45 protein-coding genes and 1 pseudogene (2 of these 46 running past the window's edge) are annotated in these 57,671 nt (G+C 70.9%); 8 read left to right on the forward strand and 38 right to left on the reverse strand.

Annotated features, from left to right (window positions below):
* Positions 1-775: the 3' portion of an alpha/beta fold hydrolase gene (locus L3Q65_RS16910; RefSeq protein WP_182895929.1), read on the forward strand. Its footprint begins 455 nt before the window's first position; 775 of the gene's 1,230 nt are visible here — the last part of the coding sequence; its start codon lies off the left edge, out of view; its stop codon occupies positions 773-775.
* Positions 776-816: 41 nt separating this feature from the next.
* Here L3Q65_RS16910 and L3Q65_RS16915 read toward each other — a convergent pair whose 3' ends face one another.
* The 17 genes from L3Q65_RS16915 to L3Q65_RS16995 all read right to left on the reverse strand — a co-directional run bounded on the left by L3Q65_RS16915 (position 817) and on the right by L3Q65_RS16995 (position 18,039).
* A complete protein-coding gene (locus L3Q65_RS16915) occupies positions 817-1,668 on the reverse strand; it encodes an oxidoreductase (protein ID WP_182895930.1) in 852 nt (283 codons plus the stop codon).
* Between the two features lie 73 nt (positions 1,669-1,741).
* Positions 1,742-2,590 carry a helix-turn-helix transcriptional regulator gene (locus L3Q65_RS16920; RefSeq protein WP_182895931.1) on the reverse strand — a complete coding sequence of 283 codons (849 nt, stop codon included), beginning with the start codon at positions 2,588-2,590 and terminating at the stop codon, positions 1,742-1,744.
* 58 nt (positions 2,591-2,648) lie between these two features.
* Positions 2,649-4,145 (reverse strand): helix-turn-helix domain-containing protein, encoded by a 1,497-nt coding sequence (locus L3Q65_RS16925; RefSeq protein ID WP_182895932.1) that lies wholly within the window; start codon positions 4,143-4,145, stop codon positions 2,649-2,651.
* Positions 4,142-5,212, reverse strand: a complete 1,071-nt coding sequence (locus L3Q65_RS16930; protein ID WP_182895933.1) for a DUF917 domain-containing protein — start codon at positions 5,210-5,212, stop codon at positions 4,142-4,144. The genes L3Q65_RS16925 and L3Q65_RS16930 overlap by 4 nt, the downstream gene beginning before the upstream one ends.
* A 14-nt stretch (positions 5,213-5,226) precedes the next feature.
* On the reverse strand, positions 5,227-5,946 hold the full coding sequence (locus L3Q65_RS16935; protein WP_182895934.1) for an SDR family oxidoreductase: 720 nt from the start codon (positions 5,944-5,946) through the stop codon (positions 5,227-5,229).
* Complete coding sequence (locus tag L3Q65_RS16940; RefSeq protein WP_182895935.1) at positions 5,943-7,037, reverse strand: DUF917 domain-containing protein; 1,095 nt, start codon at positions 7,035-7,037, stop codon at positions 5,943-5,945. The genes L3Q65_RS16935 and L3Q65_RS16940 overlap by 4 nt, the downstream gene beginning before the upstream one ends.
* Entirely contained in the window at positions 7,034-8,104 is a 1,071-nt protein-coding gene (locus L3Q65_RS16945) for a DUF917 domain-containing protein (RefSeq protein ID WP_237600209.1), read from the reverse strand. The genes L3Q65_RS16940 and L3Q65_RS16945 overlap by 4 nt, the downstream gene beginning before the upstream one ends.
* Positions 8,097-9,659, reverse strand: a complete 1,563-nt coding sequence (locus L3Q65_RS16950; protein WP_237600210.1) for a hydantoinase/oxoprolinase family protein — start codon at positions 9,657-9,659, stop codon at positions 8,097-8,099. The genes L3Q65_RS16945 and L3Q65_RS16950 overlap by 8 nt, the downstream gene beginning before the upstream one ends.
* A 27-nt stretch (positions 9,660-9,686) precedes the next feature.
* Positions 9,687-11,012 carry a cytosine permease gene (locus tag L3Q65_RS16955; RefSeq protein WP_237600211.1) on the reverse strand — a complete coding sequence of 442 codons (1,326 nt, stop codon included), beginning with the start codon at positions 11,010-11,012 and terminating at the stop codon, positions 9,687-9,689.
* A gap of 111 nt (positions 11,013-11,123) precedes the next feature.
* Entirely contained in the window at positions 11,124-11,492 is a 369-nt protein-coding gene (crcB, locus tag L3Q65_RS16960; protein ID WP_237600212.1) for a fluoride efflux transporter CrcB, read from the reverse strand.
* Positions 11,492-11,959: a fluoride efflux transporter CrcB gene (crcB, locus tag L3Q65_RS16965; protein WP_237600213.1), complete on the reverse strand. Its 468-nt coding sequence runs from the start codon at positions 11,957-11,959 to the stop codon at positions 11,492-11,494. The genes crcB (L3Q65_RS16960) and crcB (L3Q65_RS16965) overlap by 1 nt, the downstream gene beginning before the upstream one ends.
* 127 nt (positions 11,960-12,086) lie before the next feature.
* Positions 12,087-12,749: an enoyl-CoA hydratase/isomerase family protein gene (locus L3Q65_RS16970; protein WP_237600214.1), complete on the reverse strand. Its 663-nt coding sequence runs from the start codon at positions 12,747-12,749 to the stop codon at positions 12,087-12,089.
* A gap of 1 nt (position 12,750) precedes the next feature.
* Entirely contained in the window at positions 12,751-13,365 is a 615-nt protein-coding gene (locus L3Q65_RS16975; protein ID WP_182895942.1) for a TetR/AcrR family transcriptional regulator, read from the reverse strand.
* Positions 13,366-13,766: 401 nt separating this feature from the next.
* A complete protein-coding gene (locus L3Q65_RS16980) occupies positions 13,767-14,051 on the reverse strand; it encodes an isoamylase early set domain-containing protein (protein ID WP_237600215.1) in 285 nt (94 codons plus the stop codon).
* Positions 14,052-14,155: 104 nt separating this feature from the next.
* On the reverse strand, positions 14,156-15,460 hold the full coding sequence (locus L3Q65_RS16985) for an alginate lyase family protein (protein WP_237600216.1): 1,305 nt from the start codon (positions 15,458-15,460) through the stop codon (positions 14,156-14,158).
* Positions 15,461-15,547: 87 nt separating this feature from the next.
* Complete coding sequence (locus tag L3Q65_RS16990) at positions 15,548-16,381, reverse strand: fumarylacetoacetate hydrolase family protein (RefSeq protein ID WP_237600217.1); 834 nt, start codon at positions 16,379-16,381, stop codon at positions 15,548-15,550.
* A complete protein-coding gene (locus L3Q65_RS16995) occupies positions 16,381-18,039 on the reverse strand; it encodes an IlvD/Edd family dehydratase (protein ID WP_237600899.1) in 1,659 nt (552 codons plus the stop codon). Before L3Q65_RS16995 ends, L3Q65_RS16990 begins: the two co-directional genes overlap by 1 nt.
* 188 nt (positions 18,040-18,227) lie before the next feature.
* On the opposite strand from L3Q65_RS16995, the gene L3Q65_RS17000 reads away from it, so the two are divergent.
* Positions 18,228-18,503 (forward strand): YggT family protein, encoded by a 276-nt coding sequence (locus L3Q65_RS17000; RefSeq protein WP_182895946.1) that lies wholly within the window; start codon positions 18,228-18,230, stop codon positions 18,501-18,503.
* 735 nt (positions 18,504-19,238) lie between these two features.
* Here L3Q65_RS17000 and L3Q65_RS17005 read toward each other — a convergent pair.
* From L3Q65_RS17005 to L3Q65_RS17020, 4 genes are all read right to left on the reverse strand, one after another.
* The gene (locus tag L3Q65_RS17005; protein ID WP_237600218.1) at positions 19,239-19,931 is read right to left on the reverse strand and encodes a hypothetical protein; all 693 of its coding nucleotides are present in this window, start codon (positions 19,929-19,931) and stop codon (positions 19,239-19,241) included.
* A gap of 149 nt (positions 19,932-20,080) precedes the next feature.
* Positions 20,081-21,217 carry an acyltransferase gene (locus L3Q65_RS17010; protein WP_237600219.1) on the reverse strand — a complete coding sequence of 379 codons (1,137 nt, stop codon included), beginning with the start codon at positions 21,215-21,217 and terminating at the stop codon, positions 20,081-20,083.
* Positions 21,218-22,498: 1,281 nt separating this feature from the next.
* Entirely contained in the window at positions 22,499-23,059 is a 561-nt protein-coding gene (locus L3Q65_RS17015) for an isochorismatase family protein (RefSeq protein ID WP_237600220.1), read from the reverse strand.
* A 58-nt stretch (positions 23,060-23,117) separates the two neighbouring features.
* Positions 23,118-23,642 carry a MarR family winged helix-turn-helix transcriptional regulator gene (locus L3Q65_RS17020; protein ID WP_237600900.1) on the reverse strand — a complete coding sequence of 175 codons (525 nt, stop codon included), beginning with the start codon at positions 23,640-23,642 and terminating at the stop codon, positions 23,118-23,120.
* Positions 23,643-23,721: 79 nt separating this feature from the next.
* Between L3Q65_RS17020 and L3Q65_RS17025 the strand changes: the two genes are divergently transcribed.
* Complete coding sequence (locus L3Q65_RS17025; RefSeq protein WP_237600221.1) at positions 23,722-24,543, forward strand: oxidoreductase; 822 nt, start codon at positions 23,722-23,724, stop codon at positions 24,541-24,543.
* A gap of 29 nt (positions 24,544-24,572) precedes the next feature.
* Here L3Q65_RS17025 and L3Q65_RS17030 read toward each other — a convergent pair whose 3' ends face one another.
* From L3Q65_RS17030 to glgX (L3Q65_RS17060), 7 genes and pseudogenes are all read right to left on the reverse strand, one after another.
* Positions 24,573-26,009, reverse strand: a complete 1,437-nt coding sequence (locus L3Q65_RS17030; RefSeq protein ID WP_237600222.1) for a trypsin-like peptidase domain-containing protein — start codon at positions 26,007-26,009, stop codon at positions 24,573-24,575.
* Positions 26,010-26,215: 206 nt separating this feature from the next.
* A pseudogene (locus tag L3Q65_RS17035) lies at positions 26,216-27,046 on the reverse strand (family 16 glycosylhydrolase); the annotation flags it as partial.
* A 354-nt stretch (positions 27,047-27,400) separates the two neighbouring features.
* Positions 27,401-29,608 (reverse strand): 1,4-alpha-glucan branching protein GlgB, encoded by a 2,208-nt coding sequence (glgB, locus tag L3Q65_RS17040; RefSeq protein WP_182895951.1) that lies wholly within the window; start codon positions 29,606-29,608, stop codon positions 27,401-27,403.
* 4 nt (positions 29,609-29,612) lie between these two features.
* Positions 29,613-31,007 (reverse strand): aminoglycoside phosphotransferase, encoded by a 1,395-nt coding sequence (locus L3Q65_RS17045; protein ID WP_237600223.1) that lies wholly within the window; start codon positions 31,005-31,007, stop codon positions 29,613-29,615.
* A gap of 1 nt (position 31,008) precedes the next feature.
* Positions 31,009-32,802, reverse strand: coding sequence for a maltose alpha-D-glucosyltransferase (gene treS, locus L3Q65_RS17050; RefSeq protein WP_182895952.1), 1,794 nt, complete (start codon positions 32,800-32,802; stop codon positions 31,009-31,011).
* Positions 32,803-32,892: 90 nt separating this feature from the next.
* Entirely contained in the window at positions 32,893-34,872 is a 1,980-nt protein-coding gene (locus L3Q65_RS17055; protein ID WP_237600224.1) for an alpha-1,4-glucan--maltose-1-phosphate maltosyltransferase, read from the reverse strand.
* A 360-nt stretch (positions 34,873-35,232) separates the two neighbouring features.
* Positions 35,233-37,377, reverse strand: a complete 2,145-nt coding sequence (gene glgX, locus L3Q65_RS17060; RefSeq protein WP_237600225.1) for a glycogen debranching protein GlgX — start codon at positions 37,375-37,377, stop codon at positions 35,233-35,235.
* A gap of 178 nt (positions 37,378-37,555) precedes the next feature.
* Between glgX (L3Q65_RS17060) and L3Q65_RS17065 the strand changes: the two genes are divergently transcribed.
* Positions 37,556-38,533 (forward strand): YafY family protein, encoded by a 978-nt coding sequence (locus L3Q65_RS17065; RefSeq protein WP_237600226.1) that lies wholly within the window; start codon positions 37,556-37,558, stop codon positions 38,531-38,533.
* Here L3Q65_RS17065 and treZ read toward each other — a convergent pair.
* The 5 genes from treZ to L3Q65_RS17090 all read right to left on the reverse strand — a co-directional run bounded on the left by treZ (position 38,523) and on the right by L3Q65_RS17090 (position 47,742).
* Positions 38,523-40,232, reverse strand: a complete 1,710-nt coding sequence (treZ, locus tag L3Q65_RS17070; protein WP_237600901.1) for a malto-oligosyltrehalose trehalohydrolase — start codon at positions 40,230-40,232, stop codon at positions 38,523-38,525. The genes L3Q65_RS17065 and treZ overlap by 11 nt on opposite strands.
* Positions 40,229-42,505, reverse strand: coding sequence for a malto-oligosyltrehalose synthase (gene treY / locus L3Q65_RS17075; protein ID WP_237600227.1), 2,277 nt, complete (start codon positions 42,503-42,505; stop codon positions 40,229-40,231). Before treY ends, treZ begins: the two co-directional genes overlap by 4 nt.
* Positions 42,502-44,628 carry a glycogen debranching protein GlgX gene (gene glgX / locus L3Q65_RS17080; protein WP_182895956.1) on the reverse strand — a complete coding sequence of 709 codons (2,127 nt, stop codon included), beginning with the start codon at positions 44,626-44,628 and terminating at the stop codon, positions 42,502-42,504. Before glgX (L3Q65_RS17080) ends, treY begins: the two co-directional genes overlap by 4 nt.
* A gap of 54 nt (positions 44,629-44,682) precedes the next feature.
* Entirely contained in the window at positions 44,683-46,623 is a 1,941-nt protein-coding gene (gene malQ / locus L3Q65_RS17085) for a 4-alpha-glucanotransferase (RefSeq protein ID WP_182895957.1), read from the reverse strand.
* A gap of 264 nt (positions 46,624-46,887) precedes the next feature.
* The gene (locus L3Q65_RS17090) at positions 46,888-47,742 is read right to left on the reverse strand and encodes a TIGR03619 family F420-dependent LLM class oxidoreductase (protein WP_182895958.1); all 855 of its coding nucleotides are present in this window, start codon (positions 47,740-47,742) and stop codon (positions 46,888-46,890) included.
* Between the two features lie 152 nt (positions 47,743-47,894).
* Here L3Q65_RS17090 and L3Q65_RS17095 point away from each other — a divergent pair, with 152 nt between their 5' ends.
* Complete coding sequence (locus tag L3Q65_RS17095) at positions 47,895-48,188, forward strand: DUF3040 domain-containing protein (protein ID WP_182895959.1); 294 nt, start codon at positions 47,895-47,897, stop codon at positions 48,186-48,188.
* Positions 48,189-48,191: 3 nt separating this feature from the next.
* Here L3Q65_RS17095 and L3Q65_RS17100 read toward each other — a convergent pair whose 3' ends face one another.
* Positions 48,192-48,671 (reverse strand): Lrp/AsnC family transcriptional regulator, encoded by a 480-nt coding sequence (locus L3Q65_RS17100; protein WP_182895960.1) that lies wholly within the window; start codon positions 48,669-48,671, stop codon positions 48,192-48,194.
* Positions 48,672-48,804: 133 nt separating this feature from the next.
* On the opposite strand from L3Q65_RS17100, the gene L3Q65_RS17105 reads away from it, so the two are divergent.
* Positions 48,805-51,120 carry a pyruvate dehydrogenase gene (locus tag L3Q65_RS17105; RefSeq protein ID WP_237600228.1) on the forward strand — a complete coding sequence of 772 codons (2,316 nt, stop codon included), beginning with the start codon at positions 48,805-48,807 and terminating at the stop codon, positions 51,118-51,120.
* A 25-nt stretch (positions 51,121-51,145) separates the two neighbouring features.
* Here L3Q65_RS17105 and L3Q65_RS17110 read toward each other — a convergent pair whose 3' ends face one another.
* The 3 genes from L3Q65_RS17110 to L3Q65_RS17120 form a co-directional block, all read right to left on the reverse strand.
* Positions 51,146-52,228 (reverse strand): alcohol dehydrogenase catalytic domain-containing protein, encoded by a 1,083-nt coding sequence (locus L3Q65_RS17110; RefSeq protein WP_237600229.1) that lies wholly within the window; start codon positions 52,226-52,228, stop codon positions 51,146-51,148.
* A 23-nt stretch (positions 52,229-52,251) separates the two neighbouring features.
* Positions 52,252-53,664, reverse strand: coding sequence for an aldehyde dehydrogenase family protein (locus tag L3Q65_RS17115; protein WP_237600230.1), 1,413 nt, complete (start codon positions 53,662-53,664; stop codon positions 52,252-52,254).
* 61 nt (positions 53,665-53,725) lie between these two features.
* The gene (locus tag L3Q65_RS17120; RefSeq protein ID WP_237600231.1) at positions 53,726-54,397 is read right to left on the reverse strand and encodes a GntR family transcriptional regulator; all 672 of its coding nucleotides are present in this window, start codon (positions 54,395-54,397) and stop codon (positions 53,726-53,728) included.
* Positions 54,398-54,576: 179 nt separating this feature from the next.
* Between L3Q65_RS17120 and L3Q65_RS17125 the strand changes: the two genes are divergently transcribed.
* Together L3Q65_RS17125 and L3Q65_RS17130 are read left to right on the forward strand one after the other, a co-directional pair.
* Positions 54,577-55,056: a hypothetical protein gene (locus L3Q65_RS17125; RefSeq protein ID WP_237600232.1), complete on the forward strand. Its 480-nt coding sequence runs from the start codon at positions 54,577-54,579 to the stop codon at positions 55,054-55,056.
* A 1,113-nt stretch (positions 55,057-56,169) separates the two neighbouring features.
* On the forward strand, positions 56,170-57,054 hold the full coding sequence (locus L3Q65_RS17130) for a serine protease (protein WP_237600233.1): 885 nt from the start codon (positions 56,170-56,172) through the stop codon (positions 57,052-57,054).
* 577 nt (positions 57,055-57,631) lie between these two features.
* Here the strand turns inward: L3Q65_RS17130 and L3Q65_RS17135 are convergent.
* Positions 57,632-57,671, reverse strand: the final stretch of a protein-coding gene (locus L3Q65_RS17135) for a hypothetical protein (protein WP_237600234.1). Its footprint extends 512 nt past the window's final position; only the last 40 of its 552 coding nucleotides appear in the window; its start codon lies off the right edge, out of view — the gene reads right to left on this strand; it ends in the stop codon at positions 57,632-57,634.

The following is a 57,671-nucleotide window of genomic DNA, read 5'->3' on the forward strand; positions in this document are numbered from 1 at the left end:
CGAGGGCCTGGCCGAGGCGTTCTTCACCGGCGGGCTGCCGCCGATCGCGCGGCATCCGGACGAGGTTTACACCGCGACGTTCGCCAACCTCCTCGAGCGCAACCGCCGGTACTACCTCCGCTACCCCGGCGATCGCGCGCGCGTCGAGGCGCTGCTGCCGTTGCTCGACGACGGCGCCGTGGTCCTGCCCGACGGCAGTCCGCTGACCGCGCGGTTGTTCCGGCAGCTCGGTTACCTCTTCGGCGCCAGCGGCGGCGAGGAAGCGCTGCATTATCTGATCGAGCGAGACCCTGAGTCGCCCGCGTTCGCGCACGACGTCGCGAACTCGCTGCCGTTCAGCGCGCGCAACCCGCTGTATTCGGTGATCCACGAGTCGTCGTACTCCGACGGGTTCGCCACCCGCTGGTCCGCCGAGCGCGTGCTGCCGGACGAGTTCCGCACCGACCGGGCGTTGTTCACCGGCGAGCACGTGTTCCCCTCGCTGTTCGACGACCTCCACAGCCTCCGTCCGATGAAGGAGACCGCGGAACTGCTCGCCGCGCACGAATGGCCGCGGCTGTACGACGCCGACGTGCTGCGCGAGTGCACGGTCCCGGCCGCCGCCGCGATCTACGCCAACGACATGTACGTCGAGCGGGCGTTCTCCGAGGAAACCGCGCGGCTGATCCCGACGCTGCGGCCGTGGATCACCAACGAGTACGAGCACAACGGCGTGCGCGCCGGGGGCGGTCACGTGCTCGGACGGTTGATCGACCTCGTTCGCGGGCGCGTCTGACCTGCCGGGAGGGGAACGCCGGGTTCCCCTCCCGGACCGGGTCAGGCGACGGTGACGCCGCCTTCGGCGGAGTCGGTGGAGAGCGTGAGGTCCTGCCAGGCGTCGAAGTCGGCCTGCACCCGCTGGCGTCCGGCGGTGACCAGGCGCAGCGCGTCCGAGCCGAGCAGGAGGTGCACCGGCGGGTTCTCCTCGTCCAGCAGCTTCAGGATGGCGTCGCCCGCGCGGTCGGGGTCGCCGATGCCTTGTCCGGCGAGGGCCTGGCGGCGGGTCCGGATCGGGTCGAACAGGGCGTCGTAGTCGGCGATGCTGCGCGGGGCGCGGACCAGCGAGCGGCCCGCCCAGTCGGTCTTGAACGCACCGGGCGCCACGGCGGTGACCCGCACGCCGAACTGCGTGACCTCCTGGGCGAGGGTGTCGGTGATGCCTTCCAGAGCGTGTTTGCTGCCCTCGTAGAACGCCAGGCCGGGGAAGGTGGTGTGCCCGCCCATCGAGGTGATGACGAAGATCTGGCCGTCGCGCCGTTCGCGCATGCCGGGCAGGACCGCCTTGACGGTCGCGACCGTGCCGAAGACGTTGACCTCGAACTGGCGGCGCAGATCCGCCATCGACGACTCCTCGAAGGTGCCTTCGAGGCCGTATCCGGCGTTGGCCACGAGAACGTCGATCGGGCCCAGTTCCGCTTCGACCGCACGCACGGTCGGCTCGATCCGGTCCGCGTCGGTCAGGTCGAGGACGAAAGCCCGGGCGCGTCCGGGGTCTGCTGCCCGGAAAGCGGCCGCGTGCTCCTCGGTGCGAACCGTGCCCGCGACCTGGTGCCCGGCGGCGAGGGCTCGCCGGGCGATGGCCCGTCCGAGGCCGGTGCTGACGCCGGTGATCAGGATTGTCTTGCTCACTGCGAAGTGTCCTTTCGTGGGGCATGACGGCATGGACCCCGCAGGTGCGGCGGGGCCTGATGAAGGGCGAAGGTCAGTACTCGGCGGGTTCGCGGCCCCAGCTGGCCAGCAGCCGCAGCCGTTCCTGCGAAGGCGAACCGGCCGGAGCGCTGTAGACGACCATCGACTGGCCCGGATCGGCGACCGAGGCGAAGATCTCGTACTGCAGTTCGAGATCGCCGGCGACCGGATGGCGCAGGCGTTTGAGACCGGTGCTGCGTTCCTGGACGCGGTGTTCCGACCACCACGCCGGGAACTCCGGCGACCGCATCATCAGCTCGCCGATCAGGTTGGCGATGTGCTGATTCCGCGGCTGCGCGGCCGCGGCGAGCCGCAATCCGTGCACGTAGTCGCGGGCGACGCGTTCCCAATCCCGCCACACCAGGCGGGCCCGCGGGTCCAGCAACGTCCAGCGCGCCATGCTGCGTTCCCGCCGCGGCAGCTCGGCCACGTCGGGAAACAGCAAGGCCCACAAGGCGTTCCCGCCGACGACCGTCAGGTTCCGGTCGCTGACGAACGCCGACGCCAGTTCCATCGAGTCCAGCACCTGCCGCAGCGCCGGACGCAGCCGGGACGCGTGCTCGGCCTGGTCCACGCGTTCGGCTGTGGCGCCCGCGAGAGCGAACAGGTGCCGCCGCTCGATGTCGTCGAACCGCAGCGCGTCGCAGAGGGCGTGCAGCACCTGCTCGGACGGCTGCCGGGCCCGGCCTTGTTCCAGCCGGGTGTAGTACTCGGTGCTCACCCCGGCCAGCTGCGCGACCTCGCTGCGGCGCAGGCCGGAGACCCGCCGTCCGACGTCGAATCCGTCCGGAAGACCGATCTCGCCCGGCTTCAGCCCGCCGCGGCGGGCCCGCAGGAAATCGCCAAGGTCGTTCTTGCCCATGCCTCGAGTCTGCCTTCCGCTCAGCCGTCGCCCAAGGCCGTAGCTGGCCCTGCCAGTACTACTCGGCCGACCGGGCGAGGATCACCGCGCGGGCGGCCAGGTGCAGGGCGAGCCGTTCGTCCGGACGGGACAGGTCGACCTGCAGCAACTGCTCGATCCGGCTGATCCGCGCGGCCACGGTATTGCGGTGGATCCCCAGCACCGTCGCGGTTTCGGCGAGCGAAGACTCGACGTCGAGGTACGCCGCGAGGGTGCGGATCAGGTCGCCGGGCACCGAAACCAGCGGGGCGAGCAACGCGCGTGCGGCGGGCTCGAAGGTGTCCGTGCGGGTCCATTCCAGGAGCAGCTGGGCCATGCCGAGCTGGTCTACGTGCAGGAAATGCCCGGTCTCCGGACGGGCCGCGGCGAGGCGGGCGGCGTCGGTGGCTTCAGCGACTGTCGCGGTGAGACCGTCGGCGTGCGGGCGGCCGACGCCCAGGTGTGCGTCGAGGGTGCGGCGCAGGCTGTGGTGCACAGCGCGCAGCCGCGCGGACAACGCCCGCACCCGCTCCGCGGTCGGTTCCTGCTCGAAGGTGACCCAGCCGGTCCAGCCCTCGCCGTGTTCGACGGTGACCGCGTCGATCGACTCGGCCCGGAGTGCGCGCACGACCTCCTGCGTGCGGGAGACAGTGTCGACGTCCGCGGGCACGCCGATGCGCAGGCCGACGTGCCAGCCGCCGAGTCGCCAGCCCGCATCCGCCGCGCGCCGGCGCAGGTCGGCACCGGGTTCGGTGTCTTGGCGCAGCAGATCGCCCAGCAGGGCGGACCGGGAACGGGCGTCGCGTTCCAGTTCCAGGCGGTGCGCCAGCAGCCAGCGCTGCACGGCCCCGGCGGCGACGGCCAGCGTCGCGGCGACGACGTCCGCGCGTGGCGCCTTCGCGCCGGTCAGCTCGGCGGCCAGCCATACCGCGGGTTGCGGCAGCACCGCAGGATGTGCCAGCAGCACACCATCCGCGAGAGCGACGCGTTGCGGGACCGGCTCGTGTACTCGCACACGGGCGGCCTCGGCGAGCTCTCCGGCGAGCACTTCGCCGCGGTCGTCGAGGACGGCGACGGGAGCGTCCAGCAGCCGCCGCAGCACGGTCACGATTTCTTCCGGCGGCCGCAACCGCTCCCCCAGCGCCCGGTGCGCGGCGAGCACCGCGTCGGCGCGGTCGAGGTCCGGAGCGGCGAGAGCGAGGCGGGCGTCCACGAGCAGATCGAGCGGATCGGCCGAGGTGACCAGCAAGGGCACCGACAGCCGTTCGGCCAGAAGTCGTGAGGCGGCAAGCGGTTCGGCTCCCGGAAGCAGGACTCCGGCGGCTCGGGCATCCGCACACCGGCGCAAGAGAGCGTCGATTTGCCAATCGGAACCCAGCGGGCGCAGGACCGCCACCAGCTCGCCGGGAGCGGGTGTGCCAGACGCGTCCAGCGCGGCCTTGACCGTCTTCAGCGGACGGTCCAAACCAGACTCGCCGGAACACACCCGGACCGGGCCGGCCCACGAAGGCAGCGCGAGCAGCTGACGGAGAATCACCGGGCTACCACCGGATCGCAGTCGATTCCGTACGCGCGGGGCTCCAGCAGCGGAAGCCGGCGCGGATCGGTCCAGAACGGCGACGCGGCCAGGCATACGACGTCCACCTCGACCCCGGCGCGGATCGCGTCGCACTGCAGCGGGACGCCGGTGCGGCGGTCGAGCACCGACAGCACGTCCGGAGTGGACGCCACCGGCAGCCCGTCCCGCAGCGCCAGCAGGTACTCGTTCTCCATTTCCAGCCGCAGCAACGCGCCGTCGCGGTGGTCGGTCAGCGTCGCCGAGCCGCGGCCGAAGCCGGGGCGGCCGTGGTGTCCCGGGCCGACGTGCCGCGACACCTCCAGCACCCGGCCGCGCGCGAGAACCTGGCCGTCGAGGGCGGTTTCCAGCGCGGCGAGCTCCGGGCTCTCCCCCGCCGCGAGCACCCGGGCGCCGAGCGCGAGCGCCTCGCTCGTCGTGCCCGGCACGGTGTGCTCGGCCAGTTCGCCGGCCGGGATCGGGGCCAGCGCGATCGCCGCCCAGCCGCCGGAGCCGGCCAGGAACGCGCGGATCCCGCTCTCGACCACCGAGGCCGGCGCGGCGGCGAGCACCACCACCCGGCCGCCGGGTTCGGCCATCGCGACCGGAGCGACGCCGCGGCCGGTCGCGGCGACCGAGAGCTGGTCGAGCCGCGGCAGGCCGCGTCCGGACAGGTCCGCGTCCACGCACGGCAGCCCCAGCTCCTGGGCGATCACCAGCGGAAGCAGGCCGTTGAGACCGCCGATCTCGATGGTCATCAACGCCTGCGCGCGCCGCCCGGTCCAGCGTTCGATCGCCGCGATCGCCGAAACGAATTCGTCGCCGCTCGGCAGTTTCTCGGCGAAGGCGGCGGTCGCACCGACGATCCCGACCGGAACCACGAGCGTGTCCGGCGGCAGATCCGCGATCGGGTGCACGACGGGTTCGCGGCCGGATTCGGTCATCCGCCGCAGCAGCACCGCCGCGGTGACGGTGTCCCCGCCCCCGCCGGACCCGAGCAGCGCGACGCCGCGTTCGAGTGCCGGCACGTCCGCGGCGGTGATGCGCATGGCTGGTCAGCGTATCAGCGGAAGCTGTAGCCGCCGTCCGGATACAGCGTCGAACCGGTGGTGTACGTGCTGGTGAACAGGTACAGCACGGCATCGGCCACTTCGGACTCCCGGCCGACGCGGTGCAGCAGGGTGTCGGCGCGGTACTGCGCGAAACTCGCCTCCCGCGCGGCCGCCGGACGCCCGGCCCACAGGTTCCCGTCGATCGTGCCCGGCGACACGACGTTCACCCGGACCGGCGCCAGCTCCACCGCGAGTCCGCGGCCGAGTCCCTCGATCGCCGCGTTGCACGCGATGTACGCCGGCGCCGCGGCGGGCGGGCGCACGCTCGCGACGCCGGACATCAGCACCACCGAAGCGTCGTCCGACAGCTTCGGCGCGGCGTGCTTCACCGCGTGGTACTGGCCCCAGAACTTCGTGACGAACGGGCTTTCCGCCTCCGCGTCGCTCAGGTCCCGCATCGGGCCGACGGTGTAGGACGCGGCGGGCGTGAACAGGTGGTCGACCCGGTCCAGCGCGCCGAAGAACTCGGCCAGCGACGCCTGGTCGGTGGTGTCCACGGCCTGCCAGGTCGCGGTCGGGCCCAGTTCCGCGGCGGCGGCCCGCAGTCTGTCGCCGGTCCGGCCGCCGAGGTGGACGAGCGCGCCCGCCGCCGTCGCGCGCCGGGCGACCTCCAGCCCGATCCCGGAACCGCCGCCGAGCACCACGACCGCCCGGCCGTCGAGCGAACTCACGAAGCCACCTCCACGGGGACGAAATCGTGCGCCAGCCCGAACGCCGCCGGGCCGAACGTGGCCAGCGCCTCCGGGGTGCGCATCAGCGGCGGCGTCGAGATCCCGGCCACGGTGACCCGCTGGCCGTAGCGCAGGGTCTCGGTGGTGATCGGCTCGGCGGATTCCGCCTCCAGCACGCAGATCAGGTCAGGGACCAGGCAGCGCACCTCGCCGTCGACGAGCGCCACCAGGTTTTCGTTCTGGAACAGGATTTCCAGCTTGTGCTCGCCGTCGAAGGACACCGCCGCGGCGCGTCCCCTGGCGAACCCTTCTTCGGTCCGGCGTTCCACATCGGACACTTTGCCGCGGAACAACACGCGCAGATGCGAGTACAACGTGTCGCCGAGCGCCGTCGCCAATGCCGCGATCGGATCCGCATTCTCTTCGCGGGCAAGGCGAATCGCCCGGCCGACGCTCAGCGCGAGCGACAACGTGCGAGGCACGGCGGTGCGTTTCACGTCCGCGCCGCTCATCGAGTACTCGGCGATGTGCGCGACGCCGCCGAGCCGGATGGTGACCCCGCGCGCGAGCCATTCCATCCGCCGGTTGTCGGCCCCGGTGTCGATCACCGCGGTCTCGCCGCGCTCCCCGGCGATCCCCATCGGCGAACCGGGGACGCCGTACACGCCGAACGTCTCCATCTGCAGTTCCGGGAACGCCCGGCCCATGCCGTCGGCATCGACCACCGGGAGGCCGAGCCGCGCGCCGACGACCAGCGGGATCATCGAGTTGATCCCGCCGCATTCGATCGGCATCGTCGCGTCGGCCTTCGCGCCGAGGTGTTTTTCCAGCGCCCGCAAGGCAAGCTCGGGCTCGGCGCCGTTCGGGAGCTTCTCGTGCACGACGGTCGGCGCGCCCATCTGCGCGGTCGGGATCACGAGGGCGTCGTCGTCCAGGTCGTCCGGATCGAGCACGGTGACGGGTCCGTATTCGCGGATCGCCTCGCGCACCAGCAGCCGCCCGACGTACGGGTCGCCGCCGCCACCGGTGCCGAGAACAGCCGCGCCGCGGGCGAGGTCTTCGAGATGGTCCTCGGTCAGTGTCCAGCTCATCCCGCGACCCCGATCGGGTCCAGGTCATAGCCGAAGTACCGCGGACCGGCCAGCGCGATGCCTTCCGGGGTGTGCCAGCGCGGATCCGCCGGGGCCGCGATCACCGTGACCCGCTGGCCGTAACGCAGGCCTTCGGTGGTGACGGCCTCGCCGGACTCCCGGTCGAGCGTGCAGATGAGGTCCGGCACCGAAGCGCGCACCTCGCCGTCCGCCTCGGCCACCAGGTGCTCGTTCTGGAACCGCAGCAGCATTTCCGTCCCGGTGTCACCGTCCATTCCGGACAGGCGGGCCTCGCCGCGAGCGAACCCGGTGACGGTGCGACGGGCGACGTCGACGACCTTGCCGCTGAACAGCGTCCGCCCGCGCAGCCGCGCCACCACGCGGTCCACCGGGTTCTCGTGCTCCTCGCGCGCCTGCCGCACGAGCGCGCCGAGTTCCGCGCAGAGCGTGAGCGTGCCGGGCACCATCGACTCGCGGGCCTGCGCGCCGGACATCGCGTAATTGCTGATCATCGCCGAGCAACCCATGTCGATGGTCGCCGACCGGGCCAGCCGCTCCGCCCAGTGATTGTCCACAGTGTCCAGTACGCCGCGGTTGCCCTTCTCGTCCGCGATGGACATCGGGGTCGCGCGGATTCCGTACAGGGTAGGCAAAACCATCTGCAGTTCCGGGAACGCGCGCCCCATGCCGTCCGCGTCCACCAGCGGCAGACCCAGCTGTGCCGCCGCGACGACCGGGATCAGCGAGTTCACGCCGCCCGCTTCGGCGCAGGCGATGTGCGTGAGTTCCTTGCCCAGGTAGGTGGCCAGCGTCCGGGCGGCGAGCCCGACCTGTTCGGCGGACGGCAGTTTCTCCACCATGACGGTCGGCGCGCCCATCATCGCGACCGGCAGCACCACGGCGTCGTCGTCCAGATCGGACAGTGGCACCAGCGGCACCGGACCGTGCTCGCGGACCGCGGACTGCGCGAGCAACCGGCCGATGTACGGGTCTCCCCCGCCGCCGGTGCCGAGGATCGCCGCGCCGCGCGCGATATCGTCGAGGTCCTTCTCGGTGATCTCAGCCATTGTTCACGCCCCCCAGCTGCAGGTCGCCGACCGCCTTGACCCGGATCCGGGTGGCGTTGCCGGGCAGGTACGGGATCGGCACCTCGTCGAAGTCGACGATGCCGACGGACGCCGGGCTCGCCCCGGCGGCCACCGCGCGGTCGACCGCTTCCTGCTTCGCCTCGTCCACCACGGCCTCGCGGCGGCCGGGCTCGATCACGTAGACCCGGTCGACCTCGCCGCCGATCTGCGCGATCGCCGCCCCGATCGCGTTGGCCACCGCGTAGTGGTCCGGCCTGCGGACCTCGCCGGAACCGGCCAGCTCGTCCGGCAGCAGCACCGAACCGCCGCCGACCGCGACCACCGGAAGCGGCTCGGACGACGTGCGCATCCGGTCGACGACGTCGGAAACGTCCGCCGCGATCCGGTCCAGCGCCGCCTTGACGAAGTCCCGGTCGAGGTGCGCGACCAGCGACGGGTCGCCGATCTCGGCCCGTCCCGCGGCGACCGCGATGTCGGTGGCGGTCAAGGTGTCTCCGCCGAATACGAGCGCCTTCGAGGTCAGCTCGTAGCCGACGGAATCCGGTCCGACGGTCACGCCGGCCGCGTCGCCGCGGACCCGGCTGCCGCCGCCGATGCCGATCGAAAGGACGTCCGGCATCCGGAAGTTCGTGCGGATCCCGGCCACGCTCACGTCGGTGGTCGCCTCGCGCGGGAAACCCTGCCGCAGCACGCCGACGTCGCTCGTGGTGCCGCCGACGTCGACCACCGCGCATGTGTCCAAACCGGACAGCACCGCCGCGCCGCGCATCGAGTTCGTCGGACCGGACGCGAAGGTCGCCACCGGGTAGCGGCGGGCGAAGTCGACGTCCATCAGCGTGCCGTCGTTCTGGCTCAGGTAGAGCGGAGCGGTGATGCCCGCTCCGGTGACCGACGCGGCCAGACCGTCCACGATGTGCGCTGCCAGCTCGCGCAGCGCGGCGTTGATGACCGTCGCGTTTTCCCTCTCCAGCAAGCCGATCCGGCCGATTTCGTGGGACAGCGAGATCGCGACGTCCGGCAGCTGCGAAGCGATGATCTCCGCCGCCCGCGCCTCGAACTCCGCGTTCACCGGCGAGAACACCGACGTGATCGCGACGCTGCGCACTCCGGCCGTGCCCATGTCGTCGGCCGCCTTGCGCAGTTCGCTCTCGTCCAGTTCGGCGATGTGCCGTCCGTCGAACTCGTGGCCGCCGTGCACCAGGTAGCTGCGCCCGGACACCGCGTCGACCAGCCGCTGCGGCCAGTCCACCATCGGCGGCAGCGACGCGCCCGCGGGCAGGCTGAGCCGCACCGCCGCGGTCGGGGCCAGCCGGTGCGCCTCGACGAGCGCGTTGATGAAGTGCGTGGTGCCGATCATGACCGCCCGCACCGCGGCCGGGTCGAACGCGCGCTGCCGCTGCAGCCCGTCGATCGCGGCGACGATGCCCGAGGTGACGTCCTCGGTGGTGCTGGTCTTGATCGAGGCGAGCACCTCGCGGCCGTCCAGCAGGACCGCGTCGGTGTTGGTGCCGCCGACGTCGATGCCGATGCGCACGGGCAAATCTCCTTCCAGGTAACGGAATCAGGCGGCCGGGGCCGGTTCGGCGTCCGCGGTGGCACTCTTGCCGACCCCGCGGACCAGGCCGAGCTTCCCGGCGGCCACGTACAGGACGAAAGCGACGACGAGCGAGTTGATGCTGGGCAGGCCCCAGTCCACGAACTCGCCGAACAGCGCCGCGGCGATCCAGACGACGATCGTCGCGGGCACCCAGACCGGAGCCTCCGACGGCACCGTGCCGCGGGCACGCGCCTCCGCCAGGTCGCCGCGCCACTGCTTCACCACGAAGTACTCGGCCACCATGATCCCGGCGACGGGCGGGAACGCGACCCCGAGCACGGTCAGGAAATCGGTGAACTTCGAGAGGATCCCGGCCGCGGCGAGCACGCTGCCCACCACGCCGAGCACGGCGGTGACCAGGCCGCGGTGCGCCCGTTTCCCGGACACGGTGCCGATGAAGTTCACGACGCCGAGCCCGGAGCTGTACAGGTTCCAGTCGTTGATCTTCATCGTGCCCGCGATGACGATCAGCAGCCCGACCCAGCCGACCGACGACGTGACGATCGTGGTGATCTGCGCCGTGCCGACCGCGTGCGCGAGCAGCACTCCGGCCAGGCCGATCACGTACTCGCCGAGCGTGACGCCGACCAGCGTCTGCTTCACGACGTCGCCGGTGGTGCGGTTGAACCGGGTCATGTCCGGCGTGATCACCGCGCCGACGATGAACCCGCCCGCGACCAGCGTCGTGCCCTGCAGCAGGGACAGCGACGGACCCGGCGGCGCCGACGCCACGAGCGCGCCGAGATCGTGCCGGGTCAGCTCGGACACCACCGACCAGCCGACCAGGATCAGGAACGCGGGCACCATCAGGTACGCCGTCCAGGCCATCGAGTGGAAGCCGCGGACCACGATCGCGGTCACCACCAGGCCGAACACGAGCGCCCAGCCCCATTCGGGCAGGCCGCCGACCAGCGCGGCCAGGCCCTGCGCGGAGACCGCGGACTGGATGCCGAACCACCCGATCAGGCTGATCCCGATGGCCAGCCCGATGAGCGCCGAGCCGCCGCGGCCGAAGCCGGTCCAGCGCGCGATCATCGAGGTGGTCAGGCCCTCGCGGACGCCGATCACGCCGACGAGCACGGTGATCAGTTCGAGGATGACCGAGCCGAGCGTGAACGCCAGCACGGCGTTCCCGAAGCTCATCCCGAAGCCGATCGTGGCGCCGAGCAGGAACTGCGACAGCGCGGAAACCTGGCCGAACCGCTGCACGGCGACCGACCACCACGAATAACGGGCGGAATCGGGCACCCTGGTCAGCGCGTAATCGTCGACACCGACAGCCGAGGCCATGGCGACTCCTCATCGGGAGGGGAACGGTTCCCAGCACGGTAAGCAGCAGCTCCGGCGAGGTCACCGTGCGATCTGCACAGCCCGGACAGTCCGGCTGTGCACCTCGCACCCTTACCCGGCCAAGGCGTGGACAGCCTCATACGCGAACGCCGCCGCGCCGACGCCCGCCGCGACGCTGACGACCACGTTCGCCGCCGCGGCGAAGTACGACTGGCGCTCGACCAGCCGGACGGTTTCGTAGCTGAACGTGCTGTACGTCGTCAGGGCGCCGCAGAATCCGGTGCCGAGCAGCGGATAGACCGCCGCGGGCAGCGCGGTCCCGGCACCCGCGAGCCCGCCGAGCAGGACACAGCCGATCAGGTTGACGGTGAACGTGCCCCACGGGAACAGGCTCTGATGCCGGGACTGGACGGCCCGGTCGGTCAGGTACCGCATCGGCGCTCCGACCGCGGCGCCGAGGAAGACGAGGAGGGCGGTCATCAGACGGCCACCTCCACCGGGACCAGCTTGCGGGTGATCGCGTGCCCCAGCAGGACGGCGAGCAGCGCGGCGGCGAGCGTTCCGCCGAGGTAGGCGAAGGCGAGCGGTACGGTGTCCGGCCGGAGCAGGTTGCGCGCTTCGACCGCGTACGTGGAGAAGGTCGTGAAGCCGCCGAGGATGCCGACGCCGAGGAACGGCCGCACCAGCCGGTGCGCCGACCACGCCTCGGTGACCAGCACCATCAGCACGCCGATGAGGAAGCAGCCGACGACGTTCGTCCAGAAGGTCGCCCACGGGAAGCCAGCGGTCTCGGCGGGGAGGGCCTGCGCGAGCCCGTAGCGGGCCAGCGCGCCGAGCCCGCCGCCGAGCGCGATCACCCCGAGCACCGACACGTGGTGCCGGACGAGTTCGCGTTGCTGCACGGGATCCCTGAGGTCGACGTCAGGGTCGAGAGGTTCTTCGGGCACAGTCTTCTCCTACTCCACGGACACGCGGCACCGTTCGAGTAGGGACTGTTGGCGGTCTCGACCGCGGTTGTCCGGGCGATTCCCGGAGCGGCGAGCCCCACCGCCGCGCGTACGCGAGCCTACCTGATCAGTTCCCCGCCGCCCGCAACGCGGTCAGCGCCGGACCGAACATAGTGGACTTGATCGCCCCGAGCGTGCCGCGGTCCTTGCCTGCCAGCGGGGCGACGCGTTCGGCCGCCGCAGTTCGCAGATCCTCCAGCGCGGCCGTCGCGTCGACCAGGCCGAGCGCTGTCGCTTGCGGACCGCCGAAGCGGCTCCCGGTGGTCATCGACGCGATCGCGGCGGACGGGGTGAGCTTCGCCTGGACGAGCGCGGCCATGCCCGGGGTGAACGGTAGGTTGAGGTCGGCCTCGGGGAAGCAGAAGTAGCCGCGGTCCTCGCGCATGACGCGGAAGTCGTGGGCCATCGCGAGCATCGCGCCGCCGCCGAACGCGTGCCCGTTGACCGCGGCGATCGTCGGCACCGGGAGCGCCAGCACGCGGGCGAGGAGCTCGTGGATGCTGGTGACGTATTTGCCCGCGTCGTCCGGGTGGCTGGTGAGCCAGTCGAGGTCGAGGCCGTTGGAGTAGTACTTGCCGCTGCCGATCGTGACGAGCGCGGCGGGTTCCTTGCCTGCGGTGACCGTGTCGAGGTGCGTGTGGACCTCCTCCAGCCACGGTGGGGCGAACCGGTTTTCGTCGGCGCCGAAGTCGAGTACGTGGACGGCGCCGGCGGTGCTGAGGGTAGGCATTTCAGTCCTTTCTGGACTTTCGCGGTGGTTCGAGGGCGAGGATCGCGCGGACCGCCGCGGCTAGCCGTGCGCGGCTTTCCGCACTGGCGGGTCCGGTGGCGAGTTCGCGGCGGAGCAGAGCGGTCGGGAGGTCCACCACGCAGGCGGTGACGACCTCTACGGCTTGTCCGTCGCCGCGGTTCCAGAGTTGCCGGGCCAGGCGGATCAAGAGGCGGACGAGGCGTTTGTCCAAGGCGTGCAACGCTTCCGCGAGTTCGTCCGGCAGTTGCGGGCCCAGTACGCGCTTTGCCGGGACAGCGATCATCATCCGCGCGGCGTCCGGGCGCGCCTCGGCTACCACGGCGGAGGTGTCGGCGGCCGCGACTACCGCTTCGATCGGGTCGGGAGCTTCGTCGACCAGGCGTTCTTGTTCGTCGAGGAAGAAAGTGGCGGCGCGGAGCCAGGTCTGGCCGATGAGGGCGGGGAGATTGGCGAAGACGTGGTAGATCGTGCTGTTCGGAACGCCCGCCTCCTGCGCGAGCCGCCGGACGGTGAGCGCCTCGGGGCCGATGTCGGCGATGAGGCGCTCGGCGGTGTCGAGAATCAGCTCGGGATCGTGGATCCGGGGGCGGGGCATGGATCAGATGGTAATGGAGCGAGTGCTCCAAAACTAGGGCGGGGTGATGTGCGGCTCAAGGGGTCGTGAGCGGCAATCGCGGTTAGAACCGGGATTGCCACTCACGACCCGCCTGCGGAAGCCCGCCGCCGGATCGCCGCCCGGCTTCCGCTGCCGTCGGCTCCCGGGTCAAGCCACGCGGACACCGCTCGGGGCTGGTGCGTGTTCGCACCGGTTCTCACCGGCGCGAACACGCACCAGCCCAGCCCTCGCCGGACGGGAGGGAACCAAGCTGGGCCGGTCAGTCCGCGATGCCAAGGCAGTCCAGCCCCTCACGGGCCGGGGCATCCGGGCCGTCCAGCCAACGGCCGCGATCAGCCAAGCAACCGAAACCCCACCGCACCCGCACGACGCCGCCCGGGTCAATCCGCGATATACAAGCAATCCCGCCCGTCGCGGGCAGGCGCGTCCGGGTCGTCCAGCCAGCGGCCGCCGTCGGCCAGGTAGCGGAAGCGGAGCCGGGCGCCCGGCGGCACCTCCACCGCGGCCGAGCGCGTGCCGTTCGAGCGTTTGCGGAGTTCGTGGCGTCCGGGCTGCCAGTCGTTGAAGTCGCCGACCACGCTCACCGGGCCGGGCGGGGTGTCGAGCGGCAGGACGAACGTCACCCGCCGGGCCCCGGAGCCGTTGCTCCGGCTGGTCTTGATCACGGCGTTTCCCTTTCCCGTTCCGGCGAATCGGTCTTTCTGAATCGTTTCACGACCGATGCCGGAAACCCGGACGCGGCAGATGCCGCGTCCGGGTGAAAACGGGCTCAGGTGGTGGAAACGTCGTCCAGCTGCTCGGCGGCCGGGCGCACCGGGAACAGGTCGCCGCCGGGCGGGACCGGGATGCGGCCGACCGCGGCGCGGGCCTTCCGGTCCCCCGCGTCGGCGGCGGCGTGCACGCTGTCGAGGGCGGCGTACTGGATGAAATGGATGTCCGGCAACGGCCACGGCGCGGCGCCGGTCGCCGCCGGGAGCAGGTGGTCGACGGCGGCGAAAATGCTGCCGCCCTGCGGATTCCGGTACGACCACAGGTCGACGCCCAGGTGCTTGCCCAGCTGCGCGAGGCGAGTCAGGGCGACCAGGTTGAACGTGTGGTAGTGGTACGTCCGGGTGCGGGTGGATTCCTCGGGCTGGCCGCCGTCCGCGGCGATCTGGTGGTCGATCCGGGCTTTGCCGGAGTCGCGGACGATCTCGCGGGCCAGGTCGCGCCGGCCGACGTAGCTCGCGGTCGCCGCGGCGAGCAGGTCGTAGAAGGTGCCGTGGTTGTTGGTCGCCTTGGCCTCGTCGGTGCCGTTCTTGCTGGTGCGCAACCAGGTCAGGAAGTCCGCCGACCAGCCGCGGAACGCCTTGCCGTCGGCCTTCGTCCAGCCGGGCGCGCCCGCTTCGAGGATCCGCGCGGCGTCGAGGACCTGGGTGAACGTATAGGAGAACTCGATGATGCCGATCCCGCGCCCGTCGGTCTTGCACGGGATGCCCTGTGCGAAGTTCAGGTTCGGGTTCATTTTCGTTGCCGCGTCGAGGAACCAGGTGCGCAGGTCGAGCGCGGCGCGCTGGGCGTACTCGGCCTTGCCGGTGTAGTACCAGGCGAGCGAGAGCTGGTAGATCGAGTTGAACGCGACGAGCCGCTCGGCCTTGTCCGGCACGTTCTTCATCTCGGGGTTGACCTGGCCGTCGCGGTCGACGTACGGGCAGCCCTGCGGGTTTTCCGGCGTTTTCGGCTGGCTGGGCCAGTAGTACGGAGCGAGGCTGAGGTAGTCGTGCTTGTCGCCGCTCGGCGGGACGCGCTCCTTGTCGACGACCGTCCACGGCCCCTTGGTCAGCGCGTCGTCCGCCTGCTTCAGCAGGTTCGACAGCGACGTGCGCAGCGTCGGATTCCCGGCCATCAGGCCGATCTTGTTGCCTGCTAGGCGCAGGCCGTCGAGCACCACGGGGTCCGGCACGCAGACGAACGAACAGGACCTCGGCGCGGGCGCGGCGGTCGCCGCTCCGGCAGTGGTCGCGAGCAGCCCCGCGACCGTCGCGAGAACCGCCGCGAGACGACGCGGACGGGAAGACCGGAAAGGAGGCAGCACCGCAACTCCGTTCAAGAATATGAATAGTACCCAGATATGTGAACTGAGATTGAATAGCCGAGCGCTCGTGGCCGCGTCAAGAGCGGCTCAGGCGAAGCGGCCGCGCCGGACCGGGTTCCGGAGGGCGCCGAGGCCCTCGATCATGATGGTGACCTCGTCGTCCGCCTCGAGCGTGACGTCCGGGCCGGGAACGGCGGATGTACCGGTGGCCAGGACGGCGCCGCGCGGGAAAACATCGCCGCGGTAGAGCCACGCGACCAGATCCGCGAGCCGGCGGTGCAGCCGCGCGGTCGACGTCTCCCCCGCCCAGAGCAGTGCTCCGGCGCGATGGATCGACACGGTGATGCCGAGCGCGTACGGGTCCGGGATCTCTTGCGCGGGCACGATCCACGGCCCGGCCGCGCACGAACCGCGGTACATCTTGGCCTGCGGCAGGTACAGCGGGTTCTCGCCTTCGATGCTGCGCGAACTCACGTCGTTGACGATCGTGTACCCGACGATCTCGCCGTTCGCGTTGCACACCAACGCCAATTCGGGTTCCGGAACGTCCCAAGCGGAATCTTCGCGCACCCCGATCGGCTCCCCCGGCCCGCGCACGCGGTGCCCGACGCTCTTGAAGAACAGCTCCGGGCGTTCCGCGTCGTACACCCGCGAGTAGACGTCCGCGTCGCCGCTCTCCTCCATCCGCGCCTCGCGCGACACCTCGTAGGTGACTCCGGCGGCCCACACCTCGGTGTCGTCGTCGACCGGCGCCCGCAGCTCGCCTGGTTCACCCGGGACGAGCTCGATCGCCAGTGCTTCGGCGAAGTCGTCGGCGGGCAACGCGAGCAGGGAGCCGAGCGTGGTGCCGGGCGGGAGCGCGCCGGCGGACTCGCCGTCGGTCACCTGCCAGCCCGCGGCGGTTTTGCCGAGGCGGCGCATCAGTGCGAATCCCTCGGCACGGCGGAACCGCGGGTGCCGTGCAGGAAATCGAAGTCCGCGCCGAGGTGAGCCTGGGTGACGTGCTCGCGGTAGAGCCAGGTGTATCCGCTGCGGTACGGGCTTTCCGGCGGTGTCCACCCTTCGCGGCGGACGGCGAGTTCGTCGTCGGGCACGTGCAGGGTCAGCTGGCGCGCCGGGGTGTCGAGCGTGATCCGGTCGCCGGTACGGACGAGCGCGAGCGGGCCGCCGACCGCCGATTCCGGGCTCACGTGCAGCACGACCGTGCCGTAGCCGGTGCCGGACATCCGGCCGTCGCAGATCCGCACGATGTCGGTGACGCCCTGTTCGAGGAGCTTTTTCGGCACCGGGACGTTCGCCACCTCCGGCATGCCCGGGTAGCCCTTCGGACCCGCGCCGCGGATCACCAGGATCGTGTCGGGGGTGACGGGCAAGTCCGGGTCGTCGGCGACGCGGCGGTAGTCCTCCGCGGTGTCGAAGACCAGCGCCGGGCCGGTGTGCGCGAGCAGCTCCGGCGAGGCGGCGGATTGCTTGATGACCGCGCCTTCCGGAGCGAGATTCCCGGTGAGCACAGCGGTTCCGGTGCCGGGCGGCTGGAACGGCGCGTCGACGGTCGTGATCACATCGCCGTTCCAGCACTCCGCCGGTTCCCTCGGCTTGCCGGTGACCGTGCGGACGCCGGTGTGCAGGAGCCCCGCCTCGGCGAGCCTCGTCAGCACCACGGGAATTCCCCCGGCGTAACAAAAATCTTCCATGAGGAATTGCCCTGAGGGCATCAGATTCACCAACGTGGGGACTTCACGGCCCAGCTCGTCGAAGTCGCTCATCGCGAGCGGGACGCCGACGCGCCCGGCCAGCGCGAGAAGGTGCACGATCGCGTTGGTGGACCCGCCGATCGCCGCGTTGACGCGGACCGCGTTCTCGAACGCCGCGCGGGTCAGGATCTCGGACGGGCGCAGGTCTTCCTCCACCATCGCGACAATCCGCCGACCGGCCGCCTGCGCGGTCTCGAAACGCCGCGCGTCGACCGCGGGCCAGGTCGCCGAACCGGGCAACTGCATGCCGAGCGCCTCGGCGAGACAGGCCATCGTCGACGCCGTGCCCATGGTCATGCAGTGGCCGTTCGAGCGGGCCATGCAGCCTTCGGCGAAGAAGCACTCCTCCTCGGTCATCCGGCCGGCCTTGACTTCTTCCTCGAACTTCCAGACGTGCGTGCCCGAGCCGACGTCGCCGCCGCGGAACTTGCCGTTGAGCATCGGGCCGCCGGTGACCATCACCGCGGGCAGGTCGACGCTCGCCGCGCCCATCAGCATCGCCGGGGTCGTCTTGTCGCAGCCGGAGAGGAGGACGACGCCGTCGAGCGGGTTGGCCCGGATCAGCTCCTCGACCTCCATCGCCATCAGATTGCGGTAGAGCATCGCGGTGGGGCGCATGAGCGTCTCGCCGGTCGCCATCGTCGGGAACGCGAGCGGGAAGCCGCCCGCCTGCCAGACCCCGCGCTTGACCGCCTCGGCCACGCGGTCGAGATGCACGTTGCACGGGGCCAGCTCGGACGCGCTCACCGCGATCCCGATCACCGGCCGGCCGTCGAACACCTCCGGGCCGAACCCCTGGGACCGCATCCACGACCGATGGATCATCCCCGCCCGGCCGGACGCCCCGAACCACGCCGCACTGCGCACCCGCCGCTCCCTTCTCCGGAGCCCTCCTCGATACCCGATCGGGCGGATCCTGGCAATCCGCTGAGAATTCCGGGAGAACCGGACACTTCGCGGGACCGCCGGACGTTGGGAGAGGTGAGAACGTTGCCGGAGACGCGAGGTGTGCGATGAGCCTGATCGGGACCCTGGTCGGGTACGTCCTGACCGTGTTCATCGTGGTGCTGGTGGTGCGGATGGTCCTGGACTGGACCCGCCTGGTCGCGACCGGGCCCGCGTGGCTCGGCCAGGTGCGCCGGATCAGCCACCGGGCCACCGAACCGGTGATCGCCCCGGTGCGCCGGGTGCTGCCCCCGATCCGGGCAGGCGGGGTCGGGTTCGATCTGGCGTTCACGGTGGTGTTCTTCGCGGCGCTGGTGGTGCGGGGTATCGCGTTCGCGCTGTGAGCCGCGGTTTCGCGGTGGCGGCTTGGTGCGCGCGGCGCCTCGGCGGCCGTGAGTGGGGCCGTTGCGAGCGGCGGGGAGCGGCCACTTGCCAACGATGGCACAGCAGCGACCAGAAGCCCGTTGCGAACCACGGCTCAGCGACGACGAGTGCGGCCGTTGCGAGCAGCGGCGACAAGCAGCCACCCGCGAACGATGGCACAGCAGCGGCGAACAGCCCGTTGCGAAACGCGACTCGGCAACGACGGGCGGGGCGTTGCGAGCGGCGGCGAGCGGCCACTCGCCAACGATGGCACAGCAGCGACCAGAAGCCCGTTGCGAACCGCGGCTCGGCGACGGCGAAGGGGCACAGGCTGCGACTCGGCGGCCGTGACTGAGTCATGGCGAGCATCGGCTCAGCAATGACGAGCGGCCTCTTCCGAGCGATGGCTCGGCGGCGAGCAGCCCCCGCGAACGGCGGCGCAGCAGTGACCAACAGTCGGTTCGTGAACGGTGGCTCGGCAGCAGCAAGCGGTCCGTTGCGAGCATCGGCTTGGCGGCGACGAGCGGCTTATGCGGGCCGCTGGCGTTCGGCGCAGATCGCGCGGGCAGGGCACCCGGGTCACCCATTCGCAGGCAAGGCAACCCGGCCCGTCTGATCCCGCACTTGCCGTGCCTTCCTGCCGAGCGAAATCCCCGGGCCGCCGGAGTGTCCACAGTGGAGCGATGAACACCTGCGGCGCCCGGGGTTCTGAAGGATCAATGGGAGTCGAGCCGGATTTCCCCCGCTTGGGAACTGATATCGATGCGGTGGGCGCCGCTCGGCCGGTCCGGCAGGGTGCCACTCCGTTCGCCGACCGAGGTGTGCGCCGACACCGAGTAGTCCGTGCCGGGGACGTTGAGGGAAACCGCGCCCACTTGGGTCTTGATGGCGGCGTCAGCGGGCACAGTCGTGGTGATGTCGACTTCGCCGACAGAGGTCACGGCTTTCACCGGTCCGGCGCAGTCTCGGACGGCGACCCTGCCCGCGGACATCGTCAGGTCAAGCGAGCTGATCTTGTCGGCCTCGAACTCGCCAGCTCCCATTTTCCCGGTCACGGCCGTCCGATCAGGCACGGTGACCGTGTAGGAGACGACGCACTGGCTGCCGCATTCCCCGTTGAGTTCGAGCGTCGACCCGGACAGACGGTGCCAGGTTCCCTCCGGTTTGGCCCCCTGGTAGCGGATTTCGCGTTCGACGGTGATCGAACCGGGCGCGCCGCCGGAACGCAGCCGCACGTAGCCGGCGGAACTGTCGATCTTGACGGCCTTCGCCGAACCGGTGATCGTCGAGGTGTCCTTGGCGGTGCCCGGCCAGCCCACCGAGACGCTGTCGTGCGATTCGCCGTCGTCCCGCACCAGCGGGAGTTGGCACGCGGAGACGCTCGCCGCCACGACACCGACAGCGACCAACCGACCGATTCTCACTTGTCTCGCCCCTCTGCTGCTCAACCCGGACTGCCACGCTATGGCCGCGCGCGGCTTTCCGGCATCAGGGATGACCCGGACATCGACGTGTGCTGCCGCCCACAGCGGCGGGCGTCTTCGAGAGGTGCCCCGGGTCAGCCGGGCTTGCCCGCCGAGACCGCGGCCGGTTCGTCGTCGGGACGGCGGCGGGCGGTCCACGTGTCGTAGCCGCGCATGAGGAAGCGGTGGGCTGGGCGTTCGACCAGGCGGGTGAGGGCCCAGCCGAGGACGACGCCGGTGGCGATCATCCCCGCGGTCTGCAGCAGCGGGTCGACGCCGAGGCCGGACAGCCAGTGCAGCACCAGGTAACCGATGGCCTGGTGGATCAGGAAGACGCCGTAGGAGACGCCGGCGAACCAGGTGATCGCGCGCTGGACGAACGACGGGAGGAACCGGTTCCAGTCCGGGCCGGCCGCGGCGAGCGAGATCACGACGATCCCGGCCGCGATGCCGAGCGTCGAACCCCATTCGACGTCGATACCGGCCGGCGTGACGGCCGCGCCGTGCAGGGCGTGCGCGGTGACGCAGAGGACTTCCAGCAGCACGAATTCCGTCGTGGACACGCGTTTCTTCGTCCAGAGCCAGACTGCGATGCCTGCGACGAACAGATGCCAGCGGTGGAATCCGAAGCCGTCGACGATGACGCGGTACCACTCGGGCGGACCGGAGACGCGCAGCGGCCACTGCGCGAGCGGGACGAGCAGGACGGTCCACATCAGGACGCGAAACTTGCGCCCGTGGCCCCAGCTGCCGCGGTAGAGCAGCGCGGCGACAGTGAACGCCATGAGCTGGAGCGGAATCGTCCAGTGGGAGCCGTCGAGGAAGGGGTAGTCGGCGGGCTTCCAGTTCCAGAGCATGAGGAGGTTGCCGGCGAGGTCGCCGAACCGCGGGCTGAACCAGCCGGGCGGCGACAGGTACCGCAGCGCGAAGTAGATCGCCACGACGGCGGCGAGGAACGGCGGCAGCAACCGCGCGATCCGCCCCCACCAGTACCGGCCGAGCGACCCGCGCCCGATCGTCACGGCGGCGAAGTACGCGGAAATCACCAGCAGCAGGCTCGCCCCGATCTGATGCGGGAACACGAACCGCCGCGGCCCGAGTTCGGGATGCACGACGACGCTCATGTAGGTCGCGTGGTACAGCAGCACCAGCACGACGCACCCACCGCGCACGAGGTCCCAGCTGATCCGCCGGTTCCCCGAAGACACGCTCACCGGACGGAACGAGGACACGCGCGCCACCGTAACTGGTCGGGTTCGCGCCGCGGGGAGGCACCCTGCGGCGCGGCGGGCGGGGCATTTCCGGTACAGGGCCCGGGTTCGCGGTCTCCGGCCGGGGAGATTTTCGGGGAAAGCCGTGGTGGCAGAGGGATTTCCGCCGGGGATGCCCGCTGGTCGCGGCGGAGCGGGCGCCGCCGCTCCGCCGCTGCCGGGTTCCGGTGAGCGAGAGGTTTTAGCTTGGGGACAAGCAGGATTCACTCATCGGGTGTGACGAACGAATACTTGCTTGGTTTCGGCGGCGGTGCGGCTGCCGGGCGCGGGGAGCGGCCCTCGTCGCGACTGAATCGGTCTTGTGGGTGGTCGTGGTCCGGCCGCGCTGCGGGATCCGCAGCAAACGGGGAGGACCGGCCCGGAATGACCGTTCGGCTCATCGCGGAGCGCGTGCCTGGGTCGCGCTGGCGAGTTGCCGACCTCGCCACGCGGGCGACGCGGCGACGGGGCGCGGACCTGGCGGGCGTCGCCGGCCGGGCCGCCACTCCGCGAAACCCGCGCGCTCGTGCTGACGACGCTGCTTCTCCCCCGGTCGGTCGCCGGTGTGTCACCCAGCGACTCGGCGGCTTCCGGCGCAGATGGATGCCGCGAAGGGCCGGTGCGGGGCCCCTTCCCGGAGCAGGGTCTCGTCAGCCTCAGCGAACTCTCGCCCGGGCCGCGGCGCAGCTTGTCGCGCCGCGTTCTGCTCTCCGGCCACGACTGCCGCCGGGCCGCCCCGGCTTCCGCCCCGCCACCCACCGGCCCCAGCCGAACCAACCCGGATCCCGCCTCAACCCGCCTCCGGCATCCCGCCCGACCCAGCCAGGCCGACCCGGATCCCGCCTCAGCCCGCCTCCAGCACCCCGCCAGACCCAGCCAGGCCGACCCGGATCCCGCCTCAGCCCGCCTCCGGCACCCCGCCAGACCCAGCCAGGCCGACCCGGAACCCGCCTCAGCCCGCCTCCAGCACCCCGCCAGACCCAGCCAGGCCGACCCGGAACCCGCCTCAGCCCGCCTCCCATCCCCCGTGCTCAGCCGGACCAACCTGGCTTCCGCCCAAACCCGCTTCCGCCGCGCAGCCGGAAGCCGCCCGCCATCGCCGGTCGCCAGCCACCGCCCCGCCACCAGGCACGGGCAGGCCGCCGCCCTTGTTCTCCCGCCCTCGGCTTCCGAGCCCCGGGCAGGCTCGCGCCCACCCTCGCAGCCCTGCCGATCAGGCCGGCGCGACGTTCGGGCCCTCTGCTCCGGCTCCCGGCGCCAGTCTCACGCGCCAGGCTTGAATGCGACCTCCTTCGTGGCGACCGTGCCCGCGGTCCGGCCGGGGGCGGTCTGATAGCTCCAGTACAGGTTCGTGTGCGCGATGACCTGCGCGGGCGGCGGCGCGCCCCAGGTGGTGCGGTCTCCTGTCGTGTGGGCGTCGCTCACCAAGGTCGCGTCGTAGCCTCGCGCGAAGGCGCCGTGCAGGGTGGAGCGGATGCAAGCGTCGGTCTCGGCTCCGCTCACCACCAGGCGCCCCACTCGCAGGTCGGCGAGAACCGACTCCAGGGCGGTGTCTTCGAACGAGTCGCCGTAGGACTTCTCCACCAGGGGTTCGGCGGGAGAGCGCTTCAGCTCCGGGACCAGTTCCCATTCGGGGCTGCCCTTCTCCAGGCCCTCGTCGTTGTGCTGGACCCACACGACGGGGACCTCCGCTCCGCGAGCTTTGTCCACCAGCGCGGCCACGTTCGCCACGACGCTGTCTCGTTCGTGCGCGTCCGCGACGACGCCGTTCTGGACGTCGACGACCAGCAATGCGGTGTTCGGGCGGTCGTTGAGAGTGGTCATCAGTTCTTCCCTCCAGTCAGGTACCGCTCACGCTAGTCCCGCCCACCGACAAAAACTGTCACTCCGGGCGGAGGGCATCGTGCGGGGAGGAAGGGCCGAACTCGGTTTCGAAGCGGGTCAGGAGGCGGGCGAGGAGGGCGTTCAGGCTGGAGAGGTCGTCTTCGGTCAGGGCGGCGCTGAACAGATCCTGTTCCCGTTCGGTGCGTTTCCGGGTGGCGGCGGCCCAGCGGGCGCGGCCTTTGCGGGTCAGGCGGATCGGGCGGCTCCGGCCGTCGGAGGCCGCGGCGACGCGTTCGGCCAAGCCCGCGCGCTCCAGGCGGTCGATTCGCACGGTGACGGTTCCGGAGGTGACGCCCAGACGGTCGGCCAATTCCTTCGGCGTGAGAACGGCAGCGCGGCCGGAGCGGTGCAAGGCCGACAATGCCTGCCAATCCCCCGTGCTGAAACCGTATTCCTCCGCGACGTCGCGCAGCACCTGCTCGAACTGCCTCGACAGCCGCCCGATCCGCTGGCGGGCCGCTTCGACCTGCTCGTCCACGCCGTCCGGCATCACGGCCAGCCATTCGGGCAGGCCCGCCCCCACTGAGTCCAACTGGACACTCCCTCGAAACTCAAGGTAGTTTGGTTTGGGTACCAAAGTAACTCGTCCTGGGGAGGTTCGCATGCCCGGACGCGTCTGGTTCATCACGGGAGCGAGCAGCGGGTTCGGCCGCGTGCTCGCGGAAACTGTGCTGCAGCGCGGGGAAAAGGTCGTGGCCACGGCTCGCGACACAAAAGCTCTCGAGGGGATGGAGACATTCAAAACCCGGCTGGACGTCACGGATCCGGTGTCGGCGGAGGCGGCGGTGAACGCGGCGATCGCTGAGTTCGGGCGGATCGACGTGCTGGTCAACAACGCTGGGCACGGGCTGGTCGGGGCGCTCGAAGAACTGACCGACGAGCAGGCGCGGCAGGTGCTCGAAACCAACGTGTTCGGCGTCCTCAACGTCACGCGTGCGGTGCTGCCGCACCTGCGGGCACAGCGCAGCGGGCACATCGTGCAGTTGTCGTCGGTCGGCGGGGTGGTCGGGAATCCGGGGCACGCGCTGTACGCGACGTCGAAGTTCGCGCTGGAAGGGATGTCCGAGGCGCTCGCCGGGGAGGTCGCGCCGCTGGGGATCCGGGTGAGCCTGGTGGAGCCGGGGCCGTTCCGGACGGACTTCGCCGGGCGGTCGATGACGTTCTCCGAGCCCATCGACGACTACCGCGACACCCCGGCAGGCGCGATGCGCCAACGGTTTTCCGCGCAGGACGGCGCGCAGCCGAACGATCCGGCGAAGGCCGCCGAGGCCATTCTCAAACTGGTCGACACTCCGGACGCGCCGCTGCGGCTGCCGCTCGGGCCCGAGGCGGTGACCCGGATCCGGGCGAAGCTCGAGCAGCAGCTCGCCGATCTCGCGGCATGGGAACCGGTTTCGCTGGACACGCGTTATCCGGACGACTGAACGCATCAGCCGTCCGGACAACCGGCGGGTCAGCCCACGGGGCCTTCGGCGGGCACGACGGTGACGTTCTGCTGCTGACCGGTCTGGTCGACGACCGTCACCGTCAGCTTGTCGCCGGGGTGGTGCTGGTCCATCAGAGTGGTCAGCGCGGTGGGCGAGTCGACTGCTTTGCCGTCCACCGCGGTGATCACGTCGCCCGCCGAGAGACCCGCTTTGGCGGCCGCGCCGTCGGGGACGACCTGCTGGATCGCGGCTCCCGAGCCGGTTCCGCCCTGCTGTTGCTGCTGTCCGGCGTCGCTGACGGTCACGCCGAGGAACGCGCTCTTTCCGATGTGGACAGTGTCGGAGCCGGTGCCGCCGACGATCTGGTGGGCGATGGAGATCGCCTGGTTGATCGGGATCGCGTAGCCCTCGTTCCCGCTGGATCCCTGCGAACCGTCACCCTGCGAGTCGCCCTGGGAACCGTCGCCCTGCGAGTTGTCGCCGGGGAAGCCGTTGCCGAGCCCGCCGTGGCCGCGCCGTCCGCCGCCGTTGAACTGGTACCCGGCCGATGCCGCGGTGTCCACGCCGACGACCTGGCCCTGCGCGTTCACGAGCGGGCCGCCGGAATCGCCGGACTGGATGTTCGCGTCGACCTGGATCAGGTCCTTCAGCTGCTCGGACGAGCTGTTCGATTCGTCGGACGCGGTGATCGACTGGTTCAGCGCGGTCACCCGCCCGCCGGCCGGGACCGGCGCTCCCCCGGCGCCGCCCGCGTTGCCGAGCCCGACGACCGCGTCGCCGACCTTCACCGACGACGAATCGCCGAGCGTCTCCGTCGCCAAGCCGGACGCGCCGGCCAGTTTCAGCACCGCGACATCGTGGCTGCGGTCGTAGCCGAGCACGGAAGCGGTGTACGTCTGGCCGTTGCCGATGTCGGTGACCTTGATGCTCGTCGCGCCCTCGACGACGTGGTTGTTCGTGAGCACCTCGCCGTCGGAGGTGAGCACGATTCCGGTGCCCGCCGCGGCCGCGCCCTGGTAGCCCAGCTCGGTATTGATGTTGACGATGCCCGCGCTGACCTTCTTCGCGATCGCCTGCGGGTCGATCGCCGTGTTCGACGGGTTGGTCTGGTTGCCGATCGAGCCGAAGTTCTGGTTCCCGGAAACGCCGGGCGGCGCGGACGGCGTCCACACGAAGTGCCCGACCCCGAGCCCGACCGCCACCGACAGCGCGATCGCGCCGACCGTGATGGCCGCGGTCCGCAACGGGTGATGCGAACGCTGCCGGGGCATCTGCTGTGTCGGGTACGGCGGAGCGGGGTACTGTCCGCCCGGCTGCGGACCGTACGCGCCGGGCGGCGGAGTGCCCCATTGAGCCCAGCCCTGCTGCTGGTACGGCTGCCCCGCTCCCGGCGAGCAGGGCTGCGCCTGCCCGCCGTAGCCGGGCTGTCCCTGGTCGTGCCCGCCGCGCTCCTGCTCGTTCATGCTCCGCTCCCGCGTCTCGTGACCCTCCGCCAGCTCAGCAAACACCCGCTACCTGAGATTTTCCTTGCCGTGATCCGTGCGGAAGCTGTGTACCCGAGCGGCAGCACGGAAAAGCCCCGTCCGGCTCAGAATGGGCTGAGCCGGACGGGGCCCGCGGAGACCGCGCCTTCTCCGCGCCGCCGGGGTTCCGGCGGCGAGGGTGGTCAGCTCACGTGCACGTAGTCGACCACCAGCTGTTGCGGGAACTGGGTGCTGCCGTCCGGGTCGCCGGGCCAGTCGCCGCCCACCGCGAGGTTGAGGATCAGGAAGAACGGGTGGTCGTACACCCATTTCTTGCCGTTCAGGTCCGCCGGGGTGCGGGTTTGGTAGGCCTGCCCGTCGACCAGCCAGACGATCTTGTTCGGAGACCAGTCGACCGCGTAGGTGTGGAAGTCGGCGGAGAAGTCGGGGCCGTTGAACGCCGCGCCGATGCCGCCCGCGCCCGAGTAGCCGGGGCCGTGGATCGTGCCGTGCACGGTGTTCGGTTCCTTGCCGATGTTCTCCATGACGTCGATTTCGCCGTCGTCCGGCCATTGCCCGCCGCCGAGCATCCAGAACGCCGGCCACATCCCCTGCCCGCGCGGCAGTTTCATCCGGACTTCCAGGTGCCCGTACGCCTGGCTGAACTTGCCGGACGTGTTCAGCCGCGCCGAGGTGTACTGGCACGCGCCGTACCAGCAGTTGTTGCCGGAGTTCTCTTTCTTCGCGGTGATCACGAGGTGGCCCTGGCCGTCGAGCGCGCCGTTCGCCGCGCCCGAGGTGTACCACTGCCGTTCGTGGTTGTTGCCGTTGTTGTCGCCGGTTTCGTAGTTCCACTTGCTCCCGTCGGCGGGCGAGCCCGCCGGGCCGTCGAAGTCGTCGGAGAACCCGGCGGCCGGAGCGGCGGCGGGGGCGGGGGCGGCGTGGCCGGCGGGCGTCAGCGCGACCGCGCCGGCGAGGGCGAGCGCCGCGGGGATCGCGAGCCGCCGCCAACGGGAGGAGGTGTGCGAGGACGTCATCGTCATCCCTCAATCACTCGAGGGGCGGCCTGGCGGCGCCACCCCGGGTTTGTTGTGGATGGCAACAAAGTATGCCCACCAGCGCCTTCACCGGCAAGACGCTGCGTGGGTCATTTTCCGACCGCCGCCGGGCGAAGGCGCTCGCGAGGGGAATTCCGGGCAGCGCGGGATGGCCGGACGGGCAAGCGGCCCGGCCGGTGCCAGAACTGACGGCTTGCGGACTGCCGCGGAGAGGCGCGCGAGGGCCACCATCAGGGAATCTGATTCCGTCAGGGTCCCCCTCACGACCCGCGACCAGGGCGCGAGGGGACCCTTCACGGAGGTTTGCCGCCCGCAGCGGCGCGCGGTGGCGGGTCAGGCCTCGAGCTCGGCGGAGGGGCGTTCCTCCAGCAGCCACAACACCCCGCTCGGCGGCAGCTGCAGCACCGCCGACGCCGGCTGCCCGTGCCACGGCTCCTCGGTCGCCTCCACCGCGCCCAGGTTCCCGACTCCCGAACCGCCGAAGGACTCCGCGTCCGTGTTCAGCACCTCGGTCCAGCGCCCGGCGGACGGGAGGCCGACCCGGTAGTCGTGGTGCGGGACCCCGGCGAAGTTCGCGATGCAGGCCAGCCGCGAGCCGTCGGCGCCCAGGCGCAGGAAGCTCAGCACGTTGCCGGCCGAGTCGTTCGCGTCGATCCAGCGGAAGCCCTCGGGCCGGACGTCGCCGCTGAACAGCGCGGCGGTGTCCCGGTAGACCGCGTTCAGCTGCCGGATCAGGTCGCGCACGCCGCGGTGCAGCGGCGTTTCCAGCAGATGCCAGTCCAGCGACCGCGACTCCGACCATTCGCGCGGCTGGCCGAATTCGCCGCCCATGAACAGCAGCTGCTTGCCCGGATGCGCCCACATGAACGCCAGCAGCGCGCGCAGCCCGGCGGCCTTGTTCCAGTCGTCGCCCGGCATCCGCTCCCACAGCGAGCCCTTGCCGTGCACCACTTCGTCGTGCGACAGCGGCAGCACGAAATTCTCGCTCCACGCGTACACGAGCGAGAAGGTCATCTCGTTGTGGTGGTACGCCCGGTGGATCGGCTCGTGCGACAGGTAGCGGAGCGTGTCGTGCATCCACCCCATGTTCCATTTGAAGCCGAACCCCAGGCCGCCCAGATGCGTCGGGCGGGTGACGCCGGGCCAGGCGGTGGACTCCTCGGCGACCATCACCACGCCCGGGTGTCGCTTGTAGACAGTCGCGTTGAGCTCCTGCAAAAACCTTACCGCGTCGAGGTTTTCCCGGCCGCCGTACTCGTTCGGCAGCCACTCGCCGTCCTTGCGCGAGTAGTCGAGGTACAGCATCGAGGCGACCGCGTCGACGCGCAGGCCGTCGAGGTGGAACTCTTCCAGCCAGAACAGCGCGTTCGCGACGAGGAAGTTGCGGACCTCGTTGCGGCCGAAGTTGAACACGAGCGTGCCCCAGTCCGGCTGCTCGCCGCGGCGCGGGTCCTCGTGCTCGTACAGCGGGCTGCCGTCGAACCGCGCCAGGGCCCAGATGTCGCGCGGGAAATGCGCGGGCACCCAGTCCACGAGCACTCCGATGCCGCGCTGGTGCAGGTGGTCGACCAGGTGCCGGAAATCGTCCGGCGAGCCGAAGCGCGAGGTCGGCGCGTAGTACGACGTGACCTGGTAGCCCCACGAGCCGCCGAACGGATGCTCGGCCACCGGCAGGAACTCGACGTGCGTGAAGCCGGTTTCCTCGACGTAGTCGGCCAATTGGCCGGCGAGCTCGCGGTAGCCGAGCCCGGGCCGCCACGAGCCGAGGTGCACCTCGTACACGCTCATCGGCGCATCGGCCCAGTCGGTCGCCTCGCGCCGGGCGACCCAGTCGCCGTCGCCCCAGGCGTACGACGATTCGGTCACCTTCGACGCGGTCGCGGGCGGCACCTCGGTCGCGAACGCCATCGGGTCGGCCTTCTCGTGCCAGTGCCCGTCCGCGCCGAGGATGCGGAACTTGTAACAGCTGCCGACGGAAACGCCGGGCACGAACAGCTCCCACACGCCCGAGGACCCGAGCGAGCGCATCGGGTGGCCGCGGCCCTCCCACGCGTTGAAGTCGCCGATCACCCGCACGCCGCGCGCGGTCGGCGCCCACACCGCGAAGGACACGCCTTCGACGACGCCGTTCGGGGTGTCGTACCGGCGCACGTGCGCGCCCAGAACGTCCCACAGCCGTTCGTGCCGTCCTTCGCCGATCAGGTGCTGATCCAGCTCCCCCACCGTCGGCAGCCAGCGGTACGGATCGTCGGTGACGACAGTGTGGTTGTCGTAGCCGACTTCGATCCGGTAGTCGCCCGGGTGCTCCGGCAGCGTCGCGGCGAACAGCGCGTCCGCCACGCGCTCCAGCGGGACGCGGCGCTCCCCCGCGACGACCGACACCGACGTCGCGCCCGGACGCAGCGCGCGCACGACGATGTCGCTGCCGTCGGTGTGCACGCCGAGCACCGCATGCGGGTCGTGGTGCTCGCCCGCCAGCAGCCGGTCGATGTCGAGCGGGGACGGCGCCGCCGAGGGCAGATCCGCGGGGACAGCGTTCACGGGGTCACTCGCTTCCGTCGGTGCTGCGGGCGATCGCCGCCAGGGGCACGCTCAGCCAGTCCGGCCGGTTCGCGTGCTCGTAGGCGACCTCGTACACCGCTTTGTCCAGTTCAAAGGCGCGCAGCAGGTCCGCGTGCTCCTGCGGGTCGCCGACCGGGCCGCCGGCGCGGGCGTACCCGGCGCAGAACGCGGCGCGGTTGCGCCGGGCCCATTCCATCGCGTGCCGGGTCACGTCCGCGTTCTCGGGCTGCCCGACGAGCCGCTGGTGCGCCGCGTAGTCGAACGACCGGAGCATGCCCGCGACGTCGCGCAGCGGCGAGCGCAGCGCGTGCCGTTCCGCGACCGGGGCGGCCGGTTCGCCTTCGAAGTCCAGCAGCAGCCATCCGTTGACGGTACGCAGCACCTGGCCCAAGTGCAGATCGCCGTGGATGTACTGCAGCGAAATCGGCGCCTCGTGCGCGCGCACGGCTTCGAACACCTCGCGCAGCGCGGGCGCGTGCACCGCCAGCTCCGGGACCGCCTCGGACACCTGGTCGAGCCGTTCGGTCATCGCGCGCACCGTGCGGTCCAGCTCGTCGCTGTCCGCGGGCTCGGCGCCGAGCGCGGTCGCGAGGTCCGCGTGCACCTCGGCCACCGCCGCGCCGAGCCGCTCGGACTCCCCGGCGAAGTCGCCGCCCGCCTCGGCCGCGGGCTGGTCCGGATCGGCCAGCAGGTCCCGCACGCTCGTGGTCGCCATCGCCCAGCCGTCGACCGCGTCCGGCAGGAACTCCTGCAGCATCCCCATCGTCGCGGGTTCGCCGTGCAGTTCGCCGGAGATCGAGCCGACCACGCGCGCCACGTGCTTGCACCCGGCGTCCTGCAGCGCGCGGTGCAGCAGCAGGTCCTTGTTCGTCCCCGGGCTGAGCTTGCGGAACAGCTTGAGGATGTACTGCCCGCCGTACACCAGCGAGGTGTTGCTCTGCTCCGCGGTGATCGGCCGCGAGCGCAGCCCCGGTTCGAGCTTCGCGTCGGGCTCCGCCGAGAACCGCAGCGGCCCCGCGGACTCCCCCGCCGCCATCCGGTCCAGCAGCCCGGCGGTGAGGTCCGCGTCGCCGCTCGCCTCGTAGAACCGTTCGCCCAGCAGCGCTGCCGACGCGACCTCGGGCACCCCGGACCGGCGGCCGATCAGCAGCTGGTACGGCTCGGTGCGGTCGCCCTGCACCACGTCGACGACCGCGTGCACCAGCAGCGGATCCGGGCCGGCCAGCGCGGTGAGGCCCGCCGGGCGGACCTCGTCGACCGGCCGGTCCTTGCCCGCGAACCAACGCTGCGCGGGCAGCCAGTCCGGCAGCAGGGCGGTCAGCGCGCGGGAAACCTCGGGCAGTTCGGGCGGGGAACCGTGGTGCGACAGCGGACTCACCTCATTCTTCCGGCTCGAGCAGCTGGAACCAGTAGAACCCGTGGCCGGGCAGCGTGAGCAGGTACGGCAGCTCGCCGATGTCCGGGAAGCGCACCCCGCCGGTCAGCTCGACCGGCGTCGCGCCCTGGTGCGCGGACAGGTCCAGTTCCACCGGCTGCGGGAAACGGGACAGGTTGTTGACGCACACCACGACGTCCTCGCGGCCGTCCGGGCGCAGCCACCGGCGCTGGTAGGCGAGCACGCTCGGGTTCGAGCCGCCGAGATCGGCGAAATCGCCCTGGCCGAACGCGTGGTGCTGTTTGCGGACCTCGATCATCCGGCGCGTCCAGTTCAGCAGCGACGCCGCGTTGTCGGCCTGCGCCTCGACGTTCAGCGCCTGGTGCCCGTACACCGGGTCCATGATCACCGGCAGGTAGATGCGGCCCGGATCGCACGTGGAGAACCCGGCGTTGCGGTCCGGCGTCCACTGCATCGGCGTGCGGACGGCATCGCGGTCGCCGAGCCAGATGTTGTCGCCCATGCCGATCTCGTCGCCGTAGTACAGCACCGGCGACCCGGGCAGGGACAGCAGCAGCGCGGTGAACAGCTCCTGCTGGTCGCGGTCGTTGTCCAGCAGCGGGGCCAGCCGGCGGCGGATCCCGATGTTGGCCTTCATCCGCGGGTCCTTGGCGTACTCGGAGTACATGTAGTCGCGCTCTTCGTCGCTGACCATCTCGAGCGTCAGCTCGTCGTGGTTGCGCAGGAAGATGCCCCACTGCGTGCCGGACGGGATCTGCGGCGTCTGCAGCAGGATCTCCGAGATCGGGAACCGCGACTCCCGGCGCACCGCCATGAAGATCCGCGGCATCAGCGGGAAGTGGAACGCCATGTGGCACTCGTCGCCGCCGGACTCCGCGTCGCCGAAGTACTCGACCACGTCGCTGGGCCACTGGTTCGCCTCGGCGAGCAGGATCCGGCCGGGGTACTCGTCGTCGACGACTTTGCGGCAGCGCTTGAGGAAATCGTGCGTGCGCGGCAGGTTCTCGCAGTTCGTGCCTTCCTGTTCGAACAGGTAGGGCACGGCGTCGAGGCGGAAGCCGTCGATGCCGATGTCGAGCCAGAACCGCAGCACGTCGATCATCGCGTCCTGCACGGCCGGGTTCTCGTAGTTCAGGTCCGGCTGGTGGGTGAAGAACCGGTGCCAGTAGAACTGGCCGCGCACCGGGTCGTAGGTCCAGTTCGACGTTTCGGTGTCGACGAAGATGATCCGCGCGTCGGCGTAGCGGGAATCGTCGTCGCTCCACACGTAGTAGTCGCCGTACGGGCCGTCCGGGTCCGAGCGCGACTGCTGGAACCACGGATGCGCGTCGGAGGTGTGGTTCAGCACCAGGTCGGTGATCACCCGGATGCCGCGCCGGTGCGCCTCGTCGAGCAGGTACACGAAGTCCTCGACGCTGCCGAATTCCGGCAGCACGGCGCGGAAATCGCTGATGTCGTAGCCGCCGTCGCGCAGCGGCGAGGCGTAGAACGGCGGCAGCCACAGGCAGTCCACCCCGAGCCATTCGAGGTAGTCCAGCCTGCCCGCCAGCCCGCGCAGGTCGCCGGTGCCGTCGCCGTTCGAATCGGCGAACGCGCGCACCAGCACCTCGTAGAACACCGCGCTCTTGAACCATTCCGGGTCCGCCGGCGCCTCGTGCGCGTGCCCGAAATCGTCCGCCTGGGGCTCGACCAGCAGGCCGTCGGCGGTGACCGCCTCACCCGTGTGCGGCACGCCCGCCAGTCCCGCCGCGGCGCCGGGCCGGCTCTCCTCGTCCATCCGTTCCACCTTGTCGTGAGTTGCCTGTGCTGAGTAGTGGTTATCCCGAACGGCTCCGGGATAACCACGCGCGAAGTGCTGTTGTCGAGTTCAGGCCGCGAGCCTGCGGCGCAGCGCCACGATGTGCGCGACCGCCCGCCACGGCTCGAGCCGGACGAAGTTCGCCTCGCCCCAGTCCCACGTCTCGCCGGTGACCTCGTCGTGCGCGATGAGGCGCTCGTGCCAGTCGAAGCCGAGCGCGGGCAGGTCGAGCCGGAGCGTGCCCGCTTGCGTGTTGTGCGGGTCGAGGGTGATCACGGCGACGATCGTGTCCCCGGTCGCCGGGTCCTGTTTGGAGTAAGCGAGCAGCGCGTCGTTGTCGACGGAGTGGAAGCGCAGCGAGCGCATGCCCTGCAGCGCCGGATGCGCGCGGCGGATGGCGTTGAGCCGGGCCAGCCACGGTTCGAGCGAACGGCCCTCGGCGAGCGCGCGGGCGAAATCGCGCGGGCGCAGCTGGTACTTCTCGGAGTCGAGGTATTCCTCGCTGCCCGGCCGCACCGCCTCGGATTCGAACAGCTCGTAGCCGGAGTACACACCCCAGGTCGGCGACATGGTCGCGGCGAGCGCGGCGCGCAGCGCGAACATGCCCGGACCGCCGTGCTGCAGCGATTCGTGCAGGATGTCCGGAGTGTTGACGAACAGGTTCGGGCGGCCGTGGTCCCAATGCTCGACCAGGTCCGTGCCGAACTCGGTCAGCTCTTCTTTCGTGGTGCGCCAGGTGAAATACGTGTAGCTCTGGGTGAAGCCGAGCTTCGCCAGCCCCCACAGCCGGGCCGGGCGGGTGAACGCCTCGGCGAGGAACAGCACGTCCGGATGCGCGTCCTTCACCGACTGGATCAGCCACGCCCAGAAGTCCGGCGGCTTGGTGTGCGGGTTGTCGACCCGGAAGATCCGCACCCCGTGCGACACCCAGTGCAGCACGACGCGCAGCACCTCGTCGTAGATGCCGCGCGGGTCGTTGTCGAAGTTGACCGGATAGATGTCCTGGTACTTCTTCGGCGGGTTCTCCGCGTAGGCGATGGTGCCGTCCGGGCGGGTGGTGAAGAACTCCGGGTACTTGACGACCCACGGGTGGTCGGGCGCGGCCTGCAGCGCGAGGTCGAGCGCGACCTCCAGGCCGAGGTCCTCCGCGCGCGCCACGAAAGAGTCGAAATCCTCGATCGTGCCGAGCTCCGGGTGGATCGCGTCGTGCCCGCCCTCGTCCGCGCCGATCGCCCACGGCGAGCCGACGTCGTCCGGCGTCGCGTCGAGAGTGTTGTTGGGGCCCTTGCGGTTCACCCGGCCGATGGGATGCACCGGCGGCAGGTAGACGACGTCGAAGCCCATGCCCGCGACGCGGTCCAGCTCGCGCTCGGCGGTGGCGAAGGTGCCGTGCACCGCGCGGCCCTGCGCGTCGACCCCGCCGGTGGAACGGGGAAAGAATTCGTACCAGGAACCGAAAGCGGCGCGTTTGCGGTCGACCCACAGCTTCAGCACGCGGCCCTTGGTGATCAGCTCGCGCACCGGGAAGTCGTGCATGAGCTGGCGGACCTCGGGCGAGAGCGCCGGTCCGACGCGCTCGGCGAGATCGCGTTCGTCGTCGCGCAGCGCGGCCGCGGCCCCGGCGAGCAGCGGGCGCTCGGCCCGGCGCTCCGGGCGGCGGGAGACGCGGTCGAGCAGCAGCGCGCCGCTTTCCAGGTCGTTCGCCAGCTCGCCGGGCCCCTGCCCCGCGGCGATCTTCACCTCGACCGAGTGCTCCCAGGTGGCCCACGGATCGCTCCACGCGTCCACGCGATAGGTCCACATGCCCTCGGCGTCGGGCACGATCACCGCGCCGAACCGGTCGAGCCCGCGGCCCTGTTCGGCCATCCGCGTCTGGCGCGCGGCGCGGTCGCCCGGACCGCGCCAGGCGACCGTCGCGGCGACCGCGTCGTGCCCCTCCCGCCAGACCGTGGCGGTGACGGGGAAATGTTCGCCCGCAACGGCTTTGGCCGGATACCGGCCGCAGCTGACAATGGGTGCGACGTCGTCGATCCCGAGCCTGCCGGTCATGGCGATGCCCCTTTTTCACGGTGGGTGGGAGGGTGGTCGGAGTGTGCTTCCGCGAGCACGGTCAGTGTGCCTGATTCCTCCAAAGCCGTTGACAGCGGGGCCTTTTTCTGATTTTCCCGCCACCCGGTCGGGCGAAACGCGCCCATTCGGCGGAACTCCCGGACGCATTCCCGTCTCCCGCCCGCAACACGCCCGCCGAATTGCGTTAACAATCGGCGGCGCGTTCCGGTGATTACCGGCGAGTATCGGTGCGGATGTCCTGGTGAAGCTTTCTCGGCGGCGGCGGACTCCAGTCAGGATGCCCCATGGCGCCCCGGACAATCACGGGGATCGCCCGGACTTCTCGGACTCGGTGTCTCCTTACAGCTGCGGGATCTCCACCGTGTCGCGCGGCGCGCGCAGCAACAGCAGCGACCGCGCCTCGACGGTGATCCGCGCCTTCGGCTCCAGCACGCCGGGGTTGGCCGGGGTGCCGTCGGCGGTGCTGGTGTCCAAAGTGGGCTTGAAAGTCTCGCCGTACTCCGGGCCGGGCAGCACGATCTCCGCCGGCTCCGCTCCCGCGTGCAGCACCAGCAGCCACGAGTGGTCGGTGACGAGCGCGCCCTCGCGGTTGCGCGCCTGGCTGTTCGACCCGTCGATCCACATGCAGAGCGTGCGGCGGTCCTCGTCGAACCAGTCGATCTCGTCGAATTCCTCGCCGTCCGGGCGGAACCAGACGAGGTCCGGCTTGCCGGTGACCGTGGTGCGGCCCTCGAAGAACTCGGGCTGCCGCAGTGCCGGGCTGTGCGCGCGCAGCCGGACCACGCGGCGGGCGAAGTCGAGCATCGGCTCCGAGGCCTCGGTCGGGGTCCAGTCGACCCACGACGTTTCGTCGTCGAGGCAATAGGCGTTGTTGTTGCCGTGCTGGGTCCGCCACATCTCGTCGCCCGCGGTGAACATCGGCGTGCCGGTGGACAGCAGCAGCGTCGCGAACAGGTTGCGCGCCTGGCGGGTGCGCAGCGCGACGATCCCCGCGTCGTCGGTCTCGCCCTCCGCGCCGTGGTTCCACGAGCGGTTGTCGTTCGTGCCGTCGCGGTTGTCCTCGCCGTTGGCCTCATTGTGCTTTTCGTTGTAGGACACCAGGTCCCGCAGCGTGAAGCCGTCGTGCGCGGTGACGAAGTTGATCGACTGCCACGGGCGGCGCAGGTTGTGGTCGTACAGATCGGACGAGCCGGACAGCCGGTACGCGAGGTCCCGCACGCCGGTCGCGCCGCGCCAGAAATCGCGCACAGTGTCGCGGTAGCGGCCGTTCCATTCGGCCCACTGCGCGCCGAAGTCGCCGACGCGGTAACCCTCGCCGGTCGCGTCCCACGGTTCGGCGATCAGCTTGCAGCGGGACAGCACCGGGTCGGTGGTGATCGCGGTGAGCATCGTCGACTCGCGGTTGAACATCTCGCCGCGCGGACGGCCGAGCGTGCTCGCCAGGTCGAAGCGGAACCCGTCGACGCCCATCTCCTGCGTCCAGTACCGCAGCGAATCGGTGACCAGCCGGACGACCGTGGGCGAACCGGCGTCGAGAGTGTTGCCGCAGCCGGTGAGGTCGGCCATGTGGCCGCGGCGGGTGTGCAGGTAGTACGCCGGGGCGTCGAGGCCGCGCAGCGAGAGCGTCGGACCGTCCGGGCCGCCTTCGCAGGTGTGGTTGAAGACGACGTCGAGCAGCACCTCGATGCCCGCCGCGTGCAGGGCCGCCACCATCGTCCGGAATTCCTCGACCTCGCGGCCCGGCTCGCTCGCGTACCCGGCGTGCGGCGCGAAGTAGCCCAGCGGCGAGTAGCCCCAGTAGTTGTGCCGTCCCGAGCGAATCAGCGCGGGCTCGTCGGCGAACGCGTGCACCGGCAGCAGTTCGACGGTCGTCACGCCGAGCCGGGTCAGGTGCTCGATCGCCACCGGATGCGCGAGGCCGAGGTACGTGCCCCGGAGCGCCTCCGGGATGAACGGATGCTGCTGGGTGAACCCCTTCACGTGCAGTTCGCAGATCACCGATTCCTCGAACGGCACTTCCGGCTTGACCCCGGTGTCCTGCCCGCCCGGCGAGGTGACGACCGACAGCGGCACTGCCCCCAGCGAGTCCACAGTGGACATCGGACCGCGCTCGGGGTCGCCAGTGAAGCCCTGTGCGGCGTGCAGGCTGGCGAGCTTGCCGTCGATCCGGCGCGCATACGGGTCGACGAGGAGCTTGGCCGGATTGCAGCGGTAACCGTGCGCCGGGTCGTACGGACCGTGCACGCGGTAGCCGTAGTGCTGACCGACCGTGACGCCCGGGACGAGGCCGTGCCAGACGCCGAACGTGCGTTCAGTCAGTTCGATCCGCCGTTCGGAACCGTCGTCGCCGATGAGGCACACCTCGACCGCGTCGGCGACGGCGGACGTCACCGCGAACCGGACGCCGCCCGCCTCCGGGTGGGCGCCGAGCGGGAACGGACGTCCGGCGAGGACCTGGTTGTCGGATGCGGGTCGCTGTGCCATGCGCCGATCTTTTCAAACCCGGGGCGGGCGCGGGCTCCGGCGCTTGGCTGAACTTGCCCGGAGCAGGGGTGATGACCTGGACCGATGGCGATGCCAGTAGGGGTCGCGGGCCGGGCGTGCCCTCCGGCCCGGGGATTCCTGACAGGTTTTGTCAGCGGACCCCGGCATGCTGGCCCTCATGCGCGCGAGCCGGCTCGTCTCGATTCTGTTGTTGCTGCAGGCCCGCCAGCCGAGGACCGCCGACGAACTGGCCGCCCGGCTGGAGGTCTCGCCGCGCACTGTCTACCGCGACATCGAGGCGCTGAGCGCCGCCGGGATCCCGGTGTACGGCGAGCCCGGGCACGACGGCGGGTACCGGCTGGTCGACGGGTACCGCACCCAGCTGACCGGCCTGACCAGGCAGGAAGCCGAGGCGCTCTTCCTCGCCGGCCTGCCCGTCGCGGCCTCCGGACTGGGCCTCGGACCGGTCGTCGCGAACACGGAGCGCAAACTGCTGGCCGCGCTCCCGGCCGAACTGCGATCCCACGCCGACCGGGTCCGCGAGCGGTTCCACCTGGACGCGGCGTCCTGGTACCACGGCGCAGAAGCCACGCCGCAGCTGCCGGCAGTCTCGGACGCGGTGTGGCAGCAGCGCCGTGTCCGGATCCGGTACCAGCGCTGGGCCGCGCCCCGCGAAGTCGCCCGGACCGTCGAGCCGTACGGCGTGGTGCTCAAGGCCGGTCACTGGTACCTGGTCGCCCGGCGTTCCGGGGAGTTCCGGACCTACCGGGTGGCGCGGATCGTCGAGGCGGCGCTGCTGGACGAGACCTTCGATCGGGCCGACGACTTCGACCTGGGCCGCTGCTGGTCGGACTATCTCGACGACTTCGACGCCCGGCGGCACCGGGGCGAGGCGGTACTGCGGCTGTCTCCGGAGGGGATGCGGCTTTTGCCGCAGCTCGCCGAACCGGCCGTGGCCCGCGCGGCCGCGGGTGGTGTTGCCGAGGCGGACGGATGGACTCGGGTGGTCGTTCCGGTCGAGCAGCCGGACCAAGCCGTGCATGATCTGCTGCGGCTCGGCCCGTTGGCGGAGGTGGTTGCGCCGCAAGAGCTTCGGGACCGGCTGGCGGAGGCGTTGACGGCGATGCTCCGCCAGTACCCCGAGGTCAGCGGGTAGCGACCAGGACGAACGACTCCGCGGGCAGCACCGTCCCGGTGGAGCCGGCCTCGGGGTTGCCCCACGAAGCCAGCACCTCCCCCGCCACCGGAAGCTCGACCGGCTTCGCCCCGAAGTTGCACGCCAGCCGCAGAGCGCCCCGGTGCAGGATCAGCCACGCGTCGTCCGGAGCGGTCTCCACCACGACCCGGTCCAGCCGCGGATCGGTCAGCTCCGGATGCGTGCGGCGGAGACGGATCAGCGTCCGGTACAGGCCGAGGATCTCGCGGTGGCCCGGTGTGCCCGGTTCGGTCCAGTCGAGCCGCGAGCGGGCGACGGTGGCCGGGTCCATCGGGTCCGGGACGTCCGTTTCGCCCCAGCCGTGCCGGGCGAACTCGCGGCGCCTGCCGGTCCGGACGGCCTCGGCCAGTTCCGGGTCCGGGAACGACGCGAAGAACTGCCACGGCGTCTCGGCGGCCCACTCCTCCCCCATGAACAGCATCGGCGTGAACGGCGAGCAGAACACCACCGCCGCGCCGCAGGCCAGCAGGCCGGGCGAAACGGTCGCGGACAGCCGGTCGCCGGTCGCGCGGTTGCCGATCTGGTCGTGGTCCTGCAAGTAGGCCAGGAACCGGTGGCCGGGGGCGGCGCGCCGGTCCAGCGGGCGGCCGTGGACGCGCGAGCGGAACGACGACCAGGTCCCGGCGTGGAAGAACGCCTCCCGCAGGGTTTTGGCCAGCGCGCCGGGCTCGGCGAAATCGGTGTAGTAGCCGGTGGTTTCGCCGGTGAGCCGGACGTGCAGCGCGTGGTGCAGGTCGTCGGACCACTGCGCGTGCAGGCCGTAGCCGCCGGCGTCACGGGTCGTGACGAGCTTGGGGTCGTTCTGGTCGGACTCGGCGATCAGCGTCAGCGGGCGGTTCAGGGCCGCCGACAGCGCGTCGACCTCGGCGGAGAGTTCCTCCAGCAGGTGCACGGCGCGCTTGTCGACCAGCGCGTGCACCGCGTCCAGGCGGAGGCCGTCGAAGTGGAAGTCGCGCAGCCAGCCCAGCGCGTTGTCGATGACGTAGCGGCGGACTTCGTCGGAACCGGGGCCGTCGAGGTTGAGCCCGGCGCCCCAGTCGGTGCGGCCGGCGAAGTACGGGCCGAACCGGTCGAGGTAGGCGCCGGACGGGCCGAGGTGGTTGTAGACGACGTCGAGCAGCACCGCGAGCCCGCGGGCGTGACACGCGTCGACCAGGCGTTTCAGCCCGTCGGGACCGCCGTACGGCTCGTGCGCCGCGCCCCACAGGACGCCGTCGTAGCCCCAGCCCGCGGTGCCGTCGAAGGAGTTCACCGGCAGCAGTTCGACGTGCGTGACGCCGAGGTCGACCAGGTGCCCGAGCCGTTCGATGACCGCGTCGAACGTGCCTGCCTCGGTGAAGGTGCCGACGTGCAGTTCGTAGACCACGCCGCCGGGCAGCTGCCGTCCGGTCCACGACTGGTCGGTCCACTCGAAGGCGGAATGGTCGTAGACGCGCGACGCTTCGTGCACGCCGTTCGGCTGGCGCAGCGAGCGCGGGTCCGGCAGCGGACGGTCGTCGTCGCCGAGCAGGAAGGTGTAGTCGGCGCCGGTGACGTCGGCCTGCCACCAGCCGTCGGCGGCGGCGGTCATCTCGTGGTCGGCACCGTCCACGCGGACGCGGACGCGCTCGGCCGAAGGTGCCCATACGCGGAACATCAGGAGTCCTCCCGCACCAGAAGCGCGACTGGATACTGGTCGAACAACGCCGAAGCCTGCGGTGCGTCACCGATCCCGCGGCCGGTCAGCACGTCGGTCCATTCGCCGGCGCGCAGCGGCAGCACGGTGTCGCGCCAGCCGCCCGCGCGCTCCAGTCCCAGCGGCAGCCGCGTGACCGCGACGGTCAGGCCAGTGCCGCGTTCGAAGGCCAGAAGGTGTTCCGCGGCAACGCCTTCCGCCTGCAGCGGCCGGTATCCGGTGAAGAGCTCCGGCCGGTCCCGGCGCAGGGTCAGCGCGTGGTGCACCACCAGCAGCTTCGCCGCGCCGGTATCGTCGATCTCCGGCTGTTCGCCCGCCTGGACGCGTTCGAGCAGGGAGCGCCGGGCGGCGTAGTCGACCGCGCGGCGGTTGTCCGGATCGACCAGCGAGTAGTCCCACAGCTCGGTGCCCTGGTAAACGTCCGGCACGCCGGGTCCGGCCAGCTGGATCAGTTTCTGTCCCAGCGAGTTCGCCCAGCCCGCGCCGCGCACCCGCTTGACGAAGCACTCGACATCCGCCGTAAGCTCCGCGTCGCCCAGCACCGCGGACGGCCACTCGGCGACGGCTCGCTCGAAGTCCTCGTCGTGGTCCGTCCAGGAGGTGCGGAGTTTCGCTTCCTTCGCGGCTTTGTCGAGGTAGTCGCGCAGCCGTTCCGGCGAGATCGGCCACGCGCCCACAAGCGTCTGCCACGCAAGGAGATTCAGCGCGGGCTCGTCGATCCCGCGCGCGGCGGTCCACCGCCGTACCGCGACCGCGAACTCGTCCGCGACCTCCGACAGCGCGGCCATCCGCGCGCGGGTGTCCTCGGAGCGCTTCGTGTCGTGAGTGGTCAGCGTGGTCATCGTGGCCGGAGCCGCGGCAGCCCGGCCCGCGGCCAGCGTGTGGAATTCCCCGGTGCTCAAGCCGAACCGGTCCGGGTTTCCGCCGACCTCGTTCAGCGCGGCGAACCGGGTGAACCGGTAGAAGGTCGTGTCCTCGGTGCCCTTCGCGACGACCATGCCGGACGTCTGCTGGATCCGCGTCGCCAGCTCGCCCTCGGGCGCGCCGCGCACCTGGCTGTCGAGCGCGTCGAGCGCGGGGGCCAGTTCCGGCCGCCGCTTGCGTGCGCGCGCGACGGCGGTCGCCCAGTGGCCGGAACCCTCGGGAAGGTACGAACGGTAGACCGGGAACGCGATCATCACCTCGGCGACCGCAGCGCGGGCCGCGTCCGCGTCCACGCCGTGGAGCAGCGCGGCGATCCGGTGCACCTCGGCGACCAGGATCCCGTCGGTCACCAGCCTCCGCGCGTTCTCCTCGACCGCGTGATAGTCGGTGCGCACGCCCTGTTCGGCGGCGAGCCGGGTGAACACCGACGCCGCCGCCGGGTCCACGAACACGCCGGTGATCTCGCGCAGCGCGTCGTATCCGGTGGTCCCGTCGACCGGCCAGCTCTGCGGCAGCGCCTCGCCGGGGTGCAGGATCTTCTCCGCCACCAGCCACGCCCCGGGCGCGCCCTCGCGGAGCCGCCGGAAGTAGCCGCCCGGGTCGGCGAGCCCGTCGGGATGGTCCACGCGCAGGCCGGTGACGTCGCCGTCGGACACCCAGCGCAGCACCTCACCGTGGGTCTCGGCGAACACCTCCGGCCGTTCGACGGTGACCGCGGCCAGGTTCGTGATGTCGAAGAACCGCCGGTAGTTCAGCTCCCGGTTGCCGCGCCGCCAGCCGACCAGCTCGTAATGCTGACGCGCGTGCACCTCTCGCGGCGTGCCGCCGCCGGTGCCGGGCGCGATCGGGAACCGGTGGTCGTAGTAGACGAGTTCGTCTCCCTCGACAGTCAGCTCGTCGTTGTCGTCGCCCAGGATCGGCAGCAGCACCCGGCCGCGACTCCAGTCGATGTCGAAAAACGGCGCGTACGGCGAATCCTGGCCGTTCCGGAGAACGTCCCACCACCACTGGTTCGCCTTCGGGACTTCGACCGACATGTGGTTCGGCACGATGTCCACGACGAACCCGAGCCCGGCTCCTTTCAGCCGCGCGGCCAACGCCTTTCGCGCTTCCTCGCCGCCCAGTTCGCCCCGGGCGCGCGTCGGATCGGTGACGTCGTAACCATGCGTGGACCCGGGCGTCGCGTCGAGCATCGGCGAGCCGTACAACGCGCCGACGCCCAGCTCGCGCAAATACTCCACGATCGCGGCGGCGTCAGCGAAACCGAACTCTGGCCGCAGCTGTACGCGGTACGTCGAGGACGGCGTGCTCATTCGCCCTCCTTGGCGGTGCGCTGAAGAACCACCAGCGAACGCGCGGCGAGGGTGAACTTGCCCCCGCCTTCGACCGGCTCGACATCGCTGTGCCCGACAGCCCCGGTTTCCGTGTCCACCACGACTGTCCATTCGCGACCGTAGCCGTTGCCCGGCAGGGTCATCGCGATGTCCTCCCAGTGCGCGTTGAACGCGAGCAGGAACGAATCGTCCTCGACCGGCATCCCGCGCGGGTCGAGGTCCGGAATCCCTTCCCCGTTCAGGAAAATCACGACGGACTTGCCGAACGCGTCGTCCCAGTTCTGCTCGGTCATCTCCTCGCCGGCCGGGGTGAACCAGGCGATGTCGCCCAGCTCCTCGCCCTTGCGCACCGGCTTTCCCTGGAAGAACCGGCGGCGGCGGAACACCGGATGCGCCTTGCGGAACGCGGCGAGCGCGCCGGTGAACTCGATCAGGCCGGCGTTCTCGGCGGCGAGTTCCCAGTCCATCCAGGACAGTTCGGTGTCCTGGCAGTACGCGTTGTTGTTGCCCTGCTGGGTCCGGCCGAGTTCGTCGCCGTGCAGCAGCATCGGCACGCCCTGCGACAGCAGCAGCGTGGCGAGCAGGTTCCGCCGCTGCCGGGCGCGCAGCGCGAGCACCTCTTCGTCGTCGGTCGGGCCCTCGACTCCGCAGTTCCACGACCGGTTGTCGTCCGCGCCGTCGCGGTTGTCCTCGCCGTTGGCCTCATTGTGCTTTTCGTTGTACGACACCAGGTCGGCGAGCGTGAACCCGTCGTGCGCGGTGACGAAGTTGATCGACGCGAACGGGCGGCGGCCGTCGTCCTGGTACAGGTCCGACGACCCGGTGATCCGCGAAGCGAACTCGCCGAGGGTGGACGGTTCGCCGCGCCAGAAATCGCGCACCGTGTCGCGGTACTGCCCGTTCCATTCCGTCCACAGCGGAGGGAAGTTGCCGACCTGGTAGCCGCCCGGCCCGACGTCCCACGGTTCGGCGATCAGCTTCACCTGGCTCACGATCGGGTCCTGCTGCACGAGGTCGAAGAACGTCGAGAGCCGGTCGACGTCGTAGAACTCGCGGGCCAGCGCGGAGGCGAGGTCGAACCGGAAGCCGTCCACGTGCATCTCGGTCACCCAGTACCGCAGCGAATCCATGATCAGCTGCAGCGTGTGCGGGCTGCGCACGTTGAGCGAGTTCCCGGTGCCGGTGTAGTCCATGTAGTACTGCGGATCGTCCTCGACCAGGCGGTAGTACGCCTCGTTGTCGATGCCGCGCATGGACAGCGTCGGGCCGAGGTGGTTGCCCTCGGCGGTGTGGTTGTAAACCACGTCGAGGATCACCTCGATCCCCGCCTCGTGCAGGGCGCGGACCATGCCCTTGAACTCCTGCACCTGCCCGCCCTGGCCCTGCATCGCGGCGTAGGCGTCATGCGGCGCGAAGTACCCGATCGTGTTGTAACCCCAGTAGTTGCGCAGACCCTTCTCGTCGAGGCCGTGGTCGGTGACGAACTGGTGCACCGGCATCAGCTCCACCGTGGTCACGCCGAGTTTCTGCAGGTGCTCGACCACGGCCGGGTGCGCCAGCCCGGCGTACGTGCCGCGCAGCCGCTCCGGGACGAACGGGTGCGTCATCGTCATGCCGCGCACGTGCGTCTCGTAGATGACCGTTTCGTGGTACGGCACGCGCGGCGCGCGGTCGTTGGCCCAGTCGAAGAACGGGCTCACCACGAGCGAATACGGCACGTGGCCCGCCGAATCGTCCTCGTTGAACTGGTCCGGGTCGTCGAAGCGGTAGCTGAACAGCGCCTCGGACCAGTCGACGCCGCGGGACAGCGCCTTGGCGTACGGGTCGATCAGCAGCTTGCCCGGGTTGCAGCGCTGGCCGCGGCTCGGGTCGTACGGCCCGTGCACGCGGAATCCGTAGCGCTGCCCGGGGCCGACGCCGAGCAGGTAGCCGTGGTGGACGAAGCCGTCGACCTCCTCCAGCCGCGAGCGGGTTTCGTTGCCCTCGTCGTCGAACAGGCAGAGATCGACGTGCTCGGCGACCTCGGAGAACAGCGCGAAGTTCGTCCCCACGCCGTCGTAGGTCGCGCCGAGCGGGTAGGGCTTTCCGGGCCAGGGCCGCACAGGGCTTCTCCTTGGGCATCGGTTTTCGTTGTCCGGACAGGCTTTTCGGGTGGGTCAGCGGAGCGGGCGGGCCGCGGCGAGCGGGGCGACCGCCGCCCGCACCCGCGGATCGGCGAAGAACCCGTCCACAGTGACGGGAAGCGGGATGCGCCAGTTAGGGTACTCATCCACGGTGCCCGGCAGATTCGGCTGGCGCCGTTCGCCCGCGACGTCCGCCGGCGAGGTGAGCACCAGCCGCGACGCCGCCGAAGCGAGCAGAGTGTGCAGGGCGACCACCAAGTCGTCGTCCGGAATTCCTTCGCTCGCAACCAGTTCGAGCAGTGCCCGGCGTTCGGCCGCCGCCTCGGCGTGCTCCTGCTCCACCGGACGGTCGAGCTGGCCGAGTTCGGCGCGGACCCGGACGTGCTCGGCCTCGAGCCAGCCGGACACGGTCGGCAGGTCGTGCGTCGAAATGCTGGCCATCGCGTCCGGGTCCCAGCGGTCCGGGCGGACGAACGGCTTGCCGGGCGCGTCCCAGTCGCGCTGGAACCACAGCACCGCGGAGCTGAGCAGGCCGCGTTCGTGCATGGTTTCGGTGACGGTGTCCTCGACGGTGCCGAGGTCCTCCCCCACCACGACCGCGCCCGCTCGGTGCGCTTCCAGTGCGAGCACGCCGAGCATCGCTTCGGCGTCGTAGTGCACGTACGTGCCGCGGCCCGCCGGTTCGCCCGGCGGGATCCACCACAGCCGCCACATCCCGGCGACGTGATCCACGCGGATGCCGTCGGCGTGCCGCAACACGCCGCGCACGACGTCGCGGAACGGCGCGTACCCGGCTTCGGCGAGCCGATCCGGCCGCCACGGCGGCAGATTCCAGTCCTGGCCCTGCTGGTTGAACGCGTCCGGCGGCGCGCCGACCCGCACCCGCGCGGCGAAAACGTCCCGCAGCGCCCAGGTGTCCGCGCCGCCGGGATGCACGCCGACCGGCAGATCGTGCACGACACCGACCGGCATGCCCGCTTCGCGCGCGGCGCGGCGGACGCTATCCAGCTGTTCGTGACAAAGCTGCTGGAGCCAGCCGTGGAATTCGATCCGCTCGGCCAGTTCCTCGCGCGCGGCGGCCACCTCGGCACTGCCGGGATCGCGCAACGGCTCGGGCCACTCGCGCCAATCGCCGCCGTGCACCTCGGCGAGCGCGCCGAACGCGGCGAAATCGCGAAGGTCGTCGTCCAGTTCGATCGGATGCGGATGGTGCGGGCGCAGCAGTTCCAGCGCGGCCCGTTTCGCGGTCCACACGGCGTCGTAGTCGATCAGCTCGCCGACCGGATCCGGAGCGAGCGCTTCCACCCGCCGCCGGGTGTCCTCGTCGGCGCGGGCGAACGCTTCGGTGTCGGTTACCCGCAGGTACAGCGGGTTCGCGAACCGGCGGCTGGACGGCGAGTACGGCGACCGCTCCACCGGATGCGCCGGGCTGATCGCTTGCACCGGGTTGACGAGCAGCACGCCCGCGCCCAGTTCGGCGGCCGACCGGGACGCCACCTCGGCGAGATCGCCGAAGTCGCCCATCCCCCACGACCGCTCGGAATGCAGCGCGTAAAGCTGGAGCATCCAGCCCCACGCGGGCGGCACCGCGGGCAGCCGGTCCGGGACGACGGCGAGCGAAACCCGTTGCTCAGCGGTCACGATCCGGTGCCAGCCGAGCGGAAGGTCAGCCGGAAGTGTGGCGCCGACGTCACGCGTTGTGCCGTCTTCGAGTTCGACCCGCGCGGTCTGGCCGAGTTCGCGTTCTTGCCCGGCGCGCACCACGACTGTCGGCGGCAGCACGTGCGCCGCGGCGGCTTCCCGCACCGCGGCCAATTCTCGCCGAATTGCTTGTGGACTACCGGCATCGACGTCTAACTGCGCCAATACGGCGACTACGACGTCGGGGTCTACCTGTACTTCGACTTGGTCGGCGTTTTCGTAGCGGGTGGCGACTCCATGGGCGGCGGCCAGTTCGGCCAGTCCGGGGGTCACGTTTCGGTCCGGGGGACGGGAATGCGCACCGGACCAGTGTCCCGGGCGGCGCCCCGCGGCGCCATTCGCCCCGCCGCCGCAGACGGGCGAAGCGGTGACCGGCCGGTCGGGGGGCGTGCCGGCCGGTCACCGCCACACGAAACGAGAGGGAAGGCGTCCCCGGGAATGACGCGCGGCCGCCGAGTTCACCCGTTCAGGCGCTATTCGCGTTTTCAGCGCGCGGCTGCCCCCTCAAGGAGGTAGCGCCGTCCGAAATGGACGCAGTCAGGCTCCCGCCAGCTGCCCGAGCTTCCCGGCGAGCCGGTCCAGCCACGCTTCGACCTCGCCCGCCGAACGGTCCGGCAACCCGAACACGACCTCGGTCACGCCCGCCTCGTCGAGCTTGGCCAGCCCCTCCGGATCCGGGCGCGGGCCGAGCGCGATGACCTCCGGCTCGCCCTCGCGGCCCTCCTCGCGCCAGATTTCGCGCAACTGCGCGACTTTCGCGGTGATATCGCCTTCGGCGGGCGTGGTGAGCCAGCCGTCGCCGTGGCGCGCGATCCAGCGGAACGTGCGCTCCGTGCCGCCCGCGCCGACGACCACCGGCACCTTGGGCTGCACCGGTTTCGGCCATGCCCAGCTCGGCCCGAACTCGACGAACTCGCCCGCGTAGCTCGCCTCTTCCTCGGTCCACAGCGCGCGCATCGCCTCGAGGTACTCGCGCAGCGCCGTGCGCCGCCGCTTCCCGGGCACGCCGTGGTCGGCGAGTTCGTCGGTGTTCCAGCCGAACCCGACGCCGAGCGTGACCCGGCCGCCGGACAGGTGGTCCAGCGTCGCGACGGTCTTGGCCAGCGTGATCGGGTCGCTTTCCACCGGGAGCGCCACCGCGGTCGCCAGCCGGATCGTCGAGGTCACCGGCACCGCGCTGGCCAGCGCGACCCACGGATCGAGCGTGCGCAGATAGCGGTCGTCCGGCAGCGAGGAGTCGCCGGTCCGCGGATGCGGGGCGTCGCGCCGGATCGGGATGTGCGTGTGCTCGGGCACGTAGAACGTCGCGAAGCCGGCCTCTTCCGCGGCCTGCGCGGCCGCCGCCGGGGAGATGCCCCGGTCGCTGGTGAACAGCACGATCCCGTATCTCACCCCCGGCACGTTATTAGAACGTGTTTCAGTTTGCAACGACCCGCGGGCACGGGCGATTATTCCTGCGAAAACCCGGGCTTGACGGCGCCCCCGGCCGGGTACTCCACTGGTACTTGAGCGATCACCGGCCCGTCCTGCCCGAGGAGGGGATCATGCTGCCCCATCGCGACCGCAGCGCCCTGCGGAAGATCGAAGAGGAACTCGCCGCGAGCGACCCCGTGTTCGCCGCGACGCTGAGCCAAGGCGTGCCGCCGGTGCAGACCCGGCGATGGCAGAAGATCCTCGTGCTCGCCGAGGTCACCGCCGCGATGATGCTCGTCTTCGGCCTGATGGCGGGCGACACCGGCTGGTTCCTGTGGGGCCTGGTCGCCGCGCCGCTGCTGGTCTGGGCGCACCGGACCATGCTGCAGCGCCGCCGCGAGCCCTTGGCCGGCGACCGGACGTGACCCTCAGCGGCGCGCGGCGCGCTCGAGCAGCGGAGTGAGCCGGTAGGGCACCATCTCGCGCATGACGAGCGCGTTGTTGGTGCGCTCGACGCCGGGGATTTCCAGGATTTCCCCGGCGATCCGGTACAGGTCGTCCGCGTCGGTCGCCACGACGTGCACCAGAAGGTCCTGCGCGCCGGTCAACCCGCGCACCTGCAGCACTTCCGGCACCGCGGCGAGCGCGCGGCCGACCTCGTCCAGCAATCGCTGCCGGGCCTGCACCGTGACGAACGCGGTGAGCGGGTAGCCGAGCGCGGCCGGGTCGATCCGGTGTTCGGCCGAGCGCAGCGCGTCGCCCTGTTCGAGCCGGGCGAGCCTGCTTTGCACGGTGTTGCGGGACAGGCCCAGTTCGTCGGCGAGCGCGACCGCCGTGGCGCGCGGGGTGCGGCCGAGCGCGAGCAGGATCCGGGCGTCGGTGGCGTCGAGCCGCTGAGTGCTGGGCATGCTGCGCAATCCTCTCCGCACCGTGCGGTGCCGGCTTGGGCGTTCTGCGCAATGTTGAACGCGCTTGTTGTGCACCCTACCCAGCTCTGCTGGACTGGCCTGAACTTTCCGCCCAAGAAAGGTCCGATCCTTCGTGAGCAGCGCCGCCCCCGAACGCCTTCCGGACAACGACACGGTGACCGTCCTGCGCGAGGTGCAGGACCGGGTGCTGTGGCTGTCGGCCGCGATCATCGACCACGCGAACCGGGTGCGGCCCAATCCGACCGGGCTCAAGGTCGGCGGGCACCAGGCGTCCAGCGCCTCGATGGTGTCGATCATGACCGCGCTGTGGTTCGCCCGGCTGCGCGCGCAGGACCGGGTTTCGGTCAAACCGCACGCCTCCCCCGTGCTGCACGCGATCAACTACCTGCTCGGCGACCTCGACGAGAAGTACCTGACGACGCTGCGCGAGTTCGGCGGGCTGCAGAGCTACCCGTCGCGTTCGAAGGATCCCGACCAGGTCGACTACTCCACCGGTTCGGTCGGCATCGGCGCGACCGCCCCGATCTGGGGCGCGCTGGCGCGGCGTTACGTCGAATCGCACGGCGGCGGCGCGGGCACCGGACGGCAGTACTCGCTGGTCGGCGACGCGGAACTGGACGAGGGCGCGTGCTGGGAAGCCGTCCTCGACCCGAACGTGGCGGAACTGGGCGAGGTCGTGTGGATCGTCGACCTGAACCGGCAGTCGCTCGACCGCGTGGTCCCGAACATCGGCGCGACCCGGCTGCAGGGCATGTTCGAGGCGGCCGGCTGGCAGGTGCTGACCGTGAAGTACGGCCGGCTGCTGCAGGAACTGTTCGAACGGCCGGGCGGCGCGGCGCTGCGCCGGCGCATCGACGAGATGCCGAACCCGGAGTACCAGCGGCTGCTCCGCTGTACCCCGGCCCAGCTGCGCGAACGCCTGACGGCGCCGGAACTGGCTCCGCTGCTGGACACCCTCGACGACGAGACGCTGCACGCCGCGATCCGCAACCTCGGCGGCCATGACCTGTCCGCGCTGCTGGACACCTTCGACGCCATCGACGACCACCGGCCGACCGTCGTTTTCGCTTACACCGTCAAGGGATTCGGCCTCGCCAGCGAAGGGCACCCGCAGAACCACTCGTCGCTGCTGACCGCCGAACAGCTGGGTTCGCTGGCCGAGCGCGTCGGAATCTCGCCGGACAACCCGTGGCAGAAGTTCCCCGAGGGCTCCGCGGCCGCGCAGCTGTGCGCTTCGACCGCAGCCCGTCTGGAACGGGAACCCGTTGAGCTGCAACCGGTTCCGGTCCTGCCGTCCGACATCGGCCGCACGCCGTCGGGTCGCACCACCACGCAGGCCGCGCTCGGCCGCGCGCTGCTCGACCTGACCCGCGAGGCACCCGAGGCCGCGGAACTCGTGGTGACGCTGTGCCCGGACGTCTCGTCCAGCACCAACCTGGGCGGCTGGGTCAACAAGGTCGGCGTGTGGTCGCCGCAGGAACGCGTCGACTGGTTCGCCGACGACCCGGAAACGATCCTGCACTGGCGCGAACGGCCCAGCGGACAGCATCTGGAACTGGGCATCGCCGAGGTGAACCTGGTGAGCGCGCTCGGCGAACTGGGCACGACGTGGTCGCGCTGGGGCCGTCCGCTGCTGCCGATCGGGGTGCTTTACGACCCCTTCGTGGAGCGCGCGCTGGAACCGTGGTCGTTCGGCATCTACGGCGGCGGGCAGTCCATTTTGGTCGGTACGCCGTCCGGCGTCACGCTCGCGCCCGAGGGCGGCGCGCACCAGTCGGTGACCACGCCGTCGGTCGGGCTGGAGCAGCCTGGATGTATCACTTACGAACCCGCGTTCGCGTTGGACGTCGAGTGGACCCTGCTCGCGTCGCTTTCGCGGCTCGGCCGTCCCGACGGAACCTCCGCTTACCTGCGCCTGTCGACCCGTCCCGTGGACCAGAGCCTGGCCGCGGTGCCGTCCGATCCGGCCGCGCGGGAACGCCGCCGCCGCCAGGTCGTCGCTGGCGCGTACCCGATCCGCACCGCCGCGGTGGCGCGCCCGGACGTCACGCTGGTGGCGATGGGCGCGATGGTCACCGAGGCGCTGGAAGCCGCCGACCGACTCGACGCGCTGGGCAAACACGCCGACGTCGTGTGCGTGACGAGCCCCGGCCTGCTGTTCCGCGCCGGGCAAGCGCGGGCGGGGCAGGATACGGCCGACACGTGGATCCTGGAGTCGGCGCTGCCGTCCGAACGGTCCGCGCCGATGGTGACGGTGCTGGACGGGCACCCGCACACGCTGGCGTTCCTGGCGAACGTCCACCGCGTGCGGGCGGCGCACCTGGGCGTGACGCGGTTCGGGCAGTCGGGCGATCTGGAGAGCGTGTACCGGCACCACGGCATCGACACCGACAGCATCATCCAGGCCGCGCTGGACGTGGCGGACTGATCCCGGGCCGATCCGGATCGGCCCGTCAGCCGCCGATCCGGATCAGCGAGCGGGCGCCCTCGCCGCGGCGCATCCGGTCGAACGCCTCGCCCGTCTCGTCGAGCGAAATCCGGTGCGTCACCAGGGTTTCCAGGTCCAGCGCGCCCGAACGGACCTCGTCGGCGAGCACCGGGATGTCGCGATCCGGATCGGAAGCGCCGTAGACGGTGCTGGTGAGCGTGCGGGCGAAGTGGAAGATTTCCAGCGGGTTCAGCACGACCTGCTGGTCCTTCCGCCCGACCCCGACCACCGTGCAGTGCCCGCCGCGGCGCACCGAACTCCACGCGGCGCGGATCGTGGCCGCCGCGCCGACGCATTCGAAGGCGTGGTCCGCGCCGCGCCCCTCGGTGAGCCCGCGCACCTGCTTGGCGAGTTTGTCGTCGCTCACCAGGAAATCCGTCGCGCCGGCCGCGCGGGCGAGCGCTTCCTTCTCCGGCGACAGGTCGGCCGCGACGATCTGCCCGGCGCCCGCGAGCTTCGCCCCGAGCACCACGCACAACCCGATCCCGCCGAGCCCGAGCACGAGCACGCTCTGTCCTTTTCGGACCTTCGCGGTGTTGCGCACCGCGCCGACCCCGGTGAGCACCGCGCAGCCCATCAACGCGGCCAGATCGAGCGGCACGCCGTCCGGCAGCGGTACGACGGAGTGCCCGGGCAGCACTGTTTCCTCCGCGAACCCGCCGACGCCAAGCAAAACGTTGAGCGGCTGACCGTCCAGCTTTCCGCGCGGCACCGTGGTGACGCCCTCGATCGCCGAACACAACCACGGTTCCCCGGCCCGGCAGAACCAGCATTCCCGGCACGCGGCGGCCCAGTTGAGCACCACCCGGTCCCCCGGGCGCACGTGCGTCACTTCGCTGCCGACCTCCGCCACGACGCCGGACGCCTCGTGCCCCGGCACGAACGGGTACTGCGGACGCAGCGTTCCGTCCACCATGGACAGATCGGAATGGCACACCCCGGCGGCCGCGACCCGCACCCGCACGTCGGCAGGCCCGACCGGCGGCAGCACGATGTCGCAGACTTCCGGACGCCCGCCCTGCTCGCGCACGACCACGGCTTTGACCACGGTGTCTTCTCCTTCGGATCGTGCTAGAGCTGGATGGATTTGAGCTCGGTGAACTCGTCGAGCGCGGCCCGGCCCATTTCGCGGCCGAGACCGGACTGCTTGTAGCCGCCGAACGGGGCCAGCGGGTTGAAGGCCCCGCCGTTCACGTCGATCTGCCCGGTCCGGACCTTGCGCGCGAAGGCGAGCGCCCGGTCCTGGTCGGCCGACCACACCGCGCCGTGCAGGCCGTAGCGGGAGTTGTTGGCGATCCGGAGCGCGTCGTCCTCGTCGTCGAACGGGATGATCGACAGCACCGGGCCGAAGATTTCCTCCTGGGCGATTGTCGAATCCGGGTCCACGCCCGCGAAAACTGTCGGTGCGACGAAGTAGCCTGTGTCCGCAGGAGCTTCGATGCCGCCCGTCACGAGAGTCGCGCCCTCGGCGATGCCCTTTTCGATGTAGCCGCGCACGCGGTCGCGCTGCGCCGCGCTCACCAGCGGGCCGAGCTTGGTCTTGGGGTCCAGCGGATCGCCCGTCGTGAACCCTTCGGCGAACGTCTTCGCGAGCGCCGCCGCTTCGTCGTGCTTCTCGCGCGGGACGAGCATGCGCGTCCACGCCGTGCAGGTCTGGCCGCCGTTGAGAAACGCGTTGGAGACGCCGACCTTGACCGCGGTCGCCAGGTCCGCGTCGCCGAGGATCACGTTGGCGGACTTGCCGCCCAGCTCCAGCGTGACACGCTTGACCGTGCGCGCCGCCAGCTCCGCGACCCGCGTCCCGGCGCGCACCGAACCGGTGAACGACACCACGTCGACCTCCGGATGCGTCGCCAGCGCCTCGCCGGCCTCCGGCCCGTATCCGGTGACCAGATTGACCACGCCGGGCGGAAAACCGGCCTCGTGGATCGCGTCGAACAGCTGGTAGGCGCTCAACGGCGCGACCTCGCTCGGCTTCACCACGACCGTGCAGCCCGCCGCCAGCGCGGGCGCGATCTTGCAGGTGATCTGGTGCAGCGGGTAGTTCCACGGCGTGATCGCCGCGACCACGCCCGCCGGCTCGCGCACGATCAGCGAGTTGCCGACCTTCTCCTCAGGCTCGTCCTGGCCGAGCAGATCGACGTAGGTCTGCACATCAGTCTGCGGCAGCGCGGCCTGGATCCGGGTCGCGATCCGCAACGGCGTGCCGACGTCCTTCGCGATCGTCTCGCCGATCTCTTCCGCCCGTTTGGCGAGACCGTCGTGCAGCTTCCGCAGGAGTTCGCGGCGGTCCGCCCGGATGGTGGCCGCCCACGCCGGAAACGCCTCGCGCGCCGCCCGGACCGCCCGGTCCACATCAGCGGCCGTGCCCTCCGGGATGTGCGCCTGGACCTGCTCGGTGGCCGGATTTTCCACCGGGATCGAGGCTTCGCCCTCCGAACGGACCCATTCGCCGCCGATGTACAGCACGTCGCGCTCAGCCACCGAGTCTCCTTCGACCTAGGTTCACTCCCTCGCCGGATTCTATAGAAAACGCTCCGGCTGTCTAGTGCGCCGCGAGCACGCCCTGCGCCGCGAGGAAGTCGACCAGCAGGTCCCCCGCCTCGCGGATGTGCGCCGCCATCGCCTCCCGCGCCGCGTCCGGCTTGCGCTCGTTCAACGCGGCAAGCACCCGGTCGTGGTCGTCTCGCGCCAGCAGCGGCCAGCCCGGGATGTCCGCGTACGCCGAGAACGGCACGTACCTGAGCGTCAACGACAGCATCCACGTGAACTTCGGCGCGGCCGCCGCGCGATTGACCATGCGGTGCAACGCGAAATCGGCCCGCTCCGTCGCGTCGAGGTCGCCCTCGCGCACGGTCTTCTCGATCTCGCGCTGGAGGTCGTCCAGCCGAGCCAGCCCCGCCGGATCGAACGCTTCCGCCGCCCGCGCGGCCAGTTCGCCGGAGACGTAGGCCTGCATCGCGTAAACGTCGACGACGTCCCGGCGCGTCACCGGGATCACCCGGAATCCGCGCCCTGGACGGAAATCCACCATGCCCTCGCCCGCGAGCGCCATCAACGCCTCGCGGACCGGGGTCGCGCTGACGCCGAGCCGCTCCGCCAGATGCTCGGTGCGCAGCCGCTCGCCGCCGCGGACCGCGCCGGTCAGGATCAGATCGCGCACCTGCTTGGCGACCCGAGGACTCAGCCGTTCGCGCGCTTCTCCGGCCACTGTCACGAAAACTCCCCGCCAGCGTTGGATTTCCCGCTATCGTAGCCTTTCTCCGCCGATGTGACGCCGGTCACTTTTCCCGCCGGAGAGAACCTGGGGAGGGGGTCGCGGCGACTACCCGGACGAACCCATGCACGGGTGAACCGCAAGTGTCCTCAATGGACACACCGAGGGAGGGAAACCGAATGTCAGTCAAGTCTTCGATCCTGCGCCGTGGCCGCCTTGTCGCAGGCACGGCACTCGCCGCAGCCGCCATCGCGGGCGGCACGATCGGCGTCGCGGCCGCAGCGACCGGCGATCGTCCAGCGGCTCCCGCCGCAGCACCTGTCGCTGCCGCTGCCGCCCAGCCGCCCGCCGCCGAACAGCCCCCAGAGGGCGCCCGCGCGACGGTGAAGGTCGACCCGAACCCCGCCGCCCCCGGCGGAGACGTCACGATCACCGGCAACTGCGGCGGAGGAAAGGGCTTGAAAAAGGTGATCGGCGGCTACCCCGGCCACCAGGTCCTCAAGGACGTCAAGATCGTCGACGCGAACCCGGACGCCTTCAAGGCAACAGCCAAACTGACGACGAAGATCGGCAACGGAGTCGGCCCGGTGATGGTCGACTGCGACGGAGAAGCAGGCGTCACCCTGCTGGTGACCCACACCCCTCCGGCGGGTGAGTGACGATGACGCTCCGCGGCACTCGAGTGACCCGCTTCGGCTCGGAGGCGCAGTTGCCTCAGTAGACGAGGGCGCTCGACTTCGGCGGATCGCAGTGGCGGGCCGTCTGGTGCCGGTCCGGTCGGTGGCCAACGACCGGGCCGGCACCACCTCGATGACTCGACACAGGCCGGCTCTGCCCCGGAGACGGCACCCGCCGAGGACGCCATGGCCTGACACTGGCCATGGCCGCCTCGGCGACGTCGCCGATCAGTGAGCGCTGCCTTCGTCCGGCAAGCGGCCGTGTCGGCCAAACACTTGCCCGCCAACGCGGACGGCCAGAGCTTGGCTCGGAGAGACAACTCGGGAGGGCCGCGCAAGAAGCGCTCCCGAGCCAACTCTCCGAGGCTAGCCGCGGAGGCGCAGCAAACGCGGACGACTGCGGCTCGGCCAGGCGGCGTCCCGCGGGCTGCCTGCGCAGCAGGCAGGTGACCGGCCAGTCCCCCAGGCTGGCCGGTCACGCCCGCGAACACGGACGGCCGCAGGCTGCTCAGCCACGCAGCGGCGCGCAAGCTGCCTCCCTGACTGGCTAGTCCCCGGGCTGGCCAGTCACGCCCGCGAACGGGGACGGCCCCGAGCCCAGCCCGGCCGCGTCCTGCGTTGCTGTCCGCCTGACCGACCAATCCCCCAGACTCGCCAGCCACGCCTGCCCAGTGCCTGTGCGAGGGGCGGACGTCACCTCCTGGCACTCCGCCGCCGACACCGACAGGAACGACAGACATCGCCTCCCCGCGCCCACCACCCGGAACCGACGCGGAGGGCAAACATCACCTCCTGGCACCCCGCCCCCGACACCGACGAGAACGACAGACATCACCTCCCAGCGCCCACCACCCGGACCCAACGCGGAGGGCAAACATCACCTCCTGGCACCCCGCCCCCGAGGCGATGCGAGGCACCGGAAAGGCCGGTCTCGAACCCGCCGATCACCCGCGCACCCACCCCCGCGAGGGTGGAAAATCTCGGCCTCCGCAGCCCGAATCCCCCTGCTGTGAGCCGATGTGCGAGCGCTGTGAGGTTGCTGTGCATCCGCCCGCACGGGATGCCTGCCGGGCGTCGGCGTGGTCATCTTGAAGCGTGAGAGTCAACGTTTCCCGGACAGCGCTGATCGTCTGCGCGGCGGCCGCGATCGTCGCGACCGGCGGCGCCAACGCCGTCGTCGACACCGCTGACGTCGCCGGCCCGGCCGTCCAGCCGAGCGGCGCGGGCACCCCGGCCGTTTCGACCGGCGGTGATGCCCGCGGTACCGGGACGAGCACCTCTTCCAGCAGCACCCCCGCCGTTTCGGCCGGCGACGCTTCGCGCGGCACCGGAACGAACACCTCGTCCAGCACCCCGGCGGCCGCGACGGCCAGCCCGGCGGTCGGCGCGTTGTTCTCCGGCGGCAACCACTTCTGCTCCGCCAGCGTGGTGCACAGCCCCGCCGGCGACCTGCTCCTCACCGCCGCGCACTGCGTCAGCGGCGACGTCTCCGGCATCACTTTCAAACCCGGCTACCACGACGGCATCGCCCCCTACGGCACCTGGCAGGTCACCGCCGCGATCGTCGCCGACGGGTGGAAATCCTCGTCCGACCAGGACCTCGACTTCGCGTTCCTCAAGGTCGCCCAGCCCGGCTCCGCGAGCCTCGAAAGCCTCACCGGAGCCAACCAGCTCGGCGTCAACCAAGGCTTCTCGCACACGATCACCCTCACCGGCTACCCCGACGGCACCGAGCAACCCGTCGTCTGCACGGGCACCACGACCCAGTCCGACACCTACCAGCAACGCGTCGCCTGCCCCGGCTTCCCCGACGGCACCAGCGGCGGCCCCTGGGTCGTCAACCAGGACCCGACCACCGGAACCGGCACCGTCATCGGCACGATCGGCGGCTACCAAACCGGCGGCGCCACCCCGGACGTCTCCTACAGCGCTTACTTCGACGACGACATCGCGCAGCTCTACAACTCGGCGATCAGGTGAACTAACGCCGCGAGCAGCCTTTCACCAGGCGGAGTGACCGGCGATTCCACGACTGCGCGACAACCAGCCCTGCAACTACTGCTTCTCCGCGGACCCCCCGCAACGGCGGGACACCGCCGTGTCCGGTTCCGACCGCCAGCGCATTCCGCAACAGGAAGCACCCTCGGCACCCGGTCGTGCTTCGGGAGGACGAAAAACAGACTCTCACCGGCCCGAGGCAGCCCGGCGAAGTTATTCGAGGACAGCAGTACCGACACGTCACCGGGCAGAGGGCTGTGTGTGTCCCGACGCTCGTCTTGGCGGAGCCGCCTGCCACGGGAGACGCCAGAGCCGCCCGGGGACCGCGACGGTCACGTCAGGTCATGCTTCCGCCTTCGACAGCGAAGGCCGGAAACCGGCAGTGCGGAGGTCGTGCTCGGCGGCCGATCAACCGCGCCACTCTGAACTCCCCGCGCTGCGACAAGTGCCGTCGCCGCCAGGGGTGTGGACCAGCGCCGAAAGCACCATCCGGCAGCGTCCGGACAGCCCCGGGCACGAAGCGAGGTTTCTCAGCGACAGTCGGCGATGCTCGCGGTCGTCAGCCCCAGAGCGGCACTGCGTGCTCTGCCGCGCGAACG

The organism is Amycolatopsis sp. FU40 (genome assembly GCF_021903635.1).
Lineage (GTDB): Bacteria > Actinomycetota > Actinomycetes > Mycobacteriales > Pseudonocardiaceae > Amycolatopsis > Amycolatopsis dendrobii.

Coding starts and splice junctions, on each gene's coding strand:
- L3Q65_RS17025 (WP_237600221.1), top strand. CDS start 23,722: ATGCCCGGACGCGTCTGGTTCATCACGGGAGCGAGCAGCGGGTTCGGC.
- L3Q65_RS17030 (WP_237600222.1), bottom strand. CDS start 26,009: ATGAACGAGCAGGAGCGCGGCGGGCACGACCAGGGACAGCCCGGCTAC.
- L3Q65_RS16990 (WP_237600217.1), bottom strand. CDS start 16,381: ATGCGCCGCCTCGGCAAAACCGCCGCGGGCTGGCAGGTGACCGACGGC.
- L3Q65_RS17000 (WP_182895946.1), top strand. CDS start 18,228: ATGAGCCTGATCGGGACCCTGGTCGGGTACGTCCTGACCGTGTTCATC.
- L3Q65_RS17125 (WP_237600232.1), top strand. CDS start 54,577: ATGTCAGTCAAGTCTTCGATCCTGCGCCGTGGCCGCCTTGTCGCAGGC.
- L3Q65_RS17095 (WP_182895959.1), top strand. CDS start 47,895: ATGCTGCCCCATCGCGACCGCAGCGCCCTGCGGAAGATCGAAGAGGAA.
- L3Q65_RS16940 (WP_182895935.1), bottom strand. CDS start 7,037: ATGAGCTGGACACTGACCGAGGACCATCTCGAAGACCTCGCCCGCGGC.
- L3Q65_RS16995 (WP_237600899.1), bottom strand. CDS start 18,039: ATGATCCATCGGTCGTGGATGCGGTCCCAGGGGTTCGGCCCGGAGGTG.
- treY (WP_237600227.1), bottom strand. CDS start 42,505: ATGAGCACGCCGTCCTCGACGTACCGCGTACAGCTGCGGCCAGAGTTC.
- L3Q65_RS16920 (WP_182895931.1), bottom strand. CDS start 2,590: ATGGGCAAGAACGACCTTGGCGATTTCCTGCGGGCCCGCCGCGGCGGG.
- L3Q65_RS16970 (WP_237600214.1), bottom strand. CDS start 12,749: ATGCCTACCCTCAGCACCGCCGGCGCCGTCCACGTACTCGACTTCGGC.
- treS (WP_182895952.1), bottom strand. CDS start 32,802: ATGGACGAGGAGAGCCGGCCCGGCGCCGCGGCGGGACTGGCGGGCGTG.
- L3Q65_RS17065 (WP_237600226.1), top strand. CDS start 37,556: ATGCGCGCGAGCCGGCTCGTCTCGATTCTGTTGTTGCTGCAGGCCCGC.
- L3Q65_RS16930 (WP_182895933.1), bottom strand. CDS start 5,212: ATGCGCATCACCGCCGCGGACGTGCCGGCACTCGAACGCGGCGTCGCG.
- L3Q65_RS16945 (WP_237600209.1), bottom strand. CDS start 8,104: ATGGCTGAGATCACCGAGAAGGACCTCGACGATATCGCGCGCGGCGCG.
- L3Q65_RS16975 (WP_182895942.1), bottom strand. CDS start 13,365: ATGCCCCGCCCCCGGATCCACGATCCCGAGCTGATTCTCGACACCGCC.
- glgX (WP_237600225.1), bottom strand. CDS start 37,377: ATGGCACAGCGACCCGCATCCGACAACCAGGTCCTCGCCGGACGTCCG.
- L3Q65_RS16955 (WP_237600211.1), bottom strand. CDS start 11,012: ATGGCCTCGGCTGTCGGTGTCGACGATTACGCGCTGACCAGGGTGCCC.
- L3Q65_RS17100 (WP_182895960.1), bottom strand. CDS start 48,671: ATGCCCAGCACTCAGCGGCTCGACGCCACCGACGCCCGGATCCTGCTC.
- crcB (WP_237600212.1), bottom strand. CDS start 11,492: ATGACCGCCCTCCTCGTCTTCCTCGGCGCCGCGGTCGGAGCGCCGATG.
- L3Q65_RS17055 (WP_237600224.1), bottom strand. CDS start 34,872: ATGACCGGCAGGCTCGGGATCGACGACGTCGCACCCATTGTCAGCTGC.
- L3Q65_RS17015 (WP_237600220.1), bottom strand. CDS start 23,059: ATGACCACTCTCAACGACCGCCCGAACACCGCATTGCTGGTCGTCGAC.